Annotated in this window: 47 protein-coding genes and 1 rRNA gene (1 of these 48 running past the window's edge); 25 read left to right on the top strand and 23 right to left on the bottom strand. The window is 37.7% G+C overall.

Going from position 1 to position 47410, the window contains the following annotated elements; genetic code table 11:
• The 3 genes from rrf to J4Q03_RS16665 form a co-directional block, all read left to right on the top strand.
• Positions 1 to 82 (top strand): 5S ribosomal RNA (gene rrf, locus J4Q03_RS16675); the annotation flags it as partial.
• A gap of 240 nt (positions 83 to 322) precedes the next feature.
• Positions 323 to 1441, top strand: a complete 1119-nt coding sequence (locus tag J4Q03_RS16670) for a vWA domain-containing protein (RefSeq protein ID WP_426049250.1) — start codon at positions 323 to 325, stop codon at positions 1439 to 1441.
• Positions 1442 to 1496: 55 nt separating this feature from the next.
• Positions 1497 to 2936, top strand: a complete 1440-nt coding sequence (locus tag J4Q03_RS16665) for an AAA family ATPase (RefSeq protein WP_426049249.1) — start codon at positions 1497 to 1499, stop codon at positions 2934 to 2936.
• An 85-nt stretch (positions 2937 to 3021) separates the two neighbouring features.
• On the opposite strand, the gene J4Q03_RS16660 is transcribed toward J4Q03_RS16665, so the two are convergent.
• Together J4Q03_RS16660 and J4Q03_RS16655 are read right to left on the bottom strand one after the other, a co-directional pair.
• Positions 3022 to 4650: an acyl-CoA carboxylase subunit beta gene (locus J4Q03_RS16660; RefSeq protein ID WP_426049248.1), complete on the bottom strand. Its 1629-nt coding sequence runs from the start codon at positions 4648 to 4650 to the stop codon at positions 3022 to 3024.
• Between the two features lie 279 nt (positions 4651 to 4929).
• Positions 4930 to 5457 carry a GNAT family N-acetyltransferase gene (locus J4Q03_RS16655; RefSeq protein WP_426049247.1) on the bottom strand — a complete coding sequence of 176 codons (528 nt, stop codon included), beginning with the start codon at positions 5455 to 5457 and terminating at the stop codon, positions 4930 to 4932.
• A 240-nt stretch (positions 5458 to 5697) separates the two neighbouring features.
• On the opposite strand from J4Q03_RS16655, the gene J4Q03_RS16650 reads away from it, so the two are divergent.
• The 3 genes from J4Q03_RS16650 to J4Q03_RS16640 are packed head-to-tail and all read left to right on the top strand — an operon-like array spanning position 5698 to position 8450.
• Positions 5698 to 6576: a DMT family transporter gene (locus tag J4Q03_RS16650; protein WP_426049246.1), complete on the top strand. Its 879-nt coding sequence runs from the start codon at positions 5698 to 5700 to the stop codon at positions 6574 to 6576.
• 13 nt (positions 6577 to 6589) lie between these two features.
• Positions 6590 to 7672 carry a PorV/PorQ family protein gene (locus tag J4Q03_RS16645; protein ID WP_306846478.1) on the top strand — a complete coding sequence of 361 codons (1083 nt, stop codon included), beginning with the start codon at positions 6590 to 6592 and terminating at the stop codon, positions 7670 to 7672.
• 22 nt (positions 7673 to 7694) lie between these two features.
• Entirely contained in the window at positions 7695 to 8450 is a 756-nt protein-coding gene (locus tag J4Q03_RS16640; RefSeq protein ID WP_426049245.1) for a hypothetical protein, read from the top strand.
• A gap of 64 nt (positions 8451 to 8514) precedes the next feature.
• Here J4Q03_RS16640 and J4Q03_RS16635 read toward each other — a convergent pair whose 3' ends face one another.
• The 3 genes from J4Q03_RS16635 to J4Q03_RS16625 all read right to left on the bottom strand — a co-directional run bounded on the left by J4Q03_RS16635 (position 8515) and on the right by J4Q03_RS16625 (position 12141).
• Positions 8515 to 9300 (bottom strand): T9SS type A sorting domain-containing protein, encoded by a 786-nt coding sequence (locus J4Q03_RS16635; protein ID WP_426049244.1) that lies wholly within the window; start codon positions 9298 to 9300, stop codon positions 8515 to 8517.
• Between the two features lie 130 nt (positions 9301 to 9430).
• Positions 9431 to 11224 carry an excinuclease ABC subunit UvrC gene (gene uvrC, locus J4Q03_RS16630; protein ID WP_426049243.1) on the bottom strand — a complete coding sequence of 598 codons (1794 nt, stop codon included), beginning with the start codon at positions 11222 to 11224 and terminating at the stop codon, positions 9431 to 9433.
• Positions 11225 to 11379: 155 nt separating this feature from the next.
• Positions 11380 to 12141, bottom strand: a complete 762-nt coding sequence (locus tag J4Q03_RS16625; protein WP_426049242.1) for a hypothetical protein — start codon at positions 12139 to 12141, stop codon at positions 11380 to 11382.
• A 136-nt stretch (positions 12142 to 12277) separates the two neighbouring features.
• Here J4Q03_RS16625 and hutH point away from each other — a divergent pair, with 136 nt between their 5' ends.
• The 3 genes from hutH to J4Q03_RS16610 all read left to right on the top strand — a co-directional run bounded on the left by hutH (position 12278) and on the right by J4Q03_RS16610 (position 15944).
• Positions 12278 to 13768, top strand: a complete 1491-nt coding sequence (gene hutH / locus J4Q03_RS16620; RefSeq protein ID WP_426049241.1) for a histidine ammonia-lyase — start codon at positions 12278 to 12280, stop codon at positions 13766 to 13768.
• 117 nt (positions 13769 to 13885) lie between these two features.
• Complete coding sequence (locus J4Q03_RS16615) at positions 13886 to 14332, top strand: GNAT family N-acetyltransferase (protein ID WP_426049240.1); 447 nt, start codon at positions 13886 to 13888, stop codon at positions 14330 to 14332.
• 118 nt (positions 14333 to 14450) lie between these two features.
• Entirely contained in the window at positions 14451 to 15944 is a 1494-nt protein-coding gene (locus tag J4Q03_RS16610; RefSeq protein WP_426049239.1) for a S8 family peptidase, read from the top strand.
• A 206-nt stretch (positions 15945 to 16150) separates the two neighbouring features.
• Here J4Q03_RS16610 and ygiD read toward each other — a convergent pair whose 3' ends face one another.
• Both ygiD and J4Q03_RS16600 read right to left on the bottom strand, forming a co-directional pair.
• Positions 16151 to 16978 (bottom strand): 4,5-DOPA dioxygenase extradiol, encoded by an 828-nt coding sequence (gene ygiD, locus J4Q03_RS16605; RefSeq protein WP_426049238.1) that lies wholly within the window; start codon positions 16976 to 16978, stop codon positions 16151 to 16153.
• A gap of 108 nt (positions 16979 to 17086) precedes the next feature.
• Positions 17087 to 17599: a YceI family protein gene (locus tag J4Q03_RS16600; protein WP_426049237.1), complete on the bottom strand. Its 513-nt coding sequence runs from the start codon at positions 17597 to 17599 to the stop codon at positions 17087 to 17089.
• Positions 17600 to 17925: 326 nt separating this feature from the next.
• On the opposite strand from J4Q03_RS16600, the gene J4Q03_RS16595 reads away from it, so the two are divergent.
• Entirely contained in the window at positions 17926 to 20067 is a 2142-nt protein-coding gene (locus tag J4Q03_RS16595; protein ID WP_426049236.1) for a DPP IV N-terminal domain-containing protein, read from the top strand.
• Positions 20068 to 20146: 79 nt separating this feature from the next.
• Here the strand turns inward: J4Q03_RS16595 and J4Q03_RS16590 are convergent, their stop codons facing one another.
• A complete protein-coding gene (locus J4Q03_RS16590) occupies positions 20147 to 20953 on the bottom strand; it encodes a hypothetical protein (RefSeq protein WP_426049235.1) in 807 nt (268 codons plus the stop codon).
• A 107-nt stretch (positions 20954 to 21060) separates the two neighbouring features.
• Here J4Q03_RS16590 and J4Q03_RS16585 point away from each other — a divergent pair, with 107 nt between their 5' ends.
• From J4Q03_RS16585 to J4Q03_RS16570, 4 genes are all read left to right on the top strand, one after another.
• Positions 21061 to 22086 carry an LLM class flavin-dependent oxidoreductase gene (locus tag J4Q03_RS16585; RefSeq protein WP_426049234.1) on the top strand — a complete coding sequence of 342 codons (1026 nt, stop codon included), beginning with the start codon at positions 21061 to 21063 and terminating at the stop codon, positions 22084 to 22086.
• 116 nt (positions 22087 to 22202) lie between these two features.
• The gene (locus tag J4Q03_RS16580; protein ID WP_426049233.1) at positions 22203 to 23027 is read left to right on the top strand and encodes a hypothetical protein; all 825 of its coding nucleotides are present in this window, start codon (positions 22203 to 22205) and stop codon (positions 23025 to 23027) included.
• Between the two features lie 255 nt (positions 23028 to 23282).
• Positions 23283 to 23534, top strand: a complete 252-nt coding sequence (locus tag J4Q03_RS16575) for a VF530 family DNA-binding protein (RefSeq protein WP_426049232.1) — start codon at positions 23283 to 23285, stop codon at positions 23532 to 23534.
• A 114-nt stretch (positions 23535 to 23648) separates the two neighbouring features.
• Entirely contained in the window at positions 23649 to 24149 is a 501-nt protein-coding gene (locus tag J4Q03_RS16570) for an FKBP-type peptidyl-prolyl cis-trans isomerase (protein ID WP_426049231.1), read from the top strand.
• A 40-nt stretch (positions 24150 to 24189) separates the two neighbouring features.
• On the opposite strand, the gene J4Q03_RS16565 is transcribed toward J4Q03_RS16570, so the two are convergent.
• Positions 24190 to 24567 carry a YchJ family protein gene (locus J4Q03_RS16565; protein WP_426049230.1) on the bottom strand — a complete coding sequence of 126 codons (378 nt, stop codon included), beginning with the start codon at positions 24565 to 24567 and terminating at the stop codon, positions 24190 to 24192.
• A 200-nt stretch (positions 24568 to 24767) separates the two neighbouring features.
• Positions 24768 to 26909: a M3 family metallopeptidase gene (locus tag J4Q03_RS16560; protein WP_426049229.1), complete on the bottom strand. Its 2142-nt coding sequence runs from the start codon at positions 26907 to 26909 to the stop codon at positions 24768 to 24770.
• A 59-nt stretch (positions 26910 to 26968) separates the two neighbouring features.
• Here J4Q03_RS16560 and J4Q03_RS16555 point away from each other — a divergent pair, with 59 nt between their 5' ends.
• Positions 26969 to 27802, top strand: a complete 834-nt coding sequence (locus J4Q03_RS16555; RefSeq protein ID WP_426049228.1) for a head GIN domain-containing protein — start codon at positions 26969 to 26971, stop codon at positions 27800 to 27802.
• A gap of 1 nt (position 27803) precedes the next feature.
• Here J4Q03_RS16555 and J4Q03_RS16550 read toward each other — a convergent pair whose 3' ends face one another.
• The 5 genes from J4Q03_RS16550 to J4Q03_RS16530 all read right to left on the bottom strand — a co-directional run bounded on the left by J4Q03_RS16550 (position 27804) and on the right by J4Q03_RS16530 (position 32228).
• On the bottom strand, positions 27804 to 29690 hold the full coding sequence (locus J4Q03_RS16550) for a monovalent cation:proton antiporter-2 (CPA2) family protein (protein WP_426049227.1): 1887 nt from the start codon (positions 29688 to 29690) through the stop codon (positions 27804 to 27806).
• A gap of 3 nt (positions 29691 to 29693) precedes the next feature.
• On the bottom strand, positions 29694 to 30215 hold the full coding sequence (locus J4Q03_RS16545; protein WP_426049226.1) for an NAD(P)H-dependent oxidoreductase: 522 nt from the start codon (positions 30213 to 30215) through the stop codon (positions 29694 to 29696).
• Between the two features lie 189 nt (positions 30216 to 30404).
• Positions 30405 to 31214 (bottom strand): TPM domain-containing protein, encoded by an 810-nt coding sequence (locus tag J4Q03_RS16540; RefSeq protein WP_426049225.1) that lies wholly within the window; start codon positions 31212 to 31214, stop codon positions 30405 to 30407.
• The gene (locus J4Q03_RS16535; protein WP_426049224.1) at positions 31195 to 31623 is read right to left on the bottom strand and encodes a TPM domain-containing protein; all 429 of its coding nucleotides are present in this window, start codon (positions 31621 to 31623) and stop codon (positions 31195 to 31197) included. The genes J4Q03_RS16540 and J4Q03_RS16535 overlap by 20 nt, the downstream gene beginning before the upstream one ends.
• Positions 31623 to 32228: a LemA family protein gene (locus tag J4Q03_RS16530; protein ID WP_111959991.1), complete on the bottom strand. Its 606-nt coding sequence runs from the start codon at positions 32226 to 32228 to the stop codon at positions 31623 to 31625. Before J4Q03_RS16530 ends, J4Q03_RS16535 begins: the two co-directional genes overlap by 1 nt.
• A gap of 73 nt (positions 32229 to 32301) precedes the next feature.
• Here J4Q03_RS16530 and J4Q03_RS16525 point away from each other — a divergent pair, with 73 nt between their 5' ends.
• Together J4Q03_RS16525 and J4Q03_RS16520 are read left to right on the top strand one after the other, a co-directional pair.
• Positions 32302 to 32796: a dihydrofolate reductase gene (locus tag J4Q03_RS16525; protein WP_426049223.1), complete on the top strand. Its 495-nt coding sequence runs from the start codon at positions 32302 to 32304 to the stop codon at positions 32794 to 32796.
• Between the two features lie 76 nt (positions 32797 to 32872).
• A complete protein-coding gene (locus J4Q03_RS16520; RefSeq protein ID WP_426049222.1) occupies positions 32873 to 33442 on the top strand; it encodes a DUF2892 domain-containing protein in 570 nt (189 codons plus the stop codon).
• 68 nt (positions 33443 to 33510) lie between these two features.
• Here J4Q03_RS16520 and J4Q03_RS16515 read toward each other — a convergent pair whose 3' ends face one another.
• From J4Q03_RS16515 to J4Q03_RS16505, 3 genes are all read right to left on the bottom strand, one after another.
• Complete coding sequence (locus J4Q03_RS16515) at positions 33511 to 34143, bottom strand: trimeric intracellular cation channel family protein (RefSeq protein ID WP_426049221.1); 633 nt, start codon at positions 34141 to 34143, stop codon at positions 33511 to 33513.
• A gap of 91 nt (positions 34144 to 34234) precedes the next feature.
• Positions 34235 to 34708: a pantetheine-phosphate adenylyltransferase gene (coaD, locus tag J4Q03_RS16510; RefSeq protein ID WP_426049220.1), complete on the bottom strand. Its 474-nt coding sequence runs from the start codon at positions 34706 to 34708 to the stop codon at positions 34235 to 34237.
• Between the two features lie 168 nt (positions 34709 to 34876).
• Entirely contained in the window at positions 34877 to 35860 is a 984-nt protein-coding gene (locus tag J4Q03_RS16505; RefSeq protein ID WP_426049219.1) for a D-alanine--D-alanine ligase, read from the bottom strand.
• Positions 35861 to 36014: 154 nt separating this feature from the next.
• Here J4Q03_RS16505 and J4Q03_RS16500 point away from each other — a divergent pair, with 154 nt between their 5' ends.
• The 6 genes from J4Q03_RS16500 to murI all read left to right on the top strand — a co-directional run bounded on the left by J4Q03_RS16500 (position 36015) and on the right by murI (position 42951).
• Entirely contained in the window at positions 36015 to 37115 is a 1101-nt protein-coding gene (locus J4Q03_RS16500; RefSeq protein ID WP_426049218.1) for a PASTA domain-containing protein, read from the top strand.
• A 72-nt stretch (positions 37116 to 37187) separates the two neighbouring features.
• A complete protein-coding gene (locus tag J4Q03_RS16495; protein ID WP_306846534.1) occupies positions 37188 to 38261 on the top strand; it encodes an RluA family pseudouridine synthase in 1074 nt (357 codons plus the stop codon).
• A 51-nt stretch (positions 38262 to 38312) separates the two neighbouring features.
• Positions 38313 to 39263 (top strand): PorP/SprF family type IX secretion system membrane protein, encoded by a 951-nt coding sequence (locus tag J4Q03_RS16490; RefSeq protein WP_426049217.1) that lies wholly within the window; start codon positions 38313 to 38315, stop codon positions 39261 to 39263.
• A 50-nt stretch (positions 39264 to 39313) separates the two neighbouring features.
• Positions 39314 to 40438 carry a radical SAM family heme chaperone HemW gene (hemW, locus tag J4Q03_RS16485; protein WP_426049216.1) on the top strand — a complete coding sequence of 375 codons (1125 nt, stop codon included), beginning with the start codon at positions 39314 to 39316 and terminating at the stop codon, positions 40436 to 40438.
• Between the two features lie 50 nt (positions 40439 to 40488).
• Positions 40489 to 42078, top strand: a complete 1590-nt coding sequence (locus J4Q03_RS16480; protein ID WP_426049215.1) for a DUF4139 domain-containing protein — start codon at positions 40489 to 40491, stop codon at positions 42076 to 42078.
• Positions 42079 to 42120: 42 nt separating this feature from the next.
• On the top strand, positions 42121 to 42951 hold the full coding sequence (gene murI, locus J4Q03_RS16475) for a glutamate racemase (RefSeq protein WP_116014406.1): 831 nt from the start codon (positions 42121 to 42123) through the stop codon (positions 42949 to 42951).
• 53 nt (positions 42952 to 43004) lie between these two features.
• Here the strand turns inward: murI and J4Q03_RS16470 are convergent, their stop codons facing one another.
• The gene (locus J4Q03_RS16470; RefSeq protein WP_426049214.1) at positions 43005 to 43607 is read right to left on the bottom strand and encodes a nitroreductase family protein; all 603 of its coding nucleotides are present in this window, start codon (positions 43605 to 43607) and stop codon (positions 43005 to 43007) included.
• A gap of 82 nt (positions 43608 to 43689) precedes the next feature.
• Between J4Q03_RS16470 and J4Q03_RS16465 the strand changes: the two genes are divergently transcribed.
• Positions 43690 to 44040 (top strand): winged helix-turn-helix transcriptional regulator, encoded by a 351-nt coding sequence (locus tag J4Q03_RS16465; protein ID WP_426049213.1) that lies wholly within the window; start codon positions 43690 to 43692, stop codon positions 44038 to 44040.
• Here the strand turns inward: J4Q03_RS16465 and J4Q03_RS16460 are convergent.
• From J4Q03_RS16460 to J4Q03_RS16445, 4 genes are all read right to left on the bottom strand, one after another.
• Positions 44037 to 44609 carry an RsmD family RNA methyltransferase gene (locus J4Q03_RS16460; protein ID WP_426049212.1) on the bottom strand — a complete coding sequence of 191 codons (573 nt, stop codon included), beginning with the start codon at positions 44607 to 44609 and terminating at the stop codon, positions 44037 to 44039. The genes J4Q03_RS16465 and J4Q03_RS16460 overlap by 4 nt on opposite strands.
• An 82-nt stretch (positions 44610 to 44691) precedes the next feature.
• Complete coding sequence (locus tag J4Q03_RS16455; protein WP_426049211.1) at positions 44692 to 45408, bottom strand: DUF3822 family protein; 717 nt, start codon at positions 45406 to 45408, stop codon at positions 44692 to 44694.
• An 18-nt stretch (positions 45409 to 45426) separates the two neighbouring features.
• Positions 45427 to 45921, bottom strand: coding sequence for a Smr/MutS family protein (locus J4Q03_RS16450; RefSeq protein WP_426049252.1), 495 nt, complete (start codon positions 45919 to 45921; stop codon positions 45427 to 45429).
• Positions 45922 to 45953: 32 nt separating this feature from the next.
• Positions 45954 to 46451, bottom strand: coding sequence for a metallophosphoesterase family protein (locus tag J4Q03_RS16445; protein ID WP_426049210.1), 498 nt, complete (start codon positions 46449 to 46451; stop codon positions 45954 to 45956).
• A gap of 131 nt (positions 46452 to 46582) precedes the next feature.
• On the opposite strand from J4Q03_RS16445, the gene J4Q03_RS16440 reads away from it, so the two are divergent.
• On the top strand, positions 46583 to 47410 hold the 5' portion of the coding sequence (locus J4Q03_RS16440) for a serine hydrolase (RefSeq protein WP_426049209.1). The gene runs 717 nt beyond the window's last position; the window shows 828 of its 1545 coding nt (coding positions 1-828); its start codon is at positions 46583 to 46585; the stop codon falls past the right edge of the window.

Here is a 47410-nt window from a genome sequence, read left to right as displayed (position 1 = left end):
CCTGTTCCCATTCCGAACACAGAAGTTAAGCCCACCAGCGCCGATGGTACTGCGAAAGCGGGAGAGTAGGCCGCCGCCAGTTTTTATTAAAAGTCTCATACAGTATTTGTATGAGACTTTTTTTGTTATATACATACACCAACTAACCAAAAAATCAAACAAAAAAACAAATCCAACAATGATCGTTGAGGAAATCTGTATATCTGTGGTTACCTCATTCCTCTTGAATTATTTAAATATTAATCAAGATTATTTTTATTCATAAAAATTAAAATAGATTAAATCTCTTAAAGTCCTTTTATTTATGTTGTAACTTTATTTCATGAAAGAGCATATTGTGAGAGGGTTCAGATTTGAAACTTACAAAGCACCAGAATCATCTGTATTTGATCGGTTGCTGGAAATTTTTACCGATTTGTTAACCCATACCTCGGGAGATTTCGATGAAGCGATCGACTGGCTTCGAATGTTGGATGAAGAATACCAACTTACTACTCCAGAATACACTATTGACGATTTTATTGAAGATCTTAAAAAGAAAGGATATATCCGTGAAGAAGTAGATTCTAATGGTGGAAACGGAATTCGCCTGAGCGCAAAAATGGAACAAAATATTCGTAAACAAGCGCTTAATCAAATATTCGGGAACCTTGGAAAAAGTGGAAATGGAAATCATAAAACCAATAAAAGCGGAACGGGAGAAGATACAACAGGAGAATTTCGTAATTATAACTTTGGAGATCCAATAGAGAAAATTTCTATTACCGAAAGTCTTAAGAATGCCCAGATCAATAACGGAATCGGAGATTTTCATCTTACTGAAGATGATTTAATTGTTGAAGACAGTATTCACCAATCTCAGATGAGTACGGTTTTAATGATCGACATCAGCCACAGTATGATTTTATATGGAGAAGACCGCATCACCCCAGCTAAAAAAGTGGCAATGGCACTTGCAGAACTTATTACAACACGTTACCCAAAAGATACTTTGGATATTATCGTTTTTGGAAACGATGCATGGCCCGTTAAAATTCAGGAGTTGCCTTATTTGCAGGTTGGGCCTTATCATACAAATACGGTTGCCGGACTTCAGCTGGCGATGGACATTTTACGAAGAAAAAGGAATACCAATAAACAGATTTTCATGATCACCGACGGAAAGCCAAGTTGCGTTCGTCAGGCTGATGGTACGTATTATATGAATTCTTACGGTTTAGATGAATATGTTGTTCAGAAATGTTACAATATGGCTTCTCAGGCCAGAAGACTGCATATTCCGATTACTACTTTTATGATTGCGCAGGATCCCTATTTGCAGCAATTTGTAAATGAATTTACAGAAGCCAATCAGGGGAAAGCTTTTTATACAGGACTTAATGGATTAGGTCACATGATTTTTGAAGATTATGAGACTAATCGTAAGAAAAGAATCCGTTAAAATTCATTATTTATAAAAATATATTTCAAAGTTAATAAATCAGATTTTAAATAAAATGAGTGAAAAGCCAACTATAAAAACGCTAGGCTCGCTAAGAGCATCAGGATATATATCAAAAAATATTAAAGACGAATTAAGAGATAATTTAAAAAGTAAAATTCGCAGTAAAGAATCTGTATTTGAAGGGATTTTCGGATATGAAAATACAGTTATTCCTCAATTGGAGCATGCCATTCTAAGCAGGCATAATATCAATTTATTAGGATTAAGAGGTCAGGCAAAAACCAGGCTGGCGAGAATGATGACTTTATTGTTGGACGAATGGATCCCTTTCGTTGCAGGAAGTGAAATTAATGACGATCCGTTCAATCCAATTTCACGTTTTGCAAAAGAATTAATTGATGCAGAAGGCGATAATACTCCAATAGAATGGCTTCACCGTGATGAAAGGTTTTTCGAAAAACTGGCAACTCCGGATGTGACTGTTGCAGACCTGATCGGTGATGTTGATCCTATTAAAGCTGCCAATCTAAAACTTTCTTATGCAGACGACCGTGTGATTCATTTCGGAATGATTCCGCGTGCAAATCGTTGTATTTTTGTTATCAATGAATTGCCGGATCTTCAGGCGAGAATCCAGGTTTCCTTGTTTAATATTTTGCAGGAAGGAGACGTACAGATTCGTGGATTTAAGGTGAGAATGCCTTTGGATATCCAGTTTGTTTTCACAGCGAATCCTGAGGATTATACCAACAGAGGAAGTATTGTAACTCCGCTGAAAGACCGTATCGGATCGCAGATTTTGACACATTATCCTGAGAATATCAATATCGCAAGAGAAATTACCAGGTATGAATCCAGCTTAGATGGACGTCAGAAAAATGGAGTATATGTTCCTTCTTTAGCGAAAGATCTTTTGGAGCAGATTGGTTTTGAAGCCCGTGAGAGTGAATATGTAGATTCAAAAAGTGGAGTGAGTGCACGTATGAGTATCACTGCTTTTGAAAATTTATTGAGTACTGCAGAACGCAGATCTTTAGTAACGGGTGATGAAACAACGTCTGTAAGATTAAGTGATTTTGTAGGGGTAATTCCTGCCATTACAGGGAAAGTGGAGTTGGTGTATGAAGGTGAGCAGGAAGGTGCAGAAGCGGTTGCTCAGTTATTAATTGATAATGCAATCAGAACTTTATTCACATCTTATTTTCCGAAAGTGGAAAAGCTGGAGAAAAAAAATATCGACGGACCGTTTAGCCAGGTTACGGATTGGTTTTTAGAAGACGACGGCTCTTTGGAAATTACTGATGAATCTTCGGATGAAGTCTACGCAAAATCTCTTAACAGAATTACACCTCTTGACCAAATGATTGAAAAATATCAACCGGATACGCTACCAGAAGATATTTTATTCTTAAAAGAGTTTATTCTTTGGGGGCTTGCAGTTAATAAAAAACTGAATAAAGAGAGATTCAGAACGGGAGTATTCTTTTCTTAGAATTCAAAAAATTTCAACAGTATAAAAATAAAAGATGTGGAAAACCAATTCCACATCTTTTTTATTTTTGAATAGTCAAATATGATCAGACCTGGATAACTCCCAGATTAAATTTCTCTGTAATAGGAGCATGATTAGCTGCTTCAATACCCATAGAGATCCATTTTCTTGTATCGGTAGGATTGATGATAGCATCTGTCCAAAGTCTGGCAGCAGCATAAGTCGCTTCTGTCTGCTTTTGATATCTTTTTGTAATAGTATTTAGAATTTCATTATGTTCTTCTTCAGTGATCTCCTTACCTTGCTTCTTTAACGTGGATTCCTGAATTTGCACTAAAACTTTTGCTGCCTGTGATCCACCCATTACAGCAAGATCTGCCCAAGGCCAGGCTACAATTAATCTGGGATCATAAGCTTTACCACACATGGCATAGTTTCCTGCGCCATAAGAATTTCCTGTAATGATCGTAAATTTCGGCACTACAGAATTCGAAACGGCATTCACCATTTTAGCACCGTCTTTAATAATACCTCCATGCTCAGATTTTGAGCCCACCATAAATCCTGTAACATCCTGAAGAAAAACTAAAGGAATCTTTCTCTGGTTACAATTGGCAATAAATCTCGTTGATTTATCGGCAGAATCCGAATAAATAACACCACCAAACTGCATTTCACCCTTACCGCTTTTTACAAGCTTTCTCTGATTCGCTACAATTCCTACAGACCAACCGTCTATTCTGGCTGTGGCACAAATGATACTTTTACCATAGTCCGGCTTATATTCATCATATTCTGAATTGTCAACCAGGCATTTAATGATCTCGTAGGTATCATACTGTTCAGCTCTGGAAACCGGAACAATTCCAAAAATATTATCAGGATTTTCCTTTGGAGGAAAACTTTCTATTCTGTCAAATCCTGCTTTTTCATTAGTTCCAATAGATTTCATGATAGTTTTGATCCTGTCTAAAGCATCTTTGTCGTCTTTAGCCTTATAATCTGTAACTCCTGAAATTGAACAGTGTGTAGTAGCTCCACCAAGGGTTTCATTATCAATGCTTTCCCCGATAGCAGCTTTTACAAGATAACTTCCGGCAAGGAAAATGGAGCCGGTTTTATCAACAATCATTGCTTCATCGCTCATAATAGGAAGATAGGCACCTCCAGCTACACAGCTGCCCATAACAGCCGAGATCTGGATAATTCCCATAGAGCTCATTTTAGCATTATTTCTGAAAATTCTTCCGAAATGTTCTTTATCAGGGAAAATCTCATCCTGCATAGGAAGGTAAACACCTGCAGAGTCTACCAGATAAATGATAGGAAGCTTATTTTCCATTGCAATTTCCTGTGCTCTGAGATTCTTTTTTCCGGTAATAGGAAACCAGGCACCGGCTTTTACAGAAGCATCATTAGCCACAACAAGACATTGTCTTCCGGAAACATATCCCATTACTACCACAACACCCCCGCAAGGACATCCTCCATGTTCTTCATACATTTCATAACCGGCAAACGCACCGATTTCTATGGAATCTGAACCTTTATCGAGAAGATATTCAATTCTTTCTCTTGCTGTCATTTTTCCCTCGTCACGAAGCTTTTGAAGCCTTTTCTCACCACCTCCTTTTTTTATTTCAGCGAGCAATTGATTGATATCCGATAATTTTAATCTATTTTGATCTTCCCGTTTATTAAATTCAAGGTCCATAAATTTCAATTTTTTACGGCTAAAGATACTATTTTTATAATGAATGAGCTTTGAAGTAAAACAAGTGTTTAATATATTGGTTCTCAGAAAATTGTGAAATTTTTAACAAAAAAATATTTTCAAATTACTGATATTTTTTCTAACTTTACTTCAGAGTAAAAGGAATGATAATCCTTGTTAATTACTCTAAGTTCCTAGTTTATTTTTTTAATAGTTTATTATTTGAAGGCCCTGAACGTTGAATAAATTTTCAGGGTTTTTTGTATTTATATATTGAGATTAAACTGAATAATATTTTCTATATTCTAAGATATTGAGAAATGATGATGGGCTTTTATTTTTTTGATATTTTTTAAAAAGGGTAAAGCCCAATTTTTCAGGTATTTTCCTACTGGCTATATTTTCCTGATCAACTGGATACATAATGTATTGGAAAGTAAAATTATTTTCTAAAAATTCAATAAGGCTCACTATTATTTCTGTACCCAATCCAAGACCTTGGGCACTCTTTTTTAACCATAATCCAAGTTCTACCGATTCTTCTGTTATATTATGGATACCACAGCAACCCATAAAGCTATTATTATAATCAAGTGTAACCATTACCAGGTCGGTGTTCTTTAATAACATTTTTTTTGATTCTTGAACGAAAACTAGAATGTCATTTCTATCTCCATCCGGATTAAAAGGCATATATCTTGTAACTTCTGCAGTGAAGCAGGTATTGATATCGTCAATATACAATTCGTCTACAGGCTGCAATACCAGTCGATCTGTTTTAATTCTAATATCTTTATTGAGTATCATTAACCAAATTTATAAATTTTATCCGACGAGATACTTATGAATGGTTTGACAAACAACATCTTCTTTATTTAAATTTCTATTAAGTATTTTTTATTTTAAGCTAGTTGTGAGAAATGATTTGGAAAAAGTAAGGTGAATCTCTATTAAGTATTTTTTTATTAAACTATTATTTGTTTTTTTATCAGATTTGTAAAAGCCTATTTGTAAATTTGCCTGTTAAAAATTTACAGAAGATAGAATATGCAAAAATTAGCACTTTTCAGGCTGCATTTAATTGTTTTTTTATGGGGGTTTACCGCAATTTTGGGGAAACTGATTCATGCCAATGCACAGATCCTTGTATTTTACAGAATGCTGTTTGCTGCTGTATTTTTATTTGTATTTATCAGGATTTATAAAAAAGAGAGCATTAAGGTATCAAAGAAAATATTTTTTCAGCTTGCCGGGATAGGTTGTGCTATGGCACTTCACTGGTATTGTTTTTTTTATTCTATTAAAGTATCTAATGTTTCTATAGCATTAAGCTGCCTGTCACTTTCTACGTTATTTGCTTCCATACTGGAGCCTGTTATTTTTAAAAGAAAGATTGATATATCGGAAGTTGTGATGGGGGTAGTAATTGTTGCCTGTATATTATTAATTTTTAAAACCGAATTTCATTTTAAAGAAGGTATCATCTATGGGATTCTCTGTGCAGTATTCGGAACTATTTTTTCTGTTTTTAACGGTAAAATGTTTGGTAAAACGAGTTCAGGAAATATCATATTCTACGAGATCTTTTGCGGATGGTTTGTGTTGGCGGTATTTTATATGTTTACAGGACAGATTTTTCAAATGAATGAAATAAACTACAGAGATCTGGCGTTAATATGCTTACTGGCAAGTGTTTTTACGGCTTTTCCAATGCTTGAGTCGGTGAAGCTTATGAAATATATCTCGCCTTTTACTCTAATTTTAACAGTTAATTTAGAACCTGTCTACGGAATTATACTAGCTTTTTTTATCTTTGGAGAATCAGAAGAAATGAGTCCTATATTTTATGTAGCTTCAGGCGTTATGATATTGGCTATTATTGTAAATGGATTAATAAAAGCCAGAAAACAAAAAAACTTTAACTAAGCATCAAATTTATATGATGAAGAAATATTTTTTACTTGCATTTTCACTGCTGTTTGGGCTGTCTCAATCTCAGATTATAAGAAAATACTCCAATGAATTTTTAAATATCGGGGCCGGAGCAAGAGGACTTGCAATGGGTGGAGCTGTAATTTCCAACCAGGATGATGTATATTCACCGATGTGGAACCCAGCTGGTTTAATGGCTATTGAACGGGACTGGCAAGGAGCGGCAATGCACGCAGAATATTTTGAATCTATTGCAAAGTATGATTATCTGGCGTACGCAAAAGTCCTGGAAGAAGGTGTATTTGGTGTTTCAATAGTAAGACTGGGAGTAGACAATATTCTGAATACAACCCAGATGATCGATGCTGAAGGTAATATTGACTATGATAAAATCACAAAATTTTCCCAGTCTGATTATGCTGCTATTCTTTCCTACGCCTTCAATCCTGCAGGCAATCCTAAACTGGATGTAGGGGTAAATGCTAAAATTGTTTACAGAAATGTAGGGAAATTTGCAAGCGGTTACGGTTTTGGTTTTGATATAGGAGCTATTTATAAGGCTGACAACGGATGGAAGTTCGGGGGAATGCTGCGTGATGCAACGACTACGGTAAATTTCTGGAGTATCAATCAGGGAGAGCTTTCAACAGTGGTAAACGGCGAAGAATTTAACCCTGCACCAAAAGATAAAATGGAACTTACGATGCCTAAACTGAATGTGGGAGCAAGTAAAATATTCAATATTAACAGCAGCGTTTATGTATTGCCGGAAGCTGGTATTAATGTTGATTTTGCTAAAACAGCAGCTTTGATATCAACAGATTTTGCAAGCATAACGCCTTATGCCGGGGCTGAGCTTGGATATCAGAAAATGATCTTTGTAAGGCTTGGAATTAACAGATTTCAGTCTATTACAGATATTGAAGACCTGAAAAGAAAAGTTTCCTTCCAGCCGAGTGCCGGACTTGGGATAAGATACAGAGGACTTACACTGGACTATGCGATCACCAATTCAGGAATCGGGGGATCTAACTTCTATTCTAATTTTTTCTCCCTTAAATTAGATATGGGAGCATTCAGAAATGATTAACTTTGAATTTAATTTAAAAGCAATGAAAAAGATTTCAGTACTTACGTTTATGTTGGCAGTTACTGCTGTTTTCGGGCAGAAAGTTTCTGATTATAAATATATTTCTATTCCTCAGACCTTTAAAGATTTTGATAAAGAATCATATGGTCTTGATGATTCCTTAGCCAAGGCTTTAAAATCAAAAGGATACACCGTTGTCCGGGAAGGTAAAGACCAGTGGCCTTCGGGGATTGAAAAAAACTCTTGCAGCTTTGCTGTGGGTAATGTGCTTAATAAAAGTAGTTTTCTGAGAAATAAAATAGAGCTTGAGTTTAAAGACTGTAATGGGAATGTGGTGTTTTCATCAAAAGGAAGTTCGAACATTAAAGAATATAAAGAAGGCTATCAGGATGCCCTTAAGCAGTCTCTTGTTTCACTTCCAGCTTCAAATCCGGTGGCCAATCTTCAGGTGACAAAGGATGAAAGTCCAAAAGAAAATGTTGTGACAAAAAATGAAGAGAGTTCATCTGTATCTGTCACAGAAAATACATCCGGGAAATATACCAACGGCAAGCTTAATCTTCAGAAGATACAGGTGGATACCAATCAGTTTATCCTGGCAGACAATGGAAGTTCTGTACCATTTGCTGTTTTTAAAACTTCTTCAAAAAAAGATATATTTAGGGTAAAACTTTCAGATGGAACTTATACTATCGGATATTACGAAAACGGAAATATTGTGATTGATATGCCACAATCTAATGGAGAATATTCTAAAGAAATATTTCTTCAAAAATAAATATTGATAAAATAGAATAAAAAAAGTCCTCAATGCGAGGACTTTTTTGCATATAAAGAAGTTCTTATTTCTTGATAAACTTTAAAGTCTGATTTTCTTTTTTGCCGTTAATCTTTGCTGTATATGTTCCGGGAACAAGCTCGGATAATGGAATAGATGTATTGCTTTTCTGTGATGAAACAGTTTTCACTAATTTTCCGTTCGCATCATAAATTTCTATAGATTTAATTGTGTTTTTATCTTCTATATTTAAAACATCAGTAACAGGATTAGGATATACCTTAGCAGAAGGTTTTGTAACTTCAGAAGTAGACAAAGCACTTACAATATTTGCGGTGTAATCTGTCCAGGTTCCGTATGCATAAGTTCCACATGGCGATTGTGCTGGATTTCCGTCTCCGGCATTGGCCAGACGGTTCCAGACTCTCATTCTGTACGCTCCGGCTATCACGGAATTAGGAATTATAAATGTTCCGGTGTACACTTGTGTTGAGTTGGCGATATAGCCTGGTAAAAATAAAGCTTCTCCTGCATCATCAAAATCACCGTCTTTATTGAAATCGATAGCCATTCCGCAGGATATCCATCCCGTTGTTGTTACGTTAATATCATAAGTAACACCTGTCGTCAGATTCATGCTTACCGAAGTTCTGTCTCTTCCGCTGGTGCAGGTTCCTGCTGCAAAAGTATTGTTGAAACTAGCCTGCGGGATAGCAACCTGGGTAATTCTCCAGCTGGAGCATCCACTGGGATATGATGGATTACAATAAGTCTGGGAATAAAAAAGATTAGCAAATGCAGACGCAAAGAATAGTGCAAAGAATTTTGCGAAAATGTAGTTATTTTTCATATGGTTAAGGTTTATGACACTAAAATATGAAAAAAACACTAGAAACAAAACTTTACAATAAATTAAATAAATATAAAGCGGTTAAATTGAATATTAATAATTAAAACTGCAAATAAAATAGTTTTAATTCTTAGCCATTATTAAAGAAATCATGAACAATTTTCGCTTTACTCTTCCCTAAAATTTCTTCCAGGGTCTCCAGACTTGATTCTTTGATGCGTTTTACAGATTTTAATTTAGATAAAAGCAATTCAATCGTTTTCCCTCCAACACCCGGAATTTCTTCCAGCTCAGACTTAATGGTTGAATTTTTTCTTCTGGTCCTGTGATGTTTTACCCCAAAACGGTGGGCTTCGTCCCTTACCCTTTGCAAAATTTTCAATGTTTCCGATTTCTTATCAAGGTATAAAGGAATAGAGTCTTCAGGAAAGAAAATCTCTTCAAGTCTTTTTGCGATCCCCACAATTGTGATTTTACCGTAAAGGCCCAATAACTTTAAACTTTTTACAGCAGACGAAAGCTGGCCTTTTCCTCCATCTATAAGAATCAGCTGGGGCAGGTTTTCCCCTTCATCCAGCATTCTTTTATAGCGGCGGTAGATCACTTCTTCCATCGTGGCAAAGTCATTGGCACCTTCTACTGTTTTTGGGTGGAAAATTCTGTAATCGGCTTTGCTTGGTTTTCCGTCTTTAAAAACCACACACGCAGAAACAGGGTTCGTTCCCTGGATATTCGAGTTGTCAAAACCTTCAATATGTCTCGGCTCCACAGGCATCCGTAGAAGTTTCTGCATTTCAGACATGATTCTGTTCGTATGTCTTTCCGGGTCTACAATCTGTACCTGCTTTAATTTTTCTAAACGGTATTCCTTTGCATTTTTCTCCGAAAGTTCCACAATCCTTTTTTTATCACCGACTTTTGGAACAATTAGTTTTACATTCGGAATCTCTACAGAAAGATGGAAGGGTAATAATACTTCTTTAGAATCAGAACTGAACTTCTGGCGGATCTCAATCAAAGCTTCTTCCATGATATCTTCATCCGTTTCTTCAAGGATCTTTTTGATCTCCGTTGTAAAACTCTGGATGATATTTCCGTTTCTGATTTTGAAGAAATTCACATAAGCAGCAGCTTCATCACTGGTCATTCCAAAAACATCGACATCATCGATATTCGGATTCACGACTGTATTTTTAGCCTGATAATCTTCCAGGATATCCAGTCTTTCCTTAATGATCTGAGCCTCTTCAAACTTAAGATTAGAAGCCATTTTCATCATCTGATTTACCAGATACTCTTTTGCTTTCCGGAAATCCCCTTTGATGATTCCCCGGATGGCATCGATCTTTTCATCATAATCTTCCTTACTTTCCAGATCCTCGCAAGGCCCCTCACAGTTTTTAATATGATATTCCAGACATACTTTGTATTTTCCTTCTGCAATTTTAGCAGGTGAAAGATTAAGGTTACAGGTTCTCAGCTTATAAATATGTTTGATGGTATCCAGCAAAATTTTTGCAGGACGCACTTTCGCATAGGGCCCATAATATTCAGATCCGTCTTTGATTACATTTCTGGTCAGGAATATCCTTGGAAAACTTTCATTTTTAATACAGATCCATGGATACGTTTTATCATCCTTCAGCAATACATTGTAAAAGGGACGGTGCTCCTTGATCAGGTTGTTTTCCAGTAAAAGTGCATCATATTCGCTGTTGACGATGGTTGTTTCAAGACGTACGATCTTTCCTACCATTATTTTGATACGGTAGCCCGGAAGATTTTTATTGAAGTAGGAGAGAACCCTTTTCTTTAAATTTTTGGCCTTTCCCACATACAGCAATTGGTCGTTTTTATCATAATAACGATAAACGCCCGGTTCCGATGGTAAAGTTTTGAGCTGTAATTCTAAAGAAGGATTCATATAACAAAATTACGGAATCCATCCGGGATTTAAAAGAACAAAACTGCAGAGTTTTTCTGCAGTTTTATGATGTATGTTTAAATTAGATCCGCTTTGAGATCCCGAAGAGTTTTAGGGTTTGAGAGTTTTTCCCGAATTCAGATTGAAATTAAATTTTATCCGTTATTCATCGAAGTGTATTCACTTACCAGAAAGCTGAAATAATCCCATTCAACTGAGTTTTTAGGGTATTTTTTCATGAATTCTGTATTGTCACCAAACAGGAATTCATAATTATCTTCAAAGTCATCTTTGTGAAGCCACATCACCTTATCACCTTTCTTTACATAATAAGATTTAATAACGCCGCCGCCAAGCTGAGGAGAACCCATCATAGAAAAACCGGTAGTTTCTTTAGCTCTGGGATCGTGATAGACAGAAATAATATCACTGAATTCAGGATTGATCAGCTGCATCAGGAATTCCTTGTCATCTTTTTTATTTTTCAGAGAAACGGTTTGGTTTACAAAATGTATTCTGCCACCGGCTGTATTCTTGGTGAGTTTTTTGGTGCTGAAATTTCTGATGTTGCTCATATATTTCCCGACTTTTGCAATTTTTTCAGCATTGCTGGGATATACATACATTTCGTTAATCTGTTCTGCATTGAATACTTCATTTTTTTTAGTGATGCTGTCTTTCAAAGCTACTTCATAGATCTGTCCTTTTTTAGTTTCAATCTTACTGCAGAAACCTTTATGGGCTGTTCCGTCTTTTAGAATAATAGTTGATGTCTTTTTGGGAGAGGGCGAGTTAAACCCCTCGTTGAAGAGGTATGTTTCCATTTTTTTAATCTCCTCTTTGGAATATTTTACCTTCTGTGCAAAAGTTGCAGTGCCTGCAACACATAATGTAAGCAGTAAAGTTTTAAGTTTCATAAGTTATTGTTTATTGTTTTTAATTTAAGCGGTAAAAATAGCAAAATAATTTACGTATAATCAGAAAAATATAGGACTGTGAAATTTAGCTTTTCCAATTATGGTTAAATGCGTAATTTTAAGGAAATTTTTAGAAATGATATACGGTGTAGATGTTTTTACTTTCCATGATGTTCTGGAAATCTGTAAAAAACCAAATAAAGCTAAACTTAATAAAGCAGCTAAAGAACAGATCCTAAAATCCCAGAAAAATGTTCAGAAAATAGTAGAGTCCGATAGATGTGTTTATGGGATCAATACAGGTTTCGGACCGCTTTGTGATACTAAGATATCAGCTGATGAAACTGCCCAGCTGCAGTATAACCTTATCATTTCTCACGCGGTAGGAGTAGGAAAGCCTATCGACAAGGAATTTTCCAAAATCATGATCATTGCCAAAGTGCATGCATTGTCCAAAGGATTTTCAGGGGTTTCCCTGGAAGTGATTGAAAGACTGATCCTGATGCTTGAAAAAGATATTATTCCTGTAGTACCGGAGCAGGGGTCCGTAGGAGCTTCAGGAGATTTAGCTCCCCTTGCGCATCTTGTACTTCCGTTACTCGGACTGGGACAGGTTTGGGAAGGAGATCAGATTTTCGAAACTATGGAAGTTTTGGACAGACATGGTCTGGAACCGTTGGCTTTAGGCCCGAAAGAAGGCTTAGGACTGATCAACGGGACTCAGTTTATTCTGGCTCATGCGATCAAAGGATTAGAAAAATTCGAATACTTATTAAATTTAGCAGATATGACTGCCGCAATGAGTATTGAAGCGTACAGAGGTTCTGAAAGTCCATTCAAAAAAGAGCTTCACGACATCAGGCCTTTTGAGGGCAGTAAAAAAGTTGCGGCCAGAATGGCTAAATTTCTGAAGGGTTCAGAAAACATGAAAGCACATGAAGACTGTGAAAGAGTTCAGGATCCTTATTCCATGAGATGTGTTCCTCAGGTACACGGTGCCAGCAGAAATGCTTTTGAACATCTTAAACTGATGGCTGAAACAGAACTGAATTCTGTAACGGATAACCCAATTGTGTTAAGCGCAGAAGAATCTATTTCCGGAGGAAACTTCCACGGACAGCTGATGGCGCTTCCTCTTGACTATGCTACACTGGCAGTGGCTGAATTGGGAAATATTTCAGACAGAAGAAGTTATTTATTATTAGAGGGAAAATACGGATTACCAAGATTACTGACGGAAAGCTCAGGACTGAATTCAGGATTTATGATTCCTCAGTATACTTCAGCGGCTTTGGTTACGGAAAATAAAACGTTGTGTTTCCCGGCATCCGCAGACTCTATCCCTACAAGTTTGGGACAGGAAGACCACGTTTCTATGGGAAGTATTTCCGGTAGAAAATTCAATCAGGTTTTAGGAAATCTGGTCAATATTTTATCTGTGGAACTCATGTTTGCAGCTCAGGGATTAGAATTCAGAAGACCTGCCAAATGTTCGAAGATTATTGAAGAAAATTATGCCATCATCCGTTCCAAAGTTAAAAAACTGGAAGACGACAGATTAATAGGAAAAGATATGCTGGCGATTGCAGAACTGATCAATGAAAGGAAATTTAAGGTTGACGCTTAATTAATTCAAATGAATTAAAAACAAATAAACTCTAAGCTTCCTCTCACAGGGAAGCTTTTGTATTTTTGAATTTAATTTTAAAATACTTAAATCTTATTAATCTTAATTTAACAAACAATGACTATCAAAAGAACCGATTCCTCCAATATAGATTTCCAGAAATTAGTCAAACTCCTGGATGCCGATCTTGCTGTACGGGATGGAGATGATCATGAATTTTATCACCAGTTCAATTCAATTGATATGCTGAAAAACTGCGTGATAGCTTACTCTGATGGGAAGGCGGTGGGCTGTGGTGCTTTCAAGCCTTTTTCTGAAGATACCGTAGAAATAAAAAGGATGTATACTGATGCAGGATGGCGAGGAAAAGGATTCGCTTCTAAAATATTAAATGAGCTTGAAGTCTGGGCCAAAGAAGAGGGATATAGCAGATGCGTTCTTGAAACCGGAATCAAACAACCCGAGGCTATTGCCTTATATGAAAAATGCGGTTACATAAGAATTCCCAATTACGGACAGTATATAGGTGTTGATAATAGCGTATGTTATGAGAAAACAGTATAAACTTTTTAAAGATTAGCGATAACTATTAATATTCAGGTAATACTAAATTCATTTTTTCTAAGTGTTTAAATCACGTCAAAGTGTTATATTGTGGTTCCAAACCATACAAATTAAAACTATGAAAAAAAGAGTATTTTACCTTTTAGCACTGTTCTTTGTTTTGAATTCATGTACCAGAGATGGACTGCAGAACGAAAACCCTGCCATTGAAGCTGTTCAGAGGGACCCTTTAACGGGAAAGCAGATCAATGCAGAAATTAACAGCATGATCAAGAACACTGGATCTTTCAACTGGAAAAATGCTTCAGACCATCTGCTTTGGAGTGCTGTTTTCAGAGGAAACAGAATGGTCTCCATCGGATTTGGGGCTTCAAAGGATGATTTTGACAGAAGCCTTTCTCCTGACAACAAAGCAATGGAAGCTGAAGTTTTAGGTCTGATCCAGCAATATGAAGGCGTTGAACAGACGAGATTTCTGATTTCTTCCGATCAGTATCTTAATCAGATGGATGTTGTCATAGACAAAGAAGAAACCATTACGGCGTTAAGAAAGATGAAAAATATCCGCTATGTGGAACCGGGAGATTATCATTATTTTGAAATAGAAAACAGTCTTAATTCCAATGCAAAGTCCAGCAGTGGTTCATCAGGATGCGGATTTGAATCAACGGCTTTAAATCTTGCAGATTATACCACCACTACACCCAATGCTAAGGTGCCATGGGCATTTACGAAGCATAATATTCCAAATGCATGGAGCTACAGCACCGGAGCAGGAGTTACCATAGGCCTTATTGATACCGGAGTTTCACCCGAGCAGACCTTGCTGGGAAGCAGTTTTAATACAGGAGCATCTTCCGGAAGAACAATCAGTAAATTTGGTTCATATGTCAACGGATCCACTACAGACGGTCCGGCTGACCAATGCGGACACGGAACAAAAATGGCTTCTGTGATGGCAGCACCAAAAAATAATGCAGGACTTCCTGTAGGAGTTGCCTACAACGCGAATCTCATCACTTACCGCGCCGCCTCCAATGTGGTGCTGGAAACTTCCAGCGAGCAGAACGGGGTAAAAACAGCATTTACGGATTTGGCTAATAATACAAGTGTAAAGATCATTTCCATGTCGATGGGACATATTTTCTCGGTAGGAAAGATCGAAGACGGCGTGAAATACGCTTATTCAAGAGGAAAACTGATTTTTTGTGCAGGAGGGACCTCCACCAGCTTTACCAACTTTGTAGGTGTTATTTTTCCGGCAAGCATGTCTGAAACTCAGGCGGTAACCGGAGTAAAAGAAGGAACTTCCAATCAGAAATGTGACGTCTGCCATTCCGGGAGCCAGATCGATTTTACCTTCCAGATGGAAAGAGCCAATGGGAATACAGTTCCTGTTTTAAGCTATTATAACAATCAGGCAGATTATGTAGGCGGTTCATCTGTGGCAACGGCCGCTACAGCTGGAATTGCAGCTCTTGTCTGGGCTAAAAACCCTTCATGGACAAGAGATCAGGTACTCAATAAAATGAGACAGTCTGCTACATACTATCCAACGGTAAATTCAAGCTATGGTTATGGAAACATTAATGTACTCGCAGCCGTACAATAAATTATTTTAAGTAAATACCAGGGAATATCTCTGTCTTCCAACTGATTATCAAGCAGAATTATATTTTCAATTCTTTGAAAGCAACCTTCGTTGATGAGCTGGTGAGGATTGGTGATATTCCCTTTTTTTAATTTCAATAGTGCTGTCGGTTGCAAAAAAGAGTTGGCAGAAAGAGTTCTTAGTAATAAATAACTGCGAAATATAGCTTATCCTATCCTTACACTGGTCATGCTTAATGATCCGCCAATCAGTTCATCATTAAATAATGACAGACTTTCAGCCTGATCCTTTAAGCCTAATGTATAGATCAACGGAAGATAGTGATCTGGTGTAGGAATAGCATACTGCAGGAATGTTCCCTGTTTCTGATAGTCTATAATATTCTGGAAATTTCCGTCCAGAAGCCAGTTGTTCGTCTTTTCTCTGGCTTCTACAGCCCAATCCCACCCGGCGCCTACCGTATCGATATTTTTCCAGTCGATCATGCGGAGATTATGTACAATATTTCCGCTTCCGATAATGAGGATTCCTTTTTCACGGAGCTTAGTCAGCCTTTGGGCAAGATCATAATGATACTGTGGAGGTTTTGTATAATCTATGCTCAGCTGGATTATAGGAATATCAGCTTCCGGATACATATGCTTGATCACCGACCAGGCACCATGGTCAAGCCCCCAGTTGTGATCTTCCTCAACCAAAACAGGCGATAAAAGCTCAGCTGTTTCCCTAGCCAGTTCCGGACTTCCCGGAGCAGGATACTCTACATCAAACAAAGCTTTGGGAAAACCTCCAAAATCGTGGATCGTTCTGGGCATATCCATTGCAGTAACAAAAGTTCCCTTTGTATACCAATGTGCGGAAATACACAGAATGACATTAGGCTTGGGAATCTCCTGTGCCGCTTTTCTGAATCCCTGTACAAACTGGTTTTCTTCAATAGCATTCATCGGTGAGCCATGCCCGAGGAATAAAACAGGCATTCTTTGGGTATTCCCAAAATTAGTGCTGATATTTTGCAGATCATTAAGATTCATAAGTTGAAAATATTAAAAAAGGCCCAAGGCTTTTAGAAATCCCTGAACCTTTTATGTTTTAATTGGTATAGATATTTTTACGAGAATATCCCAAAACTCAATTTTGTATTATGCCTGTTTTACAAACTGTAATTCTCCGGCTATTTTTACTTCGTCGCCTACCATTACGCCTCCTGCCTCAAGAGCAGCATTCCAGTTCAGTCCGAAATCTTTTCTGTTGATTTTTCCTTCAAAAGAAAAGCCTGCTTTTGTATTTCCCCATGGGTCCACATTAATCCCTCCGAAGTCTACATCTAAAGTAATAGGTTTTGTAACACCATTTACTGTAAGGTTTCCTGTTACTTTATCATTTAAAGCCTGAGATTCAAATGTGATAGAAGGATGTTCTTCTGCATTGAAAAACTCAGGAGATTTTAAGTGATTATCCCGGTCTGTGTTGTTGGTGAATACAGAATCAGTCTGGATGGTAGCCGTTGTTTTAGCATTGCTAAAAGTATCATCTTCAGCTTCAATTTCAGCGTTGAATGTTCTGAAGTTTCCTTTGATATTAGAAATCATCATGTGCTTTACTTTAAAAGTAATTTCACTATGCGTTGGGTCTAGGTTCCATTTTGTTGCCATTGTATTGTATTTTTTGTTTGTTATTAATACTGCAAATGTAGGGCAGAGAACATATACCAGTCATTGATTTAGGATAAGAAATGAAATAACTCCTATTTTTATGTGAAGGTTAATTTTGCTCTACAAATGAATAGTAAATTATGACCGGTATAAAAATTTCACTGTTGACCATTCACCATTCACGTTAATTTACGCCTAATTTTCCTATCATTAAGGTAAGAATTTATTTTTATCAATACATTAATCCTGTTTTATGAATGTTTTAATTTAACATTTATTAACGGGTGACTTTTATTTCTTATTTTTGATGGATTCAATTTTATACGATGAAATTACATAGATTTTCTTTATTGATGCTGATTTTGGGTAGCTCTGCAATCGCGCAGACCCAAAAATTTACAATGGCGGAGGCTGTAAATGGACTGAGAACGAATCTTGCCGTAAAAAATATTTCCCAATTTTCATGGGCTGCAGACGGTAAATCATATATCCAGGCTGTAAAAGGCGGTTATCTGATCACCGATCTTAAGACCAATAAGCAGGATACCTTGGTGTCTTTGACCCAACTGAACAAGTCATTTTCAGATGCTAAACTAAAAGCAGTTCCTCAGATCAAATTTACCGGAGGCTCAAGCGGCTATTTCAGTGCGGACGATAAAATGTTCTGGATCGAAAAGTCAGGAAACGACTGGAAAGTAAAAACCTCTGCTGCCGTTGATGAAAATGCTTCCAATGTGAAAATGTTCGGAGATAACCAAACTTTTGCATTTACTGTAAAAAATAATTTATATGTCAGCAAAAATGGGAAAACAATAGCTGTAACTAATGATTCTGATGAAAATATCATCAACGGAGGTGCAGCAGTTCACAGGAATGAATTCGGAATTGATACAGGAATTTTTCCTGCTCCAAACTCTGAAGCTGTTGCGTTTTACAGAATGGACCAGACCATGGTGGCAGATTATCCTGTTGTAGACTGGTCAGTAACACCGGCTGTAAACCATAACATCAAGTATCCGATGGCAGGGCAGAAGTCCCACGAAGTTACTTTGGGGATTTATAATCTTAAAAATCAGTCAACCACTTTCCTGAAAATTGAAGGTGAAAAAGATCAGTATTTAACAGCTGTTACCTGGAGCCCGGATTCAAAATATATCTTTGTAGGCGTTCTGAACCGTGGCCAGAATCATTTAAAAATGAACCAGTACGATGCCGCTACAGGAAATCTGATAAAAACTTTATTTGAAGAAACCAGCGATAAATATGTGGAGCCTCAGCATCCCCTTACTTTCTTCCCGAATTCCAATACCGATTTTATATGGCAAAGCCAGAGAACAGGATACAATCATCTGTTCCATTACAGTCTGGAAAAAGGCTTGATTGCCCAGATCACCAAAGGAGACTGGCTGGTAACAGATATTTTAGGTTTTAATGAAAAGAAAAAAGAGATCTATTTCACTTCTACCAAAGAAACACCGCTTGAAAAACATTTATATAAAATCAACTGGACAAGCTTTAAAATGCAGCGAATGGATGATGTATCCGGTGTACATACAGGAATTCTGAGCAGCGATGGAAATTATCTTTATGATACCTACACTAATGCAGGTACACCAAGGTCTGTGAATATTATCAATACCAATACTGCTAAGTCAACCAATATTCTTACGGCAGAAAATACACTGAAAAATTATCAGAGACCTGAAATTAAGAATGTAGAATTAAAAGCTGATGACGGAACACCACTGTACGGAAAAATCATCCTTCCGACAGATTTTGACGCTAATAAAAAATACCCGGTGATCGTTTATCTGTACAATGGGCCACATCTTCAGCTGGTGACCAATACCTTTCCGGCATCAGGAAATCTTTGGTACGAATACATGGCTCAAAACGGATATATTATTTTCACCATGGACGGAAGAGGTTCTGCCAACCGTGGAATGAAATTTGAGCAGGCTGTTTTCAGAAATCTGGGAACAACGGAAATGAACGACCAGATGAAAGGGGTAGATTACTTAAAATCCCTTCCTTATGTAGACTCCCAGAGAATGGGGATCCACGGATGGAGCTTTGGTGGATTTATGACGACAAGCTTCATGCTTCGCCAACCTGATGTCTTCAAAGTGGGCGTCGCCGGGGGGCCGGTGATCGACTGGAAAATGTATGAGATCATGTATGGAGAAAGATATATGGACACACCGCAGGAAAACCCTCAGGGATATGCTACCGCTAATCTATTGGATAAAGTTCAGAATTTAAAAGGAAAATTACTGATGATCCACGGTGCACAGGATGATGTAGTAGTATGGCAGCATTCCATTAAATTTATTAAAGCTGCAGTAGATAACGGAGTTCAGCTGGATTACTTTGCTTATCCTGGACATCCGCACAACGTAATCGGGAAAGACAGAGTCCACCTGATGCAGAAGATTACAGACTACTTTGATCAGTATCTTAAAAAATAATAGAAAATCCAGCCTTTCGGCTGGATTTTCTATTATTTTTTAAGATATTAAAACTTCTATATCTCGCAGATTGAACTGATTAATCATAAAACTCCTTTGTCACGTAAGTTCCCTTATTGATTTTTTTCAATTCTTTTAATATATAATACCGGTGCAGGAAACCTGTAAGCACAACGATTTTTTTACCGGGATGGGTTTCTGCCATTTTAAAAATATTTTTAGCCATAGTCTGATTTCGGAGATCCCAGAATCCGGACATTAATTTAAAACCGTCTCTGTAGCTGATCTTTTCACCATTCGGCTTTACAACAAATCTTTTTGCAAATTCAGGTCTTGCTTCAGTGATCTTTAAAAGTTCGGAGTACTGTGCCTTCTGTCTTTTTCCTGAAATCTGATCAGTAATTGCATTATTAAAATTTTCCGGTGATAATTCCGCAATCTTCATCAGGTCTTTTGTGAGATTGGTAAAATTTTCATAGATCTTCACCTCAGATGGGGCTAGTTGTTTTGCTTTATAAAGACTGTCAATAAGTTTCACCGATAAATTATCCGTAGGAACCATTCCCTTGTCTTTCCTGTATTGATTCCTGCCTTCAAAATCAAAAGAGAATCTTAATGTTTTCGGGTGTTTTTTCAGATAAGCATTGCTTGCTTTAATCTCGTTTTCTGTAATCTTAATGCCGTTTTCGTAGTCTTTCATTCCCTGGGTATCCACTTCATGAAGGATGATATCAGGCTTTACTTTATCAAGTATGTCGAAAAGTATTTTTGGATGATAGTTAGGCACACTGTCATGGATGTTGCCGATGACATAGATTTCATTTTTGCTTTGTGAAAAACAGAACCCTGTAAGGAAAAGTAAGAACGCTGTTAAGGTATGTTTCATTTTTATAATTATAGAAAGGGTTAAATATAGGTAAAATCCGTTCTTAACAAACATCAATGTTTTTGAGCTTTTTCATCCGTAATTTTGTGTATCTAAAATCTAAAAATATGGAATTAGGAATAGGAATGTTTGGTGACCTGGCGTTTGATCAGGCAACCGGAAAATATAGAGATGCAGGGGTGAAGATCCGTGAAATATTGGAACAGGTAAAATTGATGGATGAGGTAGGAATTGATGTTTTTGCAATGGGAGAACACCACCGTCCGGATTATGCAGTTTCTTCACCGGAAATGGTACTGGCTGCTGCGGCAAGTATCACCAAAAACATAAAGCTGGCAAGTGGTGTTACGGTTTTAAGTTCTTCAGAACCGGTAAAAGTATATGAAGATTTTTCAACTTTAGATCTGATATCAGACGGAAGAGCTGAAATATTCGTAGGAAGAGGAAGCTTTATTGAATCTTTTCCGCTTTACGGCTATTCACTGAATGATTACGAAGAGCTTTTTGATGAAAAATTAGAATTGCTGCTAAAGATCAATTCAGAAGAAAATGTAACCTGGTCAGGAAAGCTCCGTGCACCCATGCAGAACCAGACTGTTTATCCGAGAGCAAAAAATGATGGCAAACTGTCAATCTGGAGAGCGGTAGGCGGAACTCCGCAATCTGTTTTAAGCGCGGCAAAATTAGGAATGCCTTTGGTGGTAGCCATCATTGGAGGAATGCCGGTACAGTTTAAGAGTCTGGTAGAATTTTACAAGCAGGAATATCAGAAAGCCGGACATGATGTATCCAAAATGCAGATCGCTATTCATTCGCATACTTTTGTAAGCAATGAACAGGCTGTTGTGGACGGGTATTTCAATAACTATAAATCTCAGATGGACAGAATCGGAGCAACCAGAGGTTGGGCTCCTTATACAAAAATGCAGTATGATGGTGGAAGAGCAAGAGAAGGGGCATTATTCATTGGAAACCCGGCAGAAGTGGCTGGTAAAATTGCTTACATGAAAGAAATTTTCGGAATCACAAGATTTATTGGGCATATGGATATCGGTGATCCGGCTCATGATATCATGATGAAATCCATTGAACTATTCGGTCAAGAGGTAAAACCTGCAATTAAACATTTATAAATATTAATTCTAAGCAAAAAATTCTGGAAGATTAGTTATTTTCATCATCTTTTATTAAAGCGTTAGCTGAAAATTTGAAAATTATATTAATTAATAGTATTTTTGGTTAAAACAATATGATGAGAAATGCTCTGATTGCCTTATTTACTTTTGCTTGTACAGTTATTGCCGCTCAAAATGTAGAAAGCATTGCAAAAGAAGTAAAAGAAGAAGGAATGACACTTTATCATAGTGAAATGGCTAGCTGGTACGGTACTGATATTTTTAGAGAGAATTATGATAAAATGGACAATGTGGGTGGATATTTCTCTTATGTGGATAAGACAGTTCCCAAATGCATTTTCTTTTCTAAGAAAAATAAAGTGATTGCAACGATATCTTTTCCTGCAAATTTTAATCCGAAAGATGCTAAAAAAGATTTCAACGAAAGACAATTTACAGCTACTGAGAACGATTATTTTAACATTAGACAGAAGGCATTGACAAGAGTTCAAAACGATACTATTTTTAAAAATTATAAAAATGCGAGTCTTAATTTGATTCCTATCATTAAAAATAATATTAAGAAAGTATATATAGTAACGGGACCTTCTATTGAAAATGTTGTCATATTCGGGAATGATTATCTGATCACTTTTAATGATAAAAATGATATTCAGAATGTAGAAAAAATGCATCAGGGAATGATTGTTCAAAAAATCAAAGATGATGATGGTGAATCCAGTGGTGGAGCTCACACTCATATTTTGGAGAACTGGCAGACAATAACCCCAACCGATATCTGTACGCTAATGCTTTATCAAAGATTTACAAATTGGGAGAATTATAGTGTAGTTTCAAAAAAATATATAAGCCTCTGGCATAATAAATCAAATAGTCTAACTATCATGAAATCTGAAGACTATGATAAAATAACTAAAAAAGAAGAAGAAAAAAAATAATAATATAATATTGACCGGATATCTTTGGTGAACAAATTAAATATTTATAGTTTTAAGCAAAATAAATAAACCGCAGAACAGCTGCGGTTTATTTTTAACTGTAGAATCTAATAGTGCTTATCACACTTTATATAATCTCAAACAAGTTTTCCTCCTCATCCTTTACGATATTGAGGGCAATTTTTTTGACAAGAGATATTGTCCGTTGGATTTCCATATCAGCGTATAATATTATACTTTTACAAAAAAATAACAATGCAGGAACCGTCAAAAGATCCGTTACACGGAAAAAGGCTTGATGCCATTCTTGAAGAACTGGTAGAATATTATGAAGGTTTCGAGAAGCTTGGCGAGCAGATCAATATTAAATGTTTTACAGATAATCCAAGTATTAATTCCTCTCTGAAATTTTTAAGAAAAACAGATTGGGCCAGAGCCAAGGTAGAAAGTCTGTATCTCTATGTATTGAGACAGAAAAAACGAAACGAAACAAAGAACGGGAAGTGATAAGTGATACTGTCTTAAGATTTGTTTTTAACATCTTTCCAACAGACAATCATTTCAAAAATAGTATATTTGTGGTGTTAATCGTGAAAAAATATCACGAAAAAAAGAAAAAATATGACAATTGAAAACAACCATGTTGTAGCAGTAAGTTACATACTTCACACGATCGAAGAAGATGGAAGTAAGATTCTTGTAGAAGAAACAACAGCAGAAAATCCTCTTACATTTTTATATGGTGTAGGAAGAATGATTCCAAAGTTTGAACAAAATATTCAGGGTCTGAAAGCCGGTGATAAAGCTGCTTTCGTCATTCAGGCAGAAGAAGCTTATGGAGAGAAAGATCCGAATTCGATCGTGCAGCTGCCTATCGATATGTTTCAGGAATCAGGAACTCCGCCTTTGGGAGCTATTTTGCCTTTATCTGATGGTCAGGGAAATAATTTCCAGGCATTTGTATTAGAGGTAACACCTGAAGCAGTGGTGGCAGACCTTAACCATCCAATGGCTGGGAAAGTATTAGATTTCCAGGTGGAAATTATCAATACACGTCCTGCGACAGAAGAAGAACTGGCACATGGTCACGCTCATGGAGCTGACGGAACAGAGGCTCACTAAACTATAATAAATGTCCGGATTTTTCCGGACATTTTTTTCTTTACTCTAAAAATTCTCCGCTCACATAAAACCACCGGTTTTGGAGCATTTTGAATTTTGATAATTCATGATGGATTTGCTTGTGACCTTCTTCATCAGTATAAAAGGCTTTAAACTCAACTTTACTGACAGAAGGTTTATCTATAATTTCCAGTTGTGTCCATTCATTAATTTCTCCCCATTCCTGCAGGTCTTCTGTATTGTGAAATTTCCTTTTTGCCGGATATGTAGTTTCCATCAGATATTTCCCGTTTGGAAAAGCAAATGCTGAAAACCGGGAACGCATCAGAGCTTCCGCAGTAGGGGCATGTTTTTCTCCAGTGTGGTAAGGCTTACAGCATTCTTCGTAGGGTTTTCCTGAACAGCAGGGACAATCCATATTCTCATTATTTTCGAACCACAAAAATAGAAATTTTATTGATAAAAGCGGACTTTAGCCCATCATATAAGAAACGGATTAAAAACACCATATCTTTATCAATAGAAATGGGTTTTAACCCATTTAAATAAGAATCATTCCACAGCTTCAGCCAAAACCTATAAAAAAGAAGCACCCAATCGGATGCTTCTCTATATAAATTATTTTATAAAACCTCTGTTTCTCAATAAAGGTTTGATATCAGGATCATGACCTGTAAAGTCCCTGAATGCCTGGTTAAGATCTACAGAATTTCCTACAGAAAGAATATACTTTCTGAAACGGTCCCCGTTTTCTCTTGTCAGACCTCCGTTGCTTTTAATCCATTCCCATGCATCATTATCAAGAGTTTCAGACCACAGATAAGCATAATATCCCGCTGAGTACCCTCCGCCCCAGATGTGGGCAAAATAAGGGGTATGGTATCTTGGCGGTACTGTGGCTAAAGTAAATCCGTGACTGGCCAATGACTGTTTTTCAAAATCAAGAACCGGAATTAGCTGACTTTCATTGGTAACTGTATGCCAGTCCATGTCCAAAGCTGCCGCAGAAACAAGTTCTGTCGTCATATATCCCTGATTGAAAGTAGCTGCTTTTTTAATTTTTTCAACTAAATCCTGAGGAATCGGTTGTTTTGTTTCATAGTGGATTGCATAATTTTTAAGAACAATAGGGTCTAAAGCCCAGTGCTCATTGATCTGCGACGGGAATTCCACAAAATCCCTAGGAACACTTGTTCCTGAAAGTGATGGGTATTTCTGGCTGGCAAACATCCCATGAATGGAATGTCCAAACTCATGGAACATTGTGGAAACATCATCGTAGCTAATTAGTGAAGCTTTTCCAGGAGCCGGCTTCTGATAATTATAACAGTTTACGATGACAGGTTTTGTTCCTAAAAGATAAGACTGTTCAACAAAATTGCTCATCCATGCCCCCCCGTTTTTAGAATCTCGGGTATAGAAATCAAGATAATAGATCGCGATAGATTTTCCGTCGTGGTCAAAAACTTCATACGTTACCACATCCGGGTGATAAACCGGAAGATCAGTTCTTTTTTTGAAAGTAAGTCCAAAGAATTTTTCAGCGGCATAAAAAACACCTTTTTCCAGAACAGTAGTTACTTCAAAATAGGGCTTGATCTGGTTTTCATCAAGATCATATTTCGCTTTTCTTACCTGCTCAGCATAGAAATTCCAATCCCATGGCTCCACTTTGAAGCCGCCTTTCTGCTGATCGATCAGATCCTGAATATCTTTTGCTTCGCGTTTTGCCGTTTCCACTGCAGGAGTGGCGATCTGGTTCATCAGCTTGGTAGCTGCCTCAGGTGTTTTAGCCATCTGGTCCTGCAGTTTCCATTCAGCGAAGCTTTTCTTGCCTAAGGTCTGAGCTTTTTTAAGTCTCAGTTTAGCTAATTTTTCGATAGTTTCACGGGTGTCGGTTCCGTCGCCTTTCTCAGCTCTGAGCCATGACGCTTTGAAAAGTTTTTCTCTTGAGGTTCTGTTTTTCAGATTCTGAAGAAGTGGCTGCTGAGTTGTATTCTGAAGGGCAAGAAGATATTTTCCCGGCTGCCCCGCTGTTTTAGCATCCGTTGCTGCAGCTTCGATCTCATCGGCAGAAAGCCCATCAAGTTCTTTGGCATCAGAGAAAAACACACCTCCCTGCTTTCTTGCTTCCAATAATTTATTGGCATATTGCGTGGAAAGTGAAGCCAGTTCCTGATTGATCTGTTTTAGTTTTTCTTTATCAGCAGAAGAAAGATTTGCTCCTGCAATTTCAAAATTCTGTTTGTAAAACTGCACAAGTCTTTTTCCCTCTGCATCTAAACCGTCTTCTTTAATAGACTTGATTCTTTTATAGAGATTTTCATTCAGGTACATTTTATCAGAATGTGCTGCAAAAACAGGAGCATATTCCTCATCCAAAGCCTGAAGGGTAGGGTTTGTATTGGCGCTTGTAAGGTTAGAAAATACAATAGTGGCTCTTTTCAAAACTTCGCCGCTTTTTTCAAGCGCTACAATGGTATTTTCAAAAGTAGGAGCTTCCGGATTGTTGGCAATTTTCAGAATCTCAGCATCGTGCTGTTTTAGTCCAAAATCGAAAGCAGGTTTGAAATGTTCATTTTTAATTTTATCGAATTCCGGAGCTTCATACTGAAGCTTGCTTTTCTTCATAAAAGGATTTGAAGATAAGGATGGATCGGTAACAGGAATCTCCTGTTGAATATCGGTTTTCTTCATTGTAGTACAAGATTGGTTAAGTGCCAGCGCAGAAATTAACAATACCGATGAAATATTTTTCATAAATTAGTTGTTATTAAAGTATAAAGATATTAAAAACTTAATTTATAAAAGCAGTAAACATGAAATCGACAAGTCTTTTTATATTGTCAGCCTTTGCGCTGATAACCTCATGCAATGAGAAACATGACAGAAGAAGCAATGAAAATAATGACCGTAATAATGATAACGGCTGGGTAGACAAAGTGATAGACAAAGACAGTGGTCCCGTTAAAGAGAAAGTATTTAACGGAGATTTTGACGAAATAGAGGTTTCCCAGGCTATCGATGCTGAAATAATCAAATCCGGAACTGAAAAAGTGGTCATTTCTGCGCCGGAAAATATCCTCAATGAAATTCTTGTAGAGAACAGTGGCGGGAAGCTCCATATCCATTACAAGCAGGGAATAAGGGTGATGAACAGCCACAATGTAAAAGCTAAAATCTACACAAAAGATTTTACTAAGCTCGTTGCCAATTCTGCGGCAAGTGTTACTATAAAAGATAAATTCACACAGGAAAAAATGGATGTTGAAATATCCAGCGCAGCAAGCGTTTCCGGAGATCTGGAAGCCAATGATCTGGATATTTCTGCAGACAGCAGCAGCAGCTTCAGCGGAAAAGTATGGGCAGTAGACCTTGATGTTGATGCCTCATCAGCAGCAAGCATTGATATTTCAGGAAAAAGTAAAAATGCAGAGATTACTTCCTCATCAGGCAGCAGTATTTCAGGAAAAGAAGTCGTTGCCGATCATGTAAAAGCTGAAGCTTCCAGCGGGGCAAGTGTTGAGATCAGTGCTGTTTCATCACTGCATGCAGAAGCTTCTTCAGGCGGAAGTGTAAATGTTTCTAAAAGAGGTGAGCTTAAAAATGTAACCAAGCAGGAAAGCAGTGGCGGAAGCGTCAATATTCAATAAATTAATTAGGAGCTTCCTCGTCATTTTCTTCATCTACTGACGAGGAACCTTCCCAATTTCTGTTATCAAAATTAAGGTTGTCATAGGCCAGTAATTCCTCCTCACGTTGGAGGATTTCTTTTGTGGTGAATAATAGGATCTCATCATCATCCTTTGCTTTGGCCAGTCTTCTGATAGATGCTTTATCTATGGCCATAAATCTTTGTCCCATACGTCTTGCCGCATATTTTCTCATGCCGGTTTCATGAAGGACATCCACTGCCATATCTACTGCGGTTCCTAATGTTTCCCGGTAAATGTTTTCAATGCCATTATTGAGGTAATTATAAGCATCAATTCTGTTTTTTGCCCTTACAAAAATCCGTACTTTCGGATAATGTTCCCGAACCAGATCTGCTATGAATTTATTATCATCGGGATCATCAAGGCAGAGAACCAGGATCTCCGCATCTTCAATCCCTGCAGCTCTGAGGGTGGGAATTCTTGTCGCGTCTCCGTAATAAACCTTAAAACCGTAGCTTCTCAACAGTTTTACACGGTCGGAGTCCCTGTCCAGAACCGTTGCCGAAATTTTATTAGCTTTTAAAAGACGCCCCACCGTACTTCCAAAATGTCCGAAACCGACAATGATGATCTTCTTCTGGGTTATATCGTTGTCCAGAATATTAAAATCATTCTCCTCATCAGGAATTTCTTTAATGAATTTAGGAGTAATGAACCGGTCATTAATGATCAGGAGGATAGGAGTAATGCACATCGTGATCGCAGTAACAGCCATCATTTGTGCATTGAGTTCCGGACTTAGCAGATAAAGATCCGAAGCATAATTGATCAGGACAAAAGCAAATTCTCCTACCTGGGAAAGAGCAAATGCATAAAATAAACTCTGGGGAGTATCAATTTTAAAAAACTTTCCGATAGCATACAAAACTGCAAATTTTACGGCCAATACCGCAAAAACAGTAGAAAAAATAAACAGAGGATCCTGCTGGATAATATTAAAATTGATCGTAGAACCGACACTTACAAAAAATACAGCCAAAAGCAACCCTTTAAATGGATTGATTTGCGCTTCCAGCTCATGCCGGAATTCACTGTTGGCAAGCATTACTCCGGCCAGGAAAGCTCCCAGGGCCGGAGAAAGTCCTATCGCCACCATGAGCTCTGAAACCCCGATCACAAGGAATAATGACGAGGCAGTAAGCAGTTCCGTCATTCCCGACTTTGAAACATAGCGTAGGAAAGGAACAAATACATATCTTCCCAGAAGAATCAATATGGCAACCCCTAAAATCACCGTGCCGGCCTGCAGCCATTCCGGAAGTTTCTGAATAATAATCTGAATTTCGTTATTATGATGACTGGCTTTATAATTGGCGATGATCGGAAGAATTGCCAGAATAGGGATCACGGCAATATCCTGAAACAGAAGGGTAGAGAAGGAGGCTTCTCCGGCCATAGTTTTCAGGTTATTCTTTTCCTGCAGGGTCTGCAGTACAATTGCTGTAGAAGAAAGGGCAAAACACATCGCAATGGCAATGGCTTTATCGATCCTCCATCCGGCACTGATGAAAACCAGAAAGAGGAGGGAGATCGAAAGCAGCATCTGCGTAAGGCCAAGTCCCATGATTTTTTTCCGCATTTCCCAAAATTTTCGGGGTTCCAGTTCCAGTCCCACCAAGAAAAGAAGCATGATCACTCCAAATTCACTGGCGTGCATAATGTCGTTAACATCTTTTCCGGTAAGCCTTAGGACATACGGGCCAATGATAATACCTCCTAAAATGTATCCGATCACAGAACTCAGCCCGAATTTCCTCGCCAGCGGAACCATAATAATGGCTACACCCAGGAAAATTAATGTATTCATTGCTAAGCTGGACTCCATATGCTATTGATTGAGTAGTTCTGCAAATTCTTTTTTATGTAAAATAATATCTTTTTTGCTCAGTTTATTGGCTTCATAAACGATCTTGATATGTTTGATGTCGGCTTTGAAAACCTTTAGAGATACGATCAGTCCGCTGACGAGTTCTTCTACGGTGTACTGATATGTTCCGTTTTTGCTGAAAGATCTTTCCTTTCCTCCGGTCGTTATCAGAATGTGGACCTCTTTTCCTTCCAATGGATTGGTCTGTCCTTCCTTGAGCCAGTCCCTGTCAAAGACTTCATCAATCCATAATCTTAATAAAGGAGGCATTCCGAACCATATCAGTGGGAACTGGAAAATAAAACGGTCATAGTTTTTTAATCTTTTTCTCTCTCTGAATGCCGCAATATGAAAATCGGGATATTCCTCGTAAAGATCTCTAAGGGTAAAGTGCTGGTGGCGGACATAGAAATTAATAAGCTCTACATTTGAATTGGAGTGCTCTAAATAGGGATGTGCAAAAACTACCAGCGTCTTTTTCATAAACCTGTTTTCAGTAAATATAACGAAAAAAAATTGAATAAAAAATGGATTTTCAGTGGTTTTGTTAATTTTTCAATACGAAAACCTGAATTTAATATTAAAATAAAACAAAGAAATGGCTTGATTTTAATACATTAAATAAAAAATCGGGCAATCAGCCCGATTATATTAAATTTTGTATCTTCCAAATTACCATCCGCCTGAGGCTCCGCCACCACCGAAGCTTCCTCCGCCACCAAAGCCTCCGAATCCGCCACCTCCGCCAGAACTTCCGCCTCCAAAACCGCCTCCGAAGCTGCCAGGGAATGGGAAGAACCCGCCGGGATAATTTCTGCGTCCTCTTCTGGTGATGATGACATCGTCGTCGTCATTATTACCGCCGCCACGTCCGCCACCTCTGCCTCCGAAGATAAAGGCCAGAATAATAAAGATGACAAATGCGATAAGAAGGATTTTAAAAGCACTTCCGTTACCAGAAGGTGCTGAGGTTTCCATAGGTTTGAATTTCCCCTGAACAGCCTCCATAATCGCTGAAGTACCGCGGTTGATACCATCGTACCATTGTCCCTGCCTGAAATTGGGAGTGACAATATAATCAAGGATCTGTCCTGCAACAGAAGCGGTAAGGTACTGTTCTACAGCTCTTCCCTGTTGAATAGACATGGTTCTGTCTTCTGTAGCGATCAGGAAAACAACGCCATTATCCACGCCTTTTTTTCCGATCCCCCATTTTTCTCCGAACATGGTTGCCAGAAAATTTACATCTTCTCCTTTGGTAGAAGGGATAATGATCACTTCGATTTCTGTGGAAGTAGAATCTGCAAATTTGATCAGCTTATTGTTCAGTTCGTCTTTTTGCTGCTGCGTCAGCAGGCCTGCTTCGTCAAACACAGGATACAGAACCGCCGGCTTGGGCGGAATCGTGTATTGTGCCGATACAAAATTGTAAAAGCAGAAGAGTATTAATGAAAATACCAGTTTAAGAGAACGTAATTTCATTAGACAGCTGATTGGGATTCTTTCCTTCTACAGGAAAATATTTTTTTAATTCAAGACCTGTTTCCAGGATGCCGCTTTTTAAAGCTTTATAATAATTTCCTTTGGCAAATTCAGCAGTGATATAGTCGTGCAGATGATCCCAATAGGACTGGTGTACTTTATCATGGATTCCGATGTCACCAATAATGGTCAGATATTTCTGTTCGAAATTAACATGAAAAAGCACGGCATTTCTGTCGGCAGTTTTATTCATACATAGTTCTTTGAAAACCTCAAATGCAGTCTGTGCATTCTGCGTTTCCGTGTTCGAGTCAATGTGTACCCTGATCTCGCCTGTAGAATGTTCTTCTGCTGACTGTATGGCTTCCACAAGGGAAGCGATCTGCTGATTTGTCAGAAAACGGCTCATTATTTAAATACTTCTGGTGCTTTTTCTGCACCGGCTTCAGCCTTGAAGAAAGGTTTTTCTTTAAAGTTTGTAAAATTTGCCAGAATATTATTCGGGAACGTTTTGATTGTGGTATTGTAATCTTTGGCAGCATCATTATAATAAACCGTTTCGGTTCTGATGCTGTTTTCTATCGCCGTAAATTCTCTCTGGAAATTGATGTACTGCTGGTCCGCTTTTAAATTCGGATAAGATTCCACTACAGCCATTAATCTGCTTAATGCTCCGGATAATTCTCCCTGTGCAGCCTGGAATTTCGCCATATCTGCTTCCGTCATATTCGTAGGATCGATATTAATGGAAGTTGCTTTAGAACGTGCTTCAACAACTTTGGTCAATGTTTCCTGCTCAAATTTTGAATACGATTTAACGGTTCTTTCCAGATTTGGAATAAGATTGGCTCTTTTCTGATAGACTGTTTCTATATTAGACCATTTGGAATTCACGTTCTGTTCTTTCGAAACAAAATTATTATACCCGTTTTTCCCCCAGAAGAATAGTACACCTACAATGATAAGCAGTGCAATACCGATAGTTCCTGCGCTAAGGCAGCCTTTATTTTTCATAGTTTATTTTTTTTAATTTTTTGTGCTAATCAAATATACAAATTATGTGCTAATTTTGTAAAAAATTATTAGAATGACAACAATAGTGGTGGCCATGGGAGAGAAGAACGAGATCGGTTTTGAAAATAAACTGCTGTGGCATCTTCCTAAAGACCTGAAACACTTTAAAGATATGACTTCCGGACATCCTGTTATCATGGGCAGAAAAACTTATGAAAGTATAGGAAAGCCGCTGCCCAACCGTACCAATATTGTAATTTCGAGAAAGAAAAACTGGTTCGAAGAAGGGATACTGATCGTAGGGAGCATTAAAGAAGCGGTAAAATTCGCTAAAAAGATCGATGAAGAAGTGTTCATCATCGGTGGCGGAAATATCTACGAGCAGACTATGGAAATTGTTGATAAACTGGAAGTTACTTTGGTAAAGGCTGATCTTGAGGCCGATACATTCTTTCCAAAGATCGATCTGAAAGTCTGGAAAAAAACTGAAGAAACCTGTCATGAAAAGGATGAAAAGAATGAATATGATTTTTGCTTTCAGACCTTTGAACGGATCAAGAGCGAATAGTTATGAAAATTCTAACTTCTTACCTCTAGCTTCTAACCTGTAAATTTTCTATCTTTGCACTTTCTAAAACTGAACAATGAATAAGTACATAAAAATTGTAATTGCAGCAGTTCTTATCCTTTTAGGACTTTATATGATGATTTTCACAAGAAGTCTGGGCTGGGGAATTGTAGTATTCCTTCTTGCAGCACTGCCTATTATACTTTTCATCAAGAATGAATATATCCTCCTTGCCTTCTGGCAGCTGAGAAAACAGAATATGGAAAAAGCCGCACAATGGCTAAACGGAATTACCAATTACCAGGCGCAGCTTCATAAATCCCAATATGGATATTTTCACTATTTACAGGGACTTACCCAGGCTCAGGAGCATCCTGCGAAAGTGGAACCACTGATGAAAAAAGCTTTGGAATATGGTCTGAATATGAAGCATGACAGAGCAATGGCAACATTGAATCTTGCAGCAGCAGCCATTTCTAAAGGAAGAAAACAGGAAGGGCAGAAGCTTCTGGAGGAAGCTAAAAGATTGGATTCGGCAGGAATGATGACGGATCAGATTAAAATGATGAAAGATCAGCTGAAAATGCCTTCTATGCAGAAACATATGCACAACCCGAATATGAGACAGAGGGGGAAATTCTTCTAAAAACAACATACGAAAACTAAAAAAGCACCTGAATTCGGGTGCTTTTTTTATTATATGTGAGGACATTACTACATCTCAGAATTCTGATCATAGCCATAAAATTTAGGGATCTGCCATTGATATTTGACGGCAAGAGTTCTGATCGCGACAATGAGCATAATAGTGAATATCTGTATAAATGTATAGGAAAGCGGGATAAGTTTAGTCATCAGAAGAAATGCAGAACCTCCGACAATACATGCTGTAGCGTAGATCTCTTTCCTGAAGATCAGCGGAATTCTGTTGAGGAGGATATCCCGTATAATTCCTCCGAAACAGCCGGTTATGGTTCCCAAAGCAATACATATCAGGGGATGTATATCTGCATTCAATCCTTTCTGAACTCCGATAATGGTAAATAGTCCCAGCCCGAAGCTGTCAAAAATAAATAAGGTTACCTTGAAGTTCTTTTCAATGGATTTGAAGATCATGGCAAAAATGCTTGTACCCAAAATCAGTGCACACGTTAAAAGGTCGTGCATCCAGAAAACGGGAATGTCCAACAGGAGATCTCTTACAGTTCCTCCGCCCACAGAAGTGACAAATGCAATAATCAGTACCCCGAACGGATCAAGGCGTTTCTGCATCGCTGCAAAACTCCCCGACATCGCAAATGAAATGGTTCCGAGCACCTCTATGGCAAAATTGAACTGTTCGTGCATATATGTATGAATGGTAAATGATAATCGATGAATGATTTCTGCATAAGCAAATCTTTGGCCATTACATCAGTTATCATTTATTGTTGATCATTTATTTTGCTTTTTTTTCTACCCTAACAGCTTCCGGAACCAGCAATTCGTATTCTCCGTTGTGGTTGATGATCTCCCTTACGATACTGCTGCTGATGAAAGATTTTCCGGATGAGGTTAATAAGAATACGGTTTCCAGCTTTTTGTGGGCTAAAGTTCTGTTGGTGTGGGCTATTGCTTTCTCAAATTCAAAATCGGCAGGGTTTCTTAATCCTCTGAGGATGTATTGTGCATCCTTTTCAAAGCAGTAATCTACTGTTAATCCTTCAAAAAAGTCAACTTCCACATTGGGGAATTCAGCGACGGAATTTTGAATAAATTCCATTCTTTTTTCCAGTGGAAACATATATTTTTTTTGGGAGTTCTGCCCGATCGCAATAATCAGTTTGTCAAAAAGCGGAGCCGCTCTTTCAATAATATCATAATGTCCCAGGGTAATAGGATCAAAAGATCCGGGGAAAACAGCAATTTTCATGTTTTACGTGTTATGATGAGTTATGGGTTGCGAGTTTGTGTTTCGGAGTTTCGGGTTGCGAGATTCAGGTTTCGGGGTATAGTGTACTATTCACCGGGTTTTTCTTCCATCTTCAAACTTCCATTCATTAACAACTAACTTCTAACCTCTAGATTCTAACTTCTATTATTATTTATTCAGTGCTTTTTCTACTTCGTTTCCACAGAGATCTGTGATGGATATTCCATAAATTTTTGCCTGTTGCGGAAGAATGCTGGCAGGAGAGAATCCCGGATTGGTATTCATTTCAAGCATATAAGGAATACCGTCCATAAGGATGAACTCACTTCTTGAAAAACCGCTCATGCCAAGGGAATTGTAAGCTCTTTTTGAAATTTCCTCGACTCTGATTCTGGTTGCATCGTCAATTCTTGCAGGAGTAATTTCTTCTGAAGCCCCTTCATATTTAGCCTCATAATCGAAGAATTCATTGGTCGGTACGATTTCGGTGATTCCTAAAACGATGGTTTCCCCTTTGAAATCTATGACGCCTACAGAAACTTCCATTCCGTCCAGAAAGCTTTCGATCAGGATTTCATTATCTTCTTTAAATGCAATTTCAGTCGCAGCAATTAATTCTGACTTTTCCTTTACTTTTGAGATTCCCAGAGATGATCCGGACTGGTTGGGCTTAACGAAAACCGGAAGGCCAAGACTTTCAACAATTTCGTCCGTATTGATATCTTCTCCTTTTCTTAAATAAATGCTTTTAGCAGAAGGAATACCATATTTTGACAATACAGCCAATGTATCTTTTTTATTAAAGGTTAAAGCACTCTGATAGAAATCACAACCGGTGTATTTCTGTCCGATGGCGTCCCAGTAAGCCTGAAGAATCCCGTTTTCACCCGGAGTTCCGTGGATAATGTTGAAACAGGCATCGAATTTCAGTTTCTCATTGTTGTCCAATGTCACCGAAAAATCCCCGCGGTTGATTTCATATTTTTGATCGTTTTCCCCTAAAAAGTACCATTCATCTTTAAGGATGATCACTTTATATACATCATAGAGATTTCTGTCCAGAGAATCGTAGATCAACTGACCGCTTTTTAAGGAAACCACATATTCATCTGAATAGCCTCCCATGACAACGGCAACACTTTTTTTGCTCATAACCATTATAGTATCAATTAAGGCAAATTTAATCATTTTATGTAATGCAATAAGGGAAATTCAGAAATTTTAAAATTGAAATGAATTGTGTTAAATAAAAGTACATTTAAAATTATTAGCTATATTTGCCGTTATAATTAAAGTATTTTTAAGTATGCTTAAATCACTTTTCAATTGGAAAGTTTTACTGAATTTAGTAGTCGCCATCGGAATTTTTGTGGGGTTAGTGTGGCTTACTTTCCGCTGGCTGGAATACCATACCAACCATGGTCAGGAAATTCCTGTGCCTAATGTTATTAATAAATCGGTTTATGATGCCGTAAAAATATTAGAGGATACCGGGCTGGAATATGAAGTAGACAGTGCTGAGTACAATCCAAAATATAAGCCTTTTCAGGTTTTAAAGATGCATCCTTTGTCCAGTTCCCGTGTAAAGCCGGGTTCGCTGGTAAGAATTGTAGTTAATCCCAGAACATGGGCTCCTATTACCATTCCGGATGTGATCAATAAATATTCAGGACTGGCTTTCCAGAGACTGGATCAGGTTGGTCTTAAGATCGGCGATACCATCTATGAGCCGAGTATTCAGAAAGATGCTCTTTTAAGAGTATTATATAAAGGTAATGCCGTTAATCCGGGATCACGTCTTCCGAGATTCTCCGTGATTGATGTTGTAGTAGGCTCCGGTCCTATGAGAAATATCTCAATTCCTAGTGTAGTAGGCCTTTCTGTAAAAGAAGCCAAAGCGGTTATCGCCAAAAGCTTATTTGAAGTAGGATTGGTAGAGCATGAAGATGGAAGTAAAGATGAATCTGACATTATCTATTATCAGGATCCGGCTTCCGGAGATGTAAGAGACCAGGGAATGCAGATTGACCTTTGGGCAAGTAAGAGAACGCCTGCCGAGCTTAGAGCTAAAGTAGAACAGCTGAACTCTATTTACCGTATGAAGGTAGATACTTCACTGCCTCCGGTACATTATGACGAAGTTCCTAGCTATCCGGAGCCAAGTTATAACCCACCTGCAGCAGCGCCTGTACCCAAAAAAGAAACTCCTAAACCTGAACCGGCAAAGACGGAACCAGCCAAAACTGGTACAGCTACCGGAACCAAACCATCAGGAACGGTAACAGAAAAGCCTAAATCCACTGCAACAGGCAGCCAGGGTTCGGGAACTAAGCCGGCAACAACGACAGGAAATGCAACACAGCAGCCGGTCCAAAAGCCAAAGGCTAAAAAAGTAGTGGTAGAATAATCACGGTTTATTATATAAAATATAGGCTTCAACTGCAAAATGTTGAGGCCTTTTGCGTAAAAAATAAAAATAATGGCAGAAGATAACGAAGACTTTTTAGATGAAGAATTATTGGATTCCGACAGTTTGGAGAACATCGATATTGATGAGGAGAATAAAGGACTGTATGAACATCTTAATATCAAAGTCGATAAAAACCAGGAGCCGTTAAGAATCGATAAGTTCTTATTGATATACAGGCAAAATTCTTCCCGGAATAAAATTTCACAGACCTGCAGAGCCGGAAATGTTGTTGTAAACGGAGTGCCGGTAAAACAGAATTACCGGGTGAAGCCGGGTGACCAGATTTCGGTGCTTCTTGCCCATCCGCCAAGGGAAAATGTGATCATTCCTCAGGATATTCCTGTGAATATTATTTATGAAGATGACGATCTGGTAGTAGTAGATAAGGAACCGGGAATGGTGGTACATCCAGGTCATGGTAACTGGGACAAAACATTGGTAAACGCACTGGCTTTCCACTTTGAAAAGAGCGGTGAGAAATCTGACCTCGACAGAGTAGGGCTTGTTCACAGGATTGATAAAGATACTTCCGGTCTTCTGGTGATTGCAAAAAACGAATATGCATTGAGCTTTTTAGCGAAACAGTTTTTCAACAGAACGACAAAAAGATTATACTGGGCTTTTGTATGGGGAAATCCTCAGGAAGATGAGGGGACCATAAGAGGGCATATCGGCAGGCATCCCAAAAACCGGATGCAGATGTCCGTTTATGAGGACGGAAGTCACGGAAAGCACGCAGTGACGCATTATAAGGTTTTAGAACGCTTTAAATATATGACCTGGGTAGAATGTAAACTTGAGACAGGAAGAACCCACCAGATCCGGGCCCATTTCAAACATATCGGGCATACTTTGTTTAATGACGAAAGATATGAAGGGCATACCCCTTTAAGAGGAGTGAATCTGCCTAAGTATAAGCAGTTTATAAAAAATGTTTTCGAAATTCTTCCCAGACATGCGCTCCATGCGCATACTTTAGGGTTTATACACCCAACCACTAAAAAGGAATTATATTTTGAGAGCCCAATGCCCAAAGATATGGCGGATGCCGTAAAAAAATGGAGAAATTATTTAGAAAACTAAAAATATATTGAGAATTTTTTTATATTTGTTGAATTGAAATCAAGATTTGTTATGAGAAAACTATATGCTATCGTATGTTTAGCTCTTTTGTCAAATGCATACAAAGCACAAGAATCACTACCATACTATCAGCAATATCTTTTGGATGGTGAATTCCTGTTCAACCCAGCTCAGTACGGAAAGACCGATTACGTACAGCTTAATGCTAATTACCACAAACAATTTGACAAGTTCAGCGATTCTCCAAATACGCAGTCTATAGGAATCAACGGGAACATTTTCGACAGAGTGGGAGCAGGGCTCTCTATTTTCAGAGACAGCAATGGCCCTATTTCTGCAGGCGGTATTACAGCGGGAGCTTCATACTTTATTCCACTAAGTAGTGAGGGAGACAGAAAAGATCAGTTCTCTTTCGGTACCAGTGTTTCATTTTATAATATGAACTTCGACTATACTTCAGTGAACGTTGAAGATGGTTACGATCCATTATTGATCGGAAAAGAAGGGAATATTTTTATGGCTTACGCCAACTTCGGTGCAGCAGCTACCTATAGAAATATCTTTGCAGGAATCTCTGTAAATGATATCGCATTAAGTAATGATAAGGCTATCGTAAACGGAATTGAGCCTTCACCAATTAAATTCTTCTTAAACTTAGGATATGACTGGCATTTTGCTGACAATATCTTTGTAACGCCATCAGCTTTGATCAACCTGAATACCAATTCAACAAGGATGGTTGACTATAACTTAATGGCTACTTTCTTTAATGACATCAATTCATTCTCCGCTGGAGTAAGCTACAGAACGGTACAGAACAGATTTGACAGCCAGCAGCTTCAGGTGGCACCGGTTGTTAAAGTAAGATTTAATAAATTCATGATCGGAGCCACGTATAACATCGGAATGTCTGATATCCAGACCTATGGAGGAAACAGCTTTATGATCAGCTTAGGTTATAACTTTGATAACTTTATTAATCATAGAGGATATAGATACTAATATGATTTAATTTAAATAAATTTGAGCTCTGAAATTTTCAGGGCTTTTTTATGATATATATTCACATACCCTTCTGCAAACAGAAATGCAGCTACTGTAATTTTCACTTTTCTACCTCTTTGAATTTTAAAGATGAGATGATCCGTGCCATGAAGACCGAAATCAGGCTTAGAAAAGACGAACTGCAGAATAAAAGTTTAAAATCTCTGTATTTCGGCGGCGGAACACCGTCTATTCTTTCAGCAGATGAAATCAATTCCTTAATTGATGAGGTTCTGAAGTACTTCAGTTTTGACAGTGATATTGAAGTAACCCTGGAAGCCAATCCTGATGATCTGGACAAAAGCTTTTTAAAGCAGCTGACCCAATCGCCGGTCAACAGGCTTTCTATCGGTACCCAAAGCTTTTTCGAGGAAGATCTGAAGCTGATGAACCGTGCGCACAATGCTTCCGAAGCGGAAGATTCCATCAAAAGAGCACAAGATTTTGGGTTTGAAAACCTGAGCATTGATCTGATTTATGGTTCGCCGACCTCCAATATGGAGATCTGGAAAGAAAATTTAAACAAAACAATAGCCCTTGAAGTTCCACATATTTCATCTTATGCATTGACAGTTGAGCCAAAAACAGCTTTGGAGAACTGGATTTCAAAAGGAAAAGTGGCCAGTCCTAGAGAAGAAGAGCAGAATAATGAGTTCTATTATTTGTCAGATTTCTTAAAAGACAACGGATTTGAGCATTATGAAGTCTCCAATTTTGCAAAACCAGGCTTTTATTCAAGACATAATTCTGCGTATTGGAAGTATAAAGAATATCTTGGAATAGGTCCTTCCGCGCATTCGTACAACGGATTTGATGTGAGAAGCTGGAATATTGCCAATAATCTGCAGTATATTAAAAAGCTTGATGCCGGAATTCTGGCTAAAGAAGAAGAGCTCCTGTCACAACAAGATCAGTTCAATGAAATGATTATGATTGGTCTCAGGACAATTTGGGGAGTAGATCTTGAAAGCCTGAAGAATAAATTCAATGATCAGATTCTTGAACACTTCCAAAATGAAATAAAATCTAAAATAGAAGAAGGTATTTTAATCACTGAGAACAATCATTTGAAAATCCCGGAAAAGCATTGGTTTATGGCGGATGGAATTGCATCAGATTTATTTTTGGTATAAGGTTTATTGATGTATATTTGGAATTATACTCTAAATATAAACCATGAATTATGAGAAAAAACTTACTATTATTTCTTCTTCTTTTTAGCACCTTACATTTCTCTCAAAAACCGATTTTTACAAAAGCAAAAGTTAATGCTGTGAATGTTTACAGAACTTCTGCTGAACTTCATAATTATGTGAACGTTCCGCTTCCTGCAGGGACTTCTGAGGTTGTTGTGACCAATATTTCGGATGAAATTATGGAGAAATCAATACAGATTAATACGAATAATAAAGATGTTTCAATTCTATCTGCGCAATACAGAGACAGCTACAACTCGAATTATTTTGAGAATAATAATCCTAACGGAAAGAAAATTAAAGACAGTATTGCTATCTTGGAAAACCTCAGTACGAAAATCAATATTGAACGGCAGACAAATGAAAAAACACTGGAACTTTTAGACAAAAATCAGGGACTTCTAGTCGGAAGCAATACTTCCAGTGTAGCTCAGTTGATGCAGCTGACAGAATATTATAAAGCCAAAAGAAATGAAATTAGCATAGCGCAGCTTGATATTAATAAAAAATATACACAAACTGTACAGAAGCTTGAAGCTTTAAAAAACCGTCTGAAAGCTAATACAGAAGCTGAAGAAACTTTTTCTGATGGTGTTATTGTTCTGAGAATTGCAAGCAGTGGAGGCGGGAATGCAAAAATGGATCTAGGATATTTGGCAGAAAATGTTTTTTGGGAACCGTTTTATGAAGTGAAGGGCAATAAGCTTACTGAACCTTTAGATGTCACTTTTAAAGCAAAGGTAAGACAGGATACCGGACTTGACTGGAAAGGAGTTAAGCTTTCATTAATCAATGCGAGATCTTCAAGAAATAATGAAGCTCCGGTTATGAATCCCTGGTTTTTGAACTCTTATGATAATAAAGAAAGAGCAAACATTGGATATTCAGGAAAAAGAGATACTATTGGCACGATGGAGATTGAAGAAGTTGTAATGGTAGGTTATGGAATGAAAATTAATGAAAATCAGTTAAACGTAAGTTTTGATACAGATATTCCTTATGATATTCTGTCAAATGATGAAGACCATTTTATCAACCTAAAACAGATTAAACTTCCCGCAGATTATAAATACTATACAGTTCCAAAATACAATGCTACTGCCTATTTGGTTGCAGATATTAAAGATTTTAACAAATATAATCTGATTTCAGGTCCTGCCAGTGTGATCTTTGAAAATATGTACGTAGGCGAAACAAGGATTAATCCCAATCAGGCAAATGATAAGATGAGCATCACCCTTGGTGATGACAAGAAAATTAGTGTACGTAAAGAAGTGGTAAAAGATAAGGCAAGTGAGAAATTATTTTCTTCTTATCAGGAAAAAACAATTACTTATGATCTTGTTGTCCGGAATCATAAAAAAGAAGCAATCAATATCGAGATAAGGGATCAGATTCCTTTAAGTAAGGATGAAGCTGTAAAGATTGAACTTCTTGAAAGTGATAATGCTGAACTCGATAAAGAAAAAGGATTTTTACTGTGGAACGTTAAAATTTCCTCATCCGAAACTAAAAAATTCAGAGTGAGCTATAAAGTAAGATACCCGAAAGATTTTTCAATCAGTAATCTTAATTAAATATCCGATTATTCACTATTTTTGTATAAAATTTCAGTTCATTTGAAAACTAAAAAGCAAGATTATTCACATCTTTCACCAAGCCAGCCTATCGGTATTTTCGATAGCGGGGTGGGAGGACTTACCGTAGCCAAAGAGATCAAAAGACTTCTTCCCCACGAAGATCTGATCTATTTTGGAGATACCAAACACCTTCCGTACGGTGAAAAATCGAAGGACGCGATTATAGAATATTCTACCAAGATCACCAATTTTCTGCTTCAGCAAAACTGTAAAGCAATTGTTATTGCCTGTAATACAGCTACAGCAAATGCTTTAAACGAGGTCATGCAGTCTGTAAATGGAAAAGTCCCTGTCATAGACGTTATTAATCCCGTTGCTGAAAAAGTAGCCTATGAGATCCACAATAATGTTGGAGTTATTGCCACAAAAGCAACGGTCAATTCCGGATTGTATAAAAAGAGCATCAGAAAGCATAATAAATGGATCAAGGTTGATGAGCTGGCTACTCCGTTGCTGGTCCCTGCCATTGAAGAAGGATTCAAGAACCATCCGATCACGCATGCTATCATTTATAATTATTTAAGCAATAATAAGCTTAAAAATATTGAAACCCTTATCCTTGGATGTACCCATTATCCTTTGCTGATTGACGAGATCAAACAGTATTACGGAAACAGGGTGCGTGTAATAGATTCTCCGAATATTGTGGCCAATCACCTGAAGATCATCCTGGATAAATACCATCTTCTGAATGACAATAATCCAAAGCCAAACTATCATTTCTATCTTTCGGATCTGACAAAAAACTTTGAAAAGATCTCTAAGAAATTCTTTGGAAAAACAATAGACCTTGAATTGAAAGTATTATAATACAAAAAGCTGTTTCACCCGAAACAGCTTTTATTTTAAACAAAGTTGGACCGTTAGGACTCTAAAATAACGATTTCGCTCTTCAGCCTTCTTTTAGGAGTCGTTTCAGGATGGTTAGTATCATTCTCGTCTCTTTTCCCGATGGCTACTGCAAAAAGTGTTTTATAAGAATCATTTTTCAGGATTCCGTCATATTTTTCCGTTTCAATACCTTCCATAGGAGTAGAATCTATTCCCATAACAGCACATGCGGAAAGAAGAACACCCAGTGAAAGATAAACCTGATGTCCCATCCATGCCCGGATGGCAGCTTCGCCATTTGGTTTTACCATATTCCTGTAGTAATTGACTGAGCCTTCAGGAAGATTTTCTTCAATTTGCTTTTCAAAATCTCCGGGATTTTTTATCACCTGGAATACAATGATATGGCTGCTGTCCAATACTTTTTCCCTGTTAAAATAAGATGCTTCTGCCAGCTGTTCTCTGAGTTCTGGTTTATTAACGAAAATAAAATTCCATGGCTGGCTGTTGATCGAAGAAGGACTTAAATTAAGAATTTCCTTCAATTCTGCAATCTGTTCTGCTCCTATTTTTTCCTGTGGATTATACTTTTTTACAGTATACCTTTTTTTCATTTGTTCTAAAAAGTTCGTCATCTTTATACTATCATTTTTATAGTTACAAAAGTAATTTAAGTTTACTACCTTTGCAATAACGGTAAAAAAGGATAGTATAAAAATGTACACAATAGATAACAAAGAATACCCGTGCTGTACCAGCGTGACTATGAAATTTATAGGAGGGAAATGGAAAGCTGTTATTTTATTCCATCTTACGGATGGTGCCAAAAGATATAATGAACTGAGAAAATTAATTCCAACCATCACAGAACGAACACTAAGCCTGCAGCTGAAACAGCTTGAGGAAGATCATATCGTCAACAGAAAGGTATATACTGAAAAGCCTCCGTTAATGGTAGAATATACGCTGACGGATTTTGGAAAGACATTGCTGCCCGTCATCGAGGCTATTACAAACTGGGGAATTGCAGCACCGGATATCTCCGTAAAAAAGATAATCAGGAATTAAATTTCCTGATTATCTTCTTTATTCGCTTCGAAAAAACTGAAACTTACATTTCCGTATTTTCGGGTGTCTATTAAGTTGGGATGCTCCAGTTTCATTCTGCTCTGATGTTCTACGATCAGAACACCATTCTGCTTAACAAATTTATTGTTGAGAACCAAAGATAATAACTCATAATACTTCTTCTCTTCCATTTCGAAAGGAGCATCGGAAAATATGATCTCAAAGCTTTTCTTGTTTCTGAACTTTTTAAGCCAGTCAAAAACATCCCCTCTCTGAACATTGACCTGCAATGACATATCAAGTTCTGAAGCCGTAGCATTGATAAAGCTGGTATGTTTCGGATTCAGCTCCACAGAAGTGATGTCCTGGCATCCTCTGGAGCCAAATTCGAAAGTGATAGAGCCAATACCTGCAAAAAGATCAAGTACTGAAATCGACTGCATATCATATTTATTTTCCAGGATACTGAAAAGCGCCTCTTTGGCAAAATCAGTCGTAGGTCTTACATCAAAATTTTTAGGAGCGGCTATTTTTTTGGCTTTCCACTTGCCTGAGATTATTCTGAACATATTTGTTTAGGTTTAGGTGGTAGGAATTAGGGATTAGGGGAAATATGTTGGCGTAAGCCCTAGTCCCTAATTCCTAGCTCTTTTAATTAAGTATAAAATTCTTATTCGGAACGTTGTCGAAAACAATTCTCATATTTTTAACGAATTTCTGAAGTTCGGAAATGAAGGTTTCATTTTCCGTGGTTTCGCCATAAGCGTAAAAATTAGTTTCATTAATTCCAAAGCCTATTTTACTGAGCGTAAACATCACGAAATACAGAAAGTCAACTTCAGAATTCACATCGAGGTTATTGTATAAAATGACCTTCTTATTATCAATAGCAAAAAACTCACATTGATTATGGTATAGATTAATGTGAATCTCCTTACTGTTCTTATTGTTGAGTGAATTCAAAAACTTTTCTCCCGAAAAATTAAAATGAACCGGAATGGCCAACTCTTTTATTTTTTTGTAAAAGCTTTTAGGGAATGTATAATAAAACTGTACCCCGAATTTTTTATTTACAGAAAGCATGAGCTCTTCTCTTTCCCTGTCAGCAGGAGCATTGAAAGCAATCAGCTCAAATCCTGCTTCATGCTCAGAAAATCCTTCAGGCATCAGGGTGAAATGGTTCAGGGCCGAGATCACATGAATTTCGTCAAACCTCTGCTTAAGAAGAATTTCATCCAGTTTATCTTCAATAAGAGTTTCCGGAGTTTCCTCAGTAACGAAATAAGACTTTTCTTCCTGAATGCTTTTATTTTTTGCAATCTGGTAGATTAATCCGTCTTTGGTAAAAAGTAAATTAAGTACGTTCATATTTCAATTGCTGCAAATTTAGTGAAATTCTATCATAACGGCACCCGATTGATGATGAAGTATTTCCTTATTATAGAAATCGATATCTGTCTGGCTTTCCAAAACATCCATAACCATTTTCTGCAGTGTTCCGTCACCGATCCCGTGAACGATCTCCAGCCTCTTCAGGTGATGTTTTCTGCAGAAATCAAGAACTTCCGTTAATTTCGCTTTTTGAATGAAAAGTCTCTCAAAACTGTCATAATCACTGGGATTTTTAACCAGATTATGAAAGTGCAGATCCAGGACCATATGATTCTTCTGATGTTTTTTGGAAGTCACTTTCTTCGGTTCCGCTTTTCTTACTACCCGGATATTTTCATAAAGCGCTGCGTTTTTCGGAACCAGTTTCTCTTTCGGATATTGGTAGGTAAATCCGTATTCATCCTTAAAAACAACAATATTGCCGTTCACGGAAGTAATTATTCCGCTTAAATCCTCATCTACTACAGAAACTTTGTCCCCGATTTTCATGTATTGTGCTCCTTCTTTTATTGTTTTCAAAATTAAATCTTAGGTCCCAGTTCAATGATTTCCAAATCTTTGATCTCTTCACCTTCCACTACAAAACGCATCATAGTCCTCGTCTTATGCCAGCCCTGTTTTCCACAGGCTCCGGGATTCAGATGCAGAAGATTGTTCTTTTGATCAAACATAGCCTTCAGAATATGAGAATGTCCTGAAATAAACACCTTCGGAGCCTTTGCAGAAATTTCTCTGTTTGTAAGCGGTGCGTATTTTCCGGGATATCCACCGATATGGATCATCAGAACTTCAAGATTTTCGCAGAAAAAGCGGTTTACTTCTGGAAATTCAGCACGGATCTTCGCGTTGTCTATATTGCCGTAAACCCCTTTTAAAGGCTTTATTTTTTCCAGTTCTTCAATCACCTCCATACTTCCGAAATCTCCGCAATGCCATATTTCATCAGCCTGATGGGCATATTCTAAAATCCTGTCGTCTATATAGGAATGGGAATCGGAGAGAAGAAGAATCTTTGTCATTAAGATTTGAAATTTTTACAAATTTAGGAAAGATTTTTTCTTTTAAGGATCAGATTATTTTTAAATAAACAAAGTTTTACAGGAGAAGCCGGCATCACCTAATATTTACTAAATTTGAGAAAATTTTAAAAATGAAGCAGAAATTTTCTCTTTTACTTTTTCTTATAGCAGTAGGGCTTTTCAATGCCCAGGTTGAAGAAAAGAAATTGGATGAACTGATCCAGAATACTTTAAAAACCTTTGATGTTCCCGGAATGTCAGTAGGAATCATAAAAGATGGAAAAGTAATCTATTCCAAAGGGTTCGGACAGCGTTCTTTAACCACCAGACAGCCGATGGATGATAGTACATTGGTAGGAATTGCATCCAATTCAAAAGGGTTTACCTGTACTGCACTGGCTATTTTAGCTGATGAAGGAAAACTGAACTGGGACGATAAAGTTTCAAAATACATCCCTGAATTTCAGATGTATGATCCGTATGTTTCTCAAAACGTAACTATTAAGGACCTTGTAACCCACAGAGCCGGATTAGGTTTAGGACAGGGCGATCTGATGTTTTTCCCTGAAGGTGGAAACCTGACGGTTAATGATATAGTTCACAATGTAAGATATCTGAAGCCGGAAAACCCATTCAGAACGACACTTGATTATAACAATATTATGTTCATCGTAGCGGGAGAAGTGATCCACCGGATTTCCGGACTGAGCTGGGCCGAATTTATTGAGCAGAGAATTATGAAACCTGTAGGAATGACATCCAGTTTCGGAAGCTACAGCAGAGCTAAGGCAGTATCCAACAAAATCGATGCACACGCCCCTGTAGACGGGAAAGCTGTTGCCGTTCCGCATGATTGGAATGAAACAGGTAATGCAGCAGGAGGAATTATGAGCAATATTAAAGATATGACGACCTGGGCTGACTGTCTTTTAAATAATTTCACCACTAAAGACGGCAAA

The organism is Chryseobacterium sp. NFX27 (assembly GCF_049887855.1).
Classification (GTDB): Bacteria; Bacteroidota; Bacteroidia; order Flavobacteriales; family Weeksellaceae; genus Chryseobacterium.
Note: the sequence above shows the minus strand (reverse complement) of the source record. Positions and strands in the feature narration are given on the sequence as shown.

Bases quoted from the DNA above. Each gene is read 5' to 3' on its own strand.
- J4Q03_RS16670 (WP_426049250.1), top strand. From the start codon at position 323: ATGAAAGAGCATATTGTGAGAGGGTTCAGATTTGAAACTTACAAAGCA.
- J4Q03_RS16665 (WP_426049249.1), top strand. From the start codon at position 1,497: ATGAGTGAAAAGCCAACTATAAAAACGCTAGGCTCGCTAAGAGCATCA.
- J4Q03_RS16660 (WP_426049248.1), bottom strand. From the start codon at position 4,650: ATGGACCTTGAATTTAATAAACGGGAAGATCAAAATAGATTAAAATTA.
- J4Q03_RS16655 (WP_426049247.1), bottom strand. From the start codon at position 5,457: ATGATACTCAATAAAGATATTAGAATTAAAACAGATCGACTGGTATTG.
- J4Q03_RS16650 (WP_426049246.1), top strand. From the start codon at position 5,698: ATGCAAAAATTAGCACTTTTCAGGCTGCATTTAATTGTTTTTTTATGG.
- J4Q03_RS16645 (WP_306846478.1), top strand. From the start codon at position 6,590: ATGATGAAGAAATATTTTTTACTTGCATTTTCACTGCTGTTTGGGCTG.
- J4Q03_RS16640 (WP_426049245.1), top strand. From the start codon at position 7,695: ATGAAAAAGATTTCAGTACTTACGTTTATGTTGGCAGTTACTGCTGTT.
- J4Q03_RS16635 (WP_426049244.1), bottom strand. From the start codon at position 9,300: ATGAAAAATAACTACATTTTCGCAAAATTCTTTGCACTATTCTTTGCG.
- uvrC (WP_426049243.1), bottom strand. From the start codon at position 11,224: ATGAATCCTTCTTTAGAATTACAGCTCAAAACTTTACCATCGGAACCG.
- J4Q03_RS16625 (WP_426049242.1), bottom strand. From the start codon at position 12,141: ATGAAACTTAAAACTTTACTGCTTACATTATGTGTTGCAGGCACTGCA.
- hutH (WP_426049241.1), top strand. From the start codon at position 12,278: ATGATATACGGTGTAGATGTTTTTACTTTCCATGATGTTCTGGAAATC.
- J4Q03_RS16615 (WP_426049240.1), top strand. From the start codon at position 13,886: ATGACTATCAAAAGAACCGATTCCTCCAATATAGATTTCCAGAAATTA.
- J4Q03_RS16610 (WP_426049239.1), top strand. From the start codon at position 14,451: ATGAAAAAAAGAGTATTTTACCTTTTAGCACTGTTCTTTGTTTTGAAT.
- ygiD (WP_426049238.1), bottom strand. From the start codon at position 16,978: ATGAATCTTAATGATCTGCAAAATATCAGCACTAATTTTGGGAATACC.
- J4Q03_RS16600 (WP_426049237.1), bottom strand. From the start codon at position 17,599: ATGGCAACAAAATGGAACCTAGACCCAACGCATAGTGAAATTACTTTT.
- J4Q03_RS16595 (WP_426049236.1), top strand. From the start codon at position 17,926: ATGAAATTACATAGATTTTCTTTATTGATGCTGATTTTGGGTAGCTCT.
- J4Q03_RS16590 (WP_426049235.1), bottom strand. From the start codon at position 20,953: ATGAAACATACCTTAACAGCGTTCTTACTTTTCCTTACAGGGTTCTGT.
- J4Q03_RS16585 (WP_426049234.1), top strand. From the start codon at position 21,061: ATGGAATTAGGAATAGGAATGTTTGGTGACCTGGCGTTTGATCAGGCA.
- J4Q03_RS16580 (WP_426049233.1), top strand. From the start codon at position 22,203: ATGATGAGAAATGCTCTGATTGCCTTATTTACTTTTGCTTGTACAGTT.
- J4Q03_RS16575 (WP_426049232.1), top strand. From the start codon at position 23,283: ATGCAGGAACCGTCAAAAGATCCGTTACACGGAAAAAGGCTTGATGCC.
- J4Q03_RS16570 (WP_426049231.1), top strand. From the start codon at position 23,649: ATGACAATTGAAAACAACCATGTTGTAGCAGTAAGTTACATACTTCAC.
- J4Q03_RS16565 (WP_426049230.1), bottom strand. From the start codon at position 24,567: ATGGATTGTCCCTGCTGTTCAGGAAAACCCTACGAAGAATGCTGTAAG.
- J4Q03_RS16560 (WP_426049229.1), bottom strand. From the start codon at position 26,909: ATGAAAAATATTTCATCGGTATTGTTAATTTCTGCGCTGGCACTTAAC.
- J4Q03_RS16555 (WP_426049228.1), top strand. From the start codon at position 26,969: ATGAAATCGACAAGTCTTTTTATATTGTCAGCCTTTGCGCTGATAACC.
- J4Q03_RS16550 (WP_426049227.1), bottom strand. From the start codon at position 29,690: ATGGAGTCCAGCTTAGCAATGAATACATTAATTTTCCTGGGTGTAGCC.
- J4Q03_RS16545 (WP_426049226.1), bottom strand. From the start codon at position 30,215: ATGAAAAAGACGCTGGTAGTTTTTGCACATCCCTATTTAGAGCACTCC.
- J4Q03_RS16540 (WP_426049225.1), bottom strand. From the start codon at position 31,214: ATGAAATTACGTTCTCTTAAACTGGTATTTTCATTAATACTCTTCTGC.
- J4Q03_RS16535 (WP_426049224.1), bottom strand. From the start codon at position 31,623: ATGAGCCGTTTTCTGACAAATCAGCAGATCGCTTCCCTTGTGGAAGCC.
- J4Q03_RS16530 (WP_111959991.1), bottom strand. From the start codon at position 32,228: ATGAAAAATAAAGGCTGCCTTAGCGCAGGAACTATCGGTATTGCACTG.
- J4Q03_RS16525 (WP_426049223.1), top strand. From the start codon at position 32,302: ATGACAACAATAGTGGTGGCCATGGGAGAGAAGAACGAGATCGGTTTT.
- J4Q03_RS16520 (WP_426049222.1), top strand. From the start codon at position 32,873: ATGAATAAGTACATAAAAATTGTAATTGCAGCAGTTCTTATCCTTTTA.
- J4Q03_RS16515 (WP_426049221.1), bottom strand. From the start codon at position 34,143: ATGCACGAACAGTTCAATTTTGCCATAGAGGTGCTCGGAACCATTTCA.
- coaD (WP_426049220.1), bottom strand. From the start codon at position 34,708: ATGAAAATTGCTGTTTTCCCCGGATCTTTTGATCCTATTACCCTGGGA.
- J4Q03_RS16505 (WP_426049219.1), bottom strand. From the start codon at position 35,860: ATGAGCAAAAAAAGTGTTGCCGTTGTCATGGGAGGCTATTCAGATGAA.
- J4Q03_RS16500 (WP_426049218.1), top strand. From the start codon at position 36,015: ATGCTTAAATCACTTTTCAATTGGAAAGTTTTACTGAATTTAGTAGTC.
- J4Q03_RS16495 (WP_306846534.1), top strand. From the start codon at position 37,188: ATGGCAGAAGATAACGAAGACTTTTTAGATGAAGAATTATTGGATTCC.
- J4Q03_RS16490 (WP_426049217.1), top strand. From the start codon at position 38,313: ATGAGAAAACTATATGCTATCGTATGTTTAGCTCTTTTGTCAAATGCA.
- hemW (WP_426049216.1), top strand. From the start codon at position 39,314: ATGATATATATTCACATACCCTTCTGCAAACAGAAATGCAGCTACTGT.
- J4Q03_RS16480 (WP_426049215.1), top strand. From the start codon at position 40,489: ATGAGAAAAAACTTACTATTATTTCTTCTTCTTTTTAGCACCTTACAT.
- J4Q03_RS16470 (WP_426049214.1), bottom strand. From the start codon at position 43,607: ATGACGAACTTTTTAGAACAAATGAAAAAAAGGTATACTGTAAAAAAG.
- J4Q03_RS16465 (WP_426049213.1), top strand. From the start codon at position 43,690: ATGTACACAATAGATAACAAAGAATACCCGTGCTGTACCAGCGTGACT.
- J4Q03_RS16460 (WP_426049212.1), bottom strand. From the start codon at position 44,609: ATGTTCAGAATAATCTCAGGCAAGTGGAAAGCCAAAAAAATAGCCGCT.
- J4Q03_RS16455 (WP_426049211.1), bottom strand. From the start codon at position 45,408: ATGAACGTACTTAATTTACTTTTTACCAAAGACGGATTAATCTACCAG.
- J4Q03_RS16450 (WP_426049252.1), bottom strand. From the start codon at position 45,921: ATGAAAATCGGGGACAAAGTTTCTGTAGTAGATGAGGATTTAAGCGGA.
- J4Q03_RS16445 (WP_426049210.1), bottom strand. From the start codon at position 46,451: ATGACAAAGATTCTTCTTCTCTCCGATTCCCATTCCTATATAGACGAC.